This window comes from Halobacillus seohaensis (genome assembly GCF_042663045.1).
Lineage (GTDB): Bacteria > Bacillota > Bacilli > Bacillales > Halobacillaceae > Halobacillus_A > Halobacillus_A seohaensis.
In genome coordinates, this window is the sequence record NZ_JBHSZV010000008.1 from 1 (window position 1) to 44,806 (window position 44,806).

Genomic DNA, 44,806 nt, shown 5'->3' on the forward strand with positions numbered 1-44,806 from the left:
TAAGACAATGGCGAAGTCTTTTGGGCATTTTTTTATCTTTAGGGACTTTTTCAGCAGCCTCCCCCTTCTCCCGCGGGAGTCTCGTCGTTTCAAAGCCACCCCATTCGACATGGAAATGAACGAACCCCCGAGATAGGAGAATGAGGCCACAGAAAAAGTGAATTTAATAAGAGAATTAACTCAACCAACAACTATATACGCGAGTGATTTCTTCTTTAACATCAACATGTTGACTGTGATTCTTTGCCTGTGTTAAATGTAAACACTTTTTCAGTAACCTCCCCGCGTACCCACAGGAGATTCCGCCTTCCCCACCGCCCCTTTCCGTATATTTCCATAGGAATCATGCTGTTCTCCGTTTTTGTTAAAGTATGAGATGTCTGATATAACGCCTATTGAAGCTTGATGCAGACCAGGGAATATGGCCATCATACAGATCTATTGAGCCATTAGATAAGTTGTTAATAATAGGGTGTGATAGCCTGTTTATATGAAGTGTACCTAGTAAGGGACCTTAAAAAAACTCTGTGGCAATAATTTCAGGCCATAAACGGCACTAGGAGTTGACCTGATGTGTATGTCTACCATCACCAACTCACCTTGTGAAAACCGTTTTGAATCAGGGCCTTTTAATGACAGAAGTGGGTCAATTTTATGACACAAATAAATCATTTCAATGGCAATATTCAGACAGCACCCCTGATTTCCATATAAAAAGTTCCGTTCCGCTCTTCATAGTTATGGGGGTGGGAAACCTCGATACTCCTACGGGAAAGGATAGACTGGCGAGACCCCGCAGAGCTTTAGGAGGCCACTGAAAAAGTCTTTACAAAGAAAAATACAATGGGACCACCTACTTTATATCGGTGATCTCATTGACATTTCCCTCTATATATTGATTGATTTAGTTTTTGTTCTCTTATATTATCAGTTTTTCAGCAGCCTCGGCTTTAGCTCGAGGAGGCTTGCCGGATTCCCTGCGGAAAGTGAGTGTTTTCCTGGACCTTTAAACGCCATCCTTTGTAACGGAAACCATCGGAATATCTGAAGTTGAGTCTTTCTTAATCTGTGGAGTTGGTTTAAGTTCACTTTTTCACAATCACCGCATTTATTTTACATGAAAGTGCGAAAATTGAGGGTCATTTTAATAGGCAACAGAACTCGTTAGATTATTCGGCTCGCTTTTTTGGAGGGAAAGTTCACTCTGCTCGCAAATAACAAGAATCTCTCTGAAGGTCGATCGTGATGGATTGAGTCTTATCAATACGGGTATAAATAAGGGTAGGTAACTCAAAGGAGGTGGACATATGCCAAGTTCAGAGAGTGAACTGCCAGGATTTCAGTCCAACCCAAACGATTTTGGAAAGTGTAGTAGCTGTGGAGTTATTTTAACATCGAGAAAAGAAGCCGAATTGACCCTTTGTAACGATTGTCAGGCACGCCACAAAGATCGTGAAGAAATCATGGGGAAAATTTTTTAATCGTCTATGGGAAGTTTGAAATTTGATCATAAATAAAAAATCAGAAAAAAGATTACAGTAAATTCTAAACTGTAATCTTTTTTAATACATGAAATATTTATATCTTTACATAATACTAATGAGGATGGTAAAGTATTTTATTGTGTAAAAAATTAAAGTTAACTAAAGGAGTTCTTTATGAAGGAAAAACAAAATGGTCGAGTAGACTGGCCCGTCTTTATAATTAGCGGTGGTGCTCTAGTCTTATTCGTTATTATGGCCCTTATCAATATCTCGTGGATTGAAACATTTGTTAGTACCACTTTTGGTTGGTCTGCCACTTATTTTGGGGCATTCTGGCAATTGTTAATGCTTGCTACTTTTTTTGTAGGACTATGGCTGGCGTTCTCTAAGTATGGAAAAATCAAAATGGGAGGACAAGACAAACCTGAATTAAGCACTTATAAATGGCTGTCGATTATAATGGCTACTTTATTAGCTGGCGGCGGAGTCTTTTGGGCTGCAGCTGAGCCTATGTACCACTTTTTAACGGTTCCCCCGTTTTTATCTAGTTTAGGAATAGAAGCTGGTACAGAAGCGGCCATTGATTCAGCACTAGCTCAAAGTTTTATGCACTGGGGCTTTCTTGCTTGGGCGATCCTTGGTACTATTAGTGCTGTTGTGATGATGTACGGTCACTATCAAAAAGGTATGCCATTGAAACCAAGAACGCTTCTTTATCCGATCTTTGGGGAAAAGATTCGTGATAATTGGTTCGGAACATTAGTTGATGCTTTCTCAATTATTGCAGTTGCTGCAGGAACCATTGGACCTATTGGATTTCTTGGACTACAAGCAAGTTATGGTATGCAAGAAATATTTGGTATACCAAACAATTTCAGTACACAATTCACCGTAATTTTTGCTGTAGTATTAATTTCAACCATTTCTGCTGTTACAGGTTTATATAAAGGGATTCAGATCTTAAGCAGTTTCAATGTGAGGCTTGCGATAGGATTGATGATTTTCATCCTTATTTTTGGACCGGGTGGATTTATAATTAATAACTTCGTTTCGTCATTTGGTTTTTACGTGGATCAATTTATTCCGATGAGTACTTTCCGTGGAGATAATGATTGGTTATCCCTTTGGACTGTTTTCTTCTGGGGTTGGTTTATTGGATACGGACCGATGATGGCGATTTTAGTCAGTCGGATTTCTCGAGGTCGTACGATACGTGAAATTATTGTTTCTGTATCTATTATTGCTCCCGTGATTTCTACGTTTTGGTTTACAATCCTAGGTGGGTCTGGAATATTCTTTGAACTGCAGAATCCTGGCTCTATTTCAGAGGCGTTAAGCGAAGCGGGTAATCCTGCAGCAATGTTTGCTATTACAGAACAGTTTACCTTAGCTTCTATAATTTCACCGTTGTTCTTACTTCTAACGATATTGTTTGTTGTTACTACAAGTGATTCAATGTCGTATACAATTGCAATGGCTGTTACCGGGGAAGGAAATCCTAAAAAATGGTTGCGTATTTTCTGGGCAGTTATTATGGGTTCTGTTGCAGCAATCTTACTGATTACAGGAAATAGTGGGATCACCCAATTACAAAATTTCATTGTGGTTACAGCAGTGCCTGTATCCCTGATATTGTTACCAATGATTTGGCTTGCACCTCGTGTGGCTAAGCAAATGGCCATAGATCAAAAAATAACAAAGAAAAAATAAAAGAAAAAGAGTAAGGCGCTTCATATTAGCGCCTTACTCTTTATTTTTGTCTTAATACAGCACGAACTGGGCTACCATCAGCATCATCCATTTTTAAGGGGAGAGCTGTTAACTCATAAGTTCCTGGAGCCACATGATCAAGAACAATACCCTCTAGAATTAGAATGTCCTCCGCATATAAAGAATGGTGAGCGGTTAGCTCTTTACTCGTTTCTGGATCAACTGAAGGTGTATCAACACCAATTAAATCTATACCTTCTTCTTTCAAAAAGGAAGCGACATCTTCTCCGATCACTGTATAATTTTCAGGGAATTCACCTCGATTTCTCCAACTCACAGAACGGAAAAGTACTTTATCTACACCTTCAAACCGGAATGGCTCTAAATCTTTTGCGTGAATGGTCGATTTTCCTTCCATATTAATGACAAGAGCCTGGCCTACAAAACGTTCAATGGGAAGATCAGCAATCTTCGCACCACGGTTATCATAATGAAAGGGGGCATCAACATGTGTTCCTGAGTGATTACTGGATTGAAATTGTCCTACGTTAACAGAACCAGTTTCATCCATTCCCCACGTCAATTTATAGCAAAAAGTCTGATCACCAGGCCAAGGGGGAGTCGAATTGTTTAGTGGCATGGAAATATCAATTAGTTTCATATACTAGATTCCTCCTTACGCAATCGTGCCTCGTTCATTGGAAAAACTCTTTTGTTTATCGTTATCTAAAATATCCTTTAATATTAATACCACATTGTATACATCTTCAAACGAAACATACAGAGCAACTGGTGCAAGTCTAATCACGTTAGGGGCGCGGAAGTCTGGGATGACGCCCTGTTGCTTTAAGGCTTTGCAAAGGCTGGCTGCTTCAGGGTGAACAAGACTAATATGCCCGCCTCGTCGATGGTCTTCCGTAGGATTAACAATTTTTAAATTGTACGTTGCTAATTTTTCAGAAATCAAATCCATAAGACAACGAGTTAGTTGCAACGACTTTTTCCTAATCTCATTGATCCCGGCTTCTTGAAAAATTTCTAAAGATCCGAGCAAGGGAGCTGAACTAAGAATATGGGGTGTGCCGATTTGAAAGGCACCTGCTGTCTGAGCATGTGTAAGGTCGTGTTCCATGTCAAACTGCTTGTCTTTGCTGGAACTGAACCAACCTGCTAAACCTGGTTTTCTACCAAGGTGTTTTTCATGAACGAAAAGGCCACCAACGCCACCAGGTCCGCTATTTAAATATTTATATGTACACCAAACGGCAAAATCGACTCCCCATTCGTTAAGTTTATGAGGAAGAGCGCCAATTGAATGGGCTAAATCGAAACCAACGACAATGTTGTGACTATGAGCAGCTTTGGTAATTCGTTCGATATCAAGCAATTGTCCACTACGATAAAGAACTGACGGTAGTAAAAGTAACGCTACTTCCTCATCCATCGCTGCAATAATGTCTTCTTCAGAAAGAGTATATTGGTCAGTGCTCTTTACTTGGATAAGGTGTTCCGTTGGATGAAGACCATGAAGTTCCAGCTGACTTTTGATTGCATAAATATCAGATGGAAAATTGAGTGCATCAGCGATAATCTTATTTCGTTTGCCGCTAGGTTTATAGAAAGTGGCCAAGAGTTGATGGAGGTTAGTAGTTATTGAACCTGTATTAATGACTTCCTCAGGCTTTGCACCAATTAATGGAGAAGTCATTTCGCCAAGTTTTTCCGACATGTAATACCAGGGTTGTTTTCCGTCTGTCCATCCCTCAATTCCAAACTGCTTCCAATCTTCTAATGAGGTAAGTAACGTTTGTTCAGAACGCTTAGAGAGTAAGCCTAGAGAGTTTCCATCCATATAATAAGTGTTTGAATCGCAGTGGAATTCTTCTTTATAGGAATGAAGTTTATCTTGCTGATCCAACCTTTTTACATCTTCAAGTTTCATTGAATTTCGCCTCCTGTTTTTATTATAAAGTCAGTGGTGTCAATAAGTAAAAGATACGAATCAAATCATTTCCTGTCAAAAAGACCGAGCCTCTAAGGCCCGGTCACGTATCTAATCTAAATATCCATGTTTAACTAATACGGCTTTTATTAAGCGGTAAGAGTATTCTTCAGGTAGTGCATCTTTTAAAGGCTTTAGTCGCTTTTCTTCTAATTGACTATGGGCCATTAACACGGCCGATTCCTGTTCATCGGAAAACCATTCTTCCCAATCGACATTAGAACCTTCTTTCATACATCGAAATAAATGGTTTTCAATCGTTTGCACGCTTAACTCACGATTCTCTGCTATTTCCTCAATCGTCATTTGCTGCTTTTGCCACATGTTAAAGGATTCCTCATGACTCGTACCTGATTCAGGAGTGCGAGGATTCCTTTTTTTAAAAGTTGGTTGGGAAGGGGGAGAAGGACGTTCACTTACCTCCTCCGCCCAAGGAGTTAGCAGTTCTAAAAATCTTTCCCCATATTGATCGAATTTTTGCTCTCCGACCCCTTTTATTCCAAGCATTTCTTCCCGGCTATTAGGCAAATAAATTGTGAACTCCTTTAGAGTAGCATCAGAGAAAATTACGTAAGGCGGTAGTTTCGCTTGATCAGCAATAAATTTACGTAACTTACGCAGCTCTTCAAACTTCTCAGTATCATAATTGATAGCTTGATCTGCCGTTGTTGTTTCTACAAGCATTTTCACAGGATGTTCGTTTTTTAAGACACTAACGGATTGTTCGGTTAACTGCAGAATTGGATAGCGTCCTTGACCAGGAGTTAGTAAACCTTCCGCTGTTAAGAAATTAATAAATCGAGTTAAATCCCTTTCAGTATAATGAGACAGAATGCCATAAGTAGAAAGCTTGTGGAACCTAAACTGCTTCACCTTTTGATCCGAGGATCCGCGTAAAACTTTAGCAGTTAAACCCGCTCCAAACCGTTCTCCCATCCGTTTGACACAAGAAAGGACCATTTGTGCTTCACGCGTCATATCCTTTTCTTCACCTTCGTGTAAGCAATTGGAACACTTTCCGCATGCTTGAGTCGTGAAAGGGTCATCAAAGTATTCGAGGATATATTGTTGTAAGCACATGTGTGTATGACAGTAGTTGACCATTGATTGTAGCTTGCGGTATTCATCTTGTTTTTTATTATCATCCATCATCGACTGGTCAATTAAAAAACGCTGCAAGTGGATATCTTGTCCGGAAAATAAAACCACACAGTCTCCGGGTTCACCATCTCGTCCTGCACGTCCCGCCTCTTGGTAATAAGACTCTAGATTCATTGGCATCGAATAGTGAATGACATAACGGACGTTTGATTTATCGATTCCCATACCAAACGCATTTGTTGCAACAATAGTCGTAATTTCATCATTTACGAAATTACTTTGCATATCTTTTCTTTGTTGCTCCGTCATACCTGCGTGATACTTTCCGATGGAGTAACCCTTTTTCTCGAAAAAATTTTGCAGGTGATCGGCATCCTTTCTTGTGGATGTATATATAATACCTGCCTCTTGAGGGCGCTGTTTCAGATATTCGAGTAAAAATTCACGTTTATCTCTTCCTTTAATGATTCGAAAAGAAAGGTTGTCACGAGCAAATCCAGTATTAACAACTGAGTCGTCGGACACGTTTATCAACTGTTTGATGTCGCGAATGACTTCCTGGGTTGCGGTAGCTGTTAATCCCATAACAATAGGGAGGTTAGGAATTTGATCAAGCGTTTGAACAATAGAACGGTAACTTGGTCGGAAGTCGTGTCCCCATTGGGAGATGCAGTGCGCCTCATCAAAAGCGATTAAAGATAAATTAATACTACGAAGTGTTGAAAGGAAAGAACGAGAGTCAAATCTCTCTGGAGCTACATAGACGAACTTATAGTGTCCTTTCTCCATGGCGTGAATTCGTTCTCGCTGTTCTTCAAAAGAAAGAGAGCTATTTATATAAGTGGCGGCAATACCATAAGAAGTAAGAGCGTCTACCTGATCTTTCATTAATGAGATGAGTGGAGATATGATAATTGCTGTGCCATCTAAAGTCAGACCGGGTATTTGATAACATAAAGATTTACCACCACCAGTTGGCATAACGGCTAATGTGTTTTGTTGATCTAAAACTTGTTGAATCGCTACTTCTTGTCCAGGACGAAAAGAAGCAAATCCATAATAATCTTGTAAAAGCTTTTGGGCTTGTTCCATCATAATTAGATCATCCTTTTCAAATGCTTTCCCTATCTTACCATGTTTTAAATGATTTGATAGGGGAAAAATATAGAGAGTATTTTAAGAGGAGAGTGTTTTATGAGAGCTGTAGTCATTGAACAATATGGAGGCAAAGAAAAACTAGTAGAAAGGGAAGTACCTATCCCTAAAATAGAAGATAATCAAGTGTTAATTGAGTTGCATGCGACTTCTATTAATCCAATAGATTGGAAGTTAAGAGAAGGTTATTTACAAGAAAAACTGGATTTTGATTTTCCGATTACATTAGGGTGGGATGCTGCTGGTATTATAAAGGACGTGGGCGCTGATGTGCAAAAGTTTAAAGTAGGAGACCGCGTATTTGCACGTCCAGAGCTATCAAGATTTGGTACCTATGCGGAGTATACAGCTGTAGATGAGAACTTACTATCTCATATTCCTGAGGAAGTTTCTTATGAGGAAGCAGCGGCTGTTCCTTTAGCTGGATTAACAGCAAGACAGTGTCTTGTTGACTTTGCTAACATCCAAGAAGGGGATAAGGTTCTTGTCCATGCGGGTTCAGGTGGAGTAGGACATTATGCCATCCAAATAGCAAAATCATTTGGTGCGTATGTAGCAACAACAGCTAGTGGTAGGAATCAAGAGTGGGTAGAGAAACTAGGAGTTGATCGTTTCATTAATTATAAGGAAGAAGACTTTGCAAATGTATTGAGTGATTTCGATATTGTCATTGATACATTAGGTGGTGAGATTCAGGAGAAAAGTTTCGGCATTTTAAAAAAAGGTGGAAGATTGGCTTCCATCGTTCAACCGCCTGACGAAGGAACTATGCAGGAGCATGAAGTAGAGGGAGCTTTTGTTTGGTTAGAACCAGATGGTGAAAAGTTGGCACAGTTAGCTAATTTAATGGTGAAAGGTGAGATGGTTTCTAAAGTTGGCCACCATTTCGACTTTAGTGAAGCAAGCTTAAGAGAAGCTCACGAATTAAGTGAGACTCATCATGCTGTAGGTAAAATTGTAATTACTATTTAACCATAAGGACCCCTCAAAGTCATCTACTTTAAAGATGACTTTGGGGGTTTTTTTGAATTTACTTCATAATTTTTTGACTATTCTATCAAATTTTAGGGTATAGTTTTCTACATAGTGTAAAATTAGGGGGAGAGCTAGAGATGCTAAAAAACTATGAAGTAGGTACATTTTTTGATGAAATGATGGATCCTAGAGGTACACCTAAACCGCATTATAAATCTTTTTACGATTTAATTGGTGATGTATCTTATGATCAGCTTCGTGAAAAGAATGAAACTGCACAATTAAATTTTTTGAGACAAGGAATTACATTTACAGTATATAATGATGCAGGAGGAACCGAGCGTACGATGCCTTTTGACTTCGTTCCGATTATTATACCGAGCGAACAGTGGAGTAAGATTGAAAAAGGCATGATACAGAGGATGGAAGCACTCAATCGATTTTTGGATGATATTTACCATAATCAGGAGATCGTTCATGACGGGGTCATCCCTGAGGATCTTTTCCGAGATAATCCTTATTTTTACAACAAACAGGTTTCGGGTTTAGAAATTCCTATGAAAAACCATATATTTTTAGCTGGCATTGACTTAATTCGTGATGAAAACGGAGAATACCGAGTTTTAGAGGATAATTTGCGTAATCCTTCCGGGATGTCGTACGTGTTTCAAAACCGTTATGTTATGCGTCAGGTTTATCCAGAACTATTCTACCAACATTCTATACGGACTCTGGAACATCAATTTCAAGACCTTCATGGATCCTTAATTAGTCATGCTCCTAAGAATACAATAGGTCAACCACGTGCAGTACTTCTCACACCAGGAATGTATAACTCTGCTTATTATGACCATATATTCTTAGCTCAACAGATGGGTGTTCAATTAGTTGAAGGCAGGGATCTAATTGTAAAAGATGACATGGTTTACATGAAGACGATTCGTGGATTGCAACGTGTAGATATAATTTACCGAAGAATTGATGATGAATTTTTAGATCCAGAGGCATTTAGACCTGATTCTTCACTAGGAGTACGAGGCTTATTAAGGGCTTATCGAAAGGGAAATGTTGCGATTCTAAATGGGATAGGTAACGGGGTAGCTGATGATAAAGCAATGTATGCATATGTACCTGACATGATCCGTTATTATTTAGATGAAGAACCTTTGATTAAAAATGTGGAAACCTACTTTTTGCGAGACCCTGAGCAGCTAGAATATACATTAGAAAACCTAGAGAAACTCGTTGTCAAAAATGTTGGGGCTTCTGGAGGTTATGATATGTTAATTGGACCTCAGTCAACAGAAGGAGAAAGAAGTGAGTTTCGCAGAAAGATAATCGAGAGACCTAGTCAGTACATTGCTCAACCAACTATTAAATTATCGAGAGCGCCATCCTTTCAAAAGGGAGAATTCTATCCTTGTCATGTCGATTTACGTGTATTTGTTATGAATGGTTCAACTTCGCATGTTTTACCAGGGGGATTATCTCGAGTTGCTTTGAAGAAAGGATCCCTTGTTGTTAACTCTTCTCAAGGTGGCGGCGGGAAAGACACATGGGTACTAGCGGAAGGAGGGATGAATCATGCTTAGTCGAGTCGCTGATTCATTATATTGGATGGCTCGAAATATAGAACGTTCTGAAAACAATGCAAGGATCTTAAGTACGCAGCTTATTCATATGTTGGAAGCTTCTGATGAACAGGTCATCGATCGTGATTGGGAAGAAATTTTAGAAATATGTGCATCTAAAGAGGAATATTATGAGCAATATGCTCGTCTTGATAAGGATACTTTGATTCAATATCTTACTATCAACCCTAGTAATTATAATTCTTTACAAAATAGCATGATTTATGCCCGAGAAAATGCGAAGGCAACACGGGACCATATCCCGGACGAGCTTTGGCAGTTAATAAATCGATTTTACCTGGAGAAAAAAGCTCTCCAAGAACAATTGCCATCTCAATCGACTCATGAACATTTAAAAGATATAATTCAGATGTCTATGACTTCTCAAGGAATCATAGAATCTACAATGATAAGAGGAATTCCCTATTCATTTATCAAAATAGGTAAATGGATAGAACGAGCAGAAAAAACAGCCCGGATTTTAAATGTCATTTGCGAGAAGACGTTAAGAGAAAAAAATAGTACAGATACGGAAAATTATTACTACTGGCTGACGGCACTACAAATCGTTAATGGACATGACTCTTATATTAAAGAACATCCTCCTACAATGAATCCTAAAGATGTTCTTACTTTTTTAATAGAAAATAGAAATTTCCCAAGATCTATTCGATACTGTGTGGATCACATAATGTATGCAATTCATAACCTAGAATCAGGGAAGGTTTCTCACTACTCAGAGGATCTTTTTCAGCTTCTAGCAGGTATTCAAGAAGAAATTGGCCGAACCGACATTTCCGGTATGAGCATGCGGGAACTAATGGCATTTCTAGATACTTTTCAAGAGGATTGCCATAAAGTAAGCCGAAAGTTTTCGGAGACTTATTACCTGATTGAGCCTGTGCACGCTAGTCATTGAAAGGGTAAGAAGGAGAGAAAGAGCATGAAGTATTTAATTGAACATACCAACTATTTCTACTATGACAATGATGTTGACCAAAGTATGAATACTGTTCGTTTAAAACCTCGAACAGATGAATGTCAAAGGCTAATCTCCTATCGGACGGAGATTACTCCAGCTTCCTTGACGAAGGAACACATAGATCTTTGGGGTAATCATGTAGAAACGTTTTTTATTGCACATAAGCACAAAGATTTAGTCTTCAAAACAATCTCAACAGTTAGTATTCAGAAGAGCCCATTCATTCATATGTTGAAATATACCGATGAAATGAGAAGGATCTTTCATTCAGAACTCTTCCATGATCATTATTTGCCGTATTTAAATGACACTGTTTATACATTTTTATATAAACACCAAGTGGAAGAAATCGTTCAAACTATTGGTGAAGCAACAGATCCTGTACAATTTGCTATCGACTTAACAAGATTTCTTCACCGATCAATTGTTTACGATGGTACCGTGACTCTAGTGAATACAAAAGCACACGAGGCATGGCCATTGAGGGCAGGAGTCTGCCAGGATTATGCTCATATTATGCTCGGCGTATTAAGGGCAAAAGGAATACCGGCACGTTACGTTAGTGGTTACCTCTATGTCGGTGAGGATTCCGCGCTTGTAGGTGACTCAGCAACTCATGCATGGGTGGAAGTTATGATCCCTGGGATTGGCTGGGTTGGATTAGATCCAACGAATAACGTAGAAGCTTTAGAAAATCACATTCGAATTGGAACTGGACGTGATTATGCAGATGTTAGCCCATTACAAGGGGTATATAGAGGTGGGGGACAGCGTTCCGATGTGAAGGTAAGTGTTACGTTGCTAGACCAATAAGAAACAGGGGATGTCCCTTTAAGACACCCCCTGTCTATTTAGTTTTATCTATTTGTTTCCGAATTCTTTACATAATCAATGACTAATCCAATTATACCACCTATGATCGCTGGTATAACCCATCCCAAACTGAATGTATACAAAGGAAGTAAGCTAACGAAAGGTTCAGCAAAACTCATCGAGAACCCGAATTCAGCTAGTCCATCACGTAAACTAATTAAACCAGTTAACAGTACAGCACCACGATAAACATAAGGAGAATGTCTAAATAGATTCCCTGTAAAAGTAAGGATTACTAATACGATAGCAATTGGATATAGAAAAACTAAGACAGGTACAGAATAAGCAATAATTTCATTTAAACCGAGATTTGAAACAAAGAAGCTGATAATCGTAATTATGAAAATCACTATCTTGTAGGATAATAAACGAAAGCGGTTAGAAAAGAATTGTCCACATGCTACGGTTAACCCTACGCAAGTAGTAAAACAAGCAAGTAAAACAATTAAGCCTAATAACATTGTTCCTATATTACCGTACATAAGGTTGGCTGCACTTGATAAAATAGCACTTCCATTGGAAAACTGCCCTTCTGTAGCCATCTTGGCACCAATCCAGCCGATGGAAACATACACCGAGGTTAACCCTAATGCTGTTACCAATCCTGCTTGTAAGGTACGGTACGTCAGCTCTTTAGGATCAGATATCCCTCGGTCACGGAAGGAAGTTACTACGATAATACCAAAAGCCAATGATGCAATAGCATCCATAGTCAGGTAGCCTTCAATAAACCCGGTGGAGAATGGTTGCGTACTGTATTTTTCTTGAGATGGTTGTATATCTCCATGCAATAAAAAGAAACTACCGACAACTAATCCTAAAATGGCTAAGAAAAGAGCTGGGGTTAACCATTGGCCAACCCGATCTACTAACTTAGAAGGATTTAAACTTGTAAGGAACACTAAAGTGAAGAAAATCAAGGTGAAAACAAATAATCCAGAAGTAGTCACGCCACCAATCCAAGGTGCTACTCCGGTTTCAAACCCTACATTGGCAGCGCGAGGAATACCAAAGAACGGTCCGATAGCTAAATATATTATGGAAGTAAATATTATTCCAAATAGTGGATGCACACGACTAGCTAATTCCACAGCTCCATTTCGGACTAGTGAAATAGCAACAACTGTGATTATGGGAAGACCAACACCTGTCAAAACGAAACCTAAAATAGCTGGAAAGTAAGAGCTACCAGCTTCCATTCCTAGAGAAACAGGATAAATTAAATTGCCTGCACCAAAAAATAAGGCAAATAGCATAAATCCAATGAATATTGTGTCTCTTCTTTTCATATGTCATCCTCCTCTTGGTTGTGGGTGTATATATTAGTGTAAAAAAGCTCCTCTTTGACAGGAGGAGGAGGCATCGTTTCACAGCTTTCAGTATTTGACACAAGCGTAATCGTACCAATGTCAAAAAATTATGTCAACGTATTTATTGAGTAAAATAATGTATTGAACGTAACACTTTTTGGAAATGGGTTATAATAAAATAAATAATTGATTAGAACAAGTTAATTTACATAAAGATAAAGGGTCTATAGAATATGCCTATATGATAAAAAACCTACAATTTTTAGAAGGTTAAGGAGACATCGTTATGATCGATTCATTGTTGTTTGATTTTATGTTAATTGGCTTATTGGGAGTAGGAGCCCAATGGGTCGCGTGGCGATTTAGATTACCAGCCATTGTAATTATGTCTATTGCTGGTTTGTTAGTCGGACCGATCTTTGGTTGGATTGACCCCGAGCAAGATTTTGGAGCATTATACAATCCGATTATATCTTTAGCTGTTGCGGTAATCTTATTCGAAGGTGCTTTAAATTTAGACTTTAAAGAGGTTCGGGGCCTTGGGCGTCCGGTATTCCGTATTGTTACTGTTGGAGCCTTTATTAGTTGGATTCTAGGGGCGTTAGCAGCCCATTATGTAGCTGGATTATCTTGGGCTGTCGCATTTGTGATAGGTGGATTATTTATTGTTACGGGTCCCACTGTTATCTTACCTTTGTTAAGACAAGCAAAGCTTAAGCCAAGGCCTGCAAAAATCTTAAAATGGGAAGGTATCATTATTGACCCTATTGGTGCTTTATTAGCGGTTTTTGCCTTTGAAATTATCCAGTTTTTGTTAGGTACTAACGGAACTCCCTCGGAACTTGTAACTTTCTTCCTTGCCTCTATATTCGCGGTTATTCTAGGTTATGGACTAGGAAAAGGTGTAGGGTGGATGTTTGAAACGGGGTACGTACCGGAATTCCTTAAATCACCAGTTGTTTTTGCTACTGTTATTGCTTGTTTTTCAATTGCAGATGAAATCACACATGAGACCGGACTTTTATCTGTCACTGCAATGGGAATGACGATGGCAAATATGCACATTTCTTCAATTTCAGATATGAAGCATTTCAAAGAAAATATTTCTCTATTATTAATTTCAACGATATTCGTCATGTTAACAGCGTCCCTTAATCGTGATACGCTAGTGGAAATTTTTAATATAGAAATTGTTGGATTTGTACTTCTTATGTTATTTATTGTTCGCCCTCTGTCGATTATAGTTTCAACATGGGGAACGGACTTAACAAAATCAGAAAAGGTTCTCGTAAGTTGGATTGCGCCTCGTGGAATTGTAGCCTTAACGGTAGCTAGTTATTTCGCAAGTGTGTTGCTGGAAGCTGGATTTGAAGATGCTTCTATTCTTATATCAATTACCTTTGCTCTAGTATTCACAACGGTTGTCGCCCATGGTTTTTCAATCGGTTGGTTATCGAAGAAACTTGGACTTTCTATGGAAGGCCCTCCAGGTGTACTCATTGCCGGAGGAAGTGCTTTCTCAACAGAACTAGGCAAGGTACTGCAAGGGTTGAAAGTTCCAGTTCTTATTAGTGATTCCTCTTGGGAACGGTTATCCTTAGCTCGATCTCAAGGTTTAAAAATATACCATGGAGAAATCCTGTCTGAACAAACGGACTACCACTTAGAAATGACACCGTATGAGTATATGTTGGCTGCTACAGAGTATGATTCTTATAACGCACTAGTCTGTACAACGTTTGTCCCAGAGTTTGGACGCAATAACTTATTCCAACTTAGCTTAAGTAAACGAGAGGGAGACAACCTCGAAGATCTTGTGCACACGATTGGTGGACGGATTTTAATTGCTGAGGACGCAACATGGGAAGAGTTAAATAAACGGATAGAGAGTGGATATGTCTTTAGAAAAACAAATATAACGAGACAATTCACGTATAAGGATTATCTCAATAAACTGGACGATGATGCTATGCTAGTGTTCGTCAAAAAGCCTACTAATAAGGTTGAGTTTTTCAGTCATAAGCTAGAACTTAAGGTTGAAACTGGTGATATAATTGTATCGCTTACGCCTCCAAGTAAAGAACATGTGAAAATTCAAGAGAAATTAGAAAAGCAAAGATATGAAAGTGAATTGAAACAAAAATAAAAAAGCGCGAGTCATCAGAAAAAATGATGACTCGCGCTTTTTTATTCAGATTCGGTTAATTGTTTTTTTAAATCTCGGAGTTGATCTTCCATTCTAGCCAGCTGTTTTTCAGCATTTTGCACATTCGCGCCAGCGGCCTCCAGCTTATCGAGGTCTCCTTGGATTTGGATGTAATCTAATTTAAGGGCGGCAATTTCATCTTGAATTTCTTGTTTTGTCATCTCTCTATCACTCCTTGTTTTTTAATTGTAGCTCAATTGTTTACCCTTAACAAACCGTGTGAAAATTCTTAATTTATAATGTTAAACTTGAAAATAATAGTTTAATTGGTTGAGAAAAGGGGTAAAAGTACTTAAATAGCTAAACACTTTTAGATATTATTTTAGCTACCACATATTTCACACGTTTCTAAGGTTGGGCAAACCGTCAATACTAACAATCTCATCATGAACCTCAAAGTAATTACTAATTTCCTAGGTGTATTATTGTGAAAATGTTAAAGAAAGGGAATTGCCTTTGTACACTGTACACGGATATTTCGAATGATAATTCCAAATGAATAGACAAAAATATTAGTTTTAGAAGAATTCGAAACTCAACAGTTTCCCATTTTCTAAACTCGACAAACGCTTTCATAGGTCAATTATCTCATTTGAATATTAGAAAAATTATAAATATGGAGGATTATGGATGTATTAATAGCTAAATGGCCCTTTAAATATATATATCATAGCTGAGTGGGGCTCACTATGATATATAAAAGTTAAAAACAGATTATACTGTATAAATCAATTTGTGCGTTTGGTTTTTCTTCGATATTATTGATATTAACTGGGCTAATATTCTTATAAGATGCTCATTAGAGGAGGACAATCACATTTGAAATTTTTCAGAGTACTAGACAAAGTCGTCCTTAAAATTGAAGAATTCATTTTGGGGTATTCAGTTATTATAATTGCTCTGATGGTGGTCGGTAACGCATTAAGTCGTGCCATATTCAGTTACTCCCTTTTCTTTGCCAACGAGGTTAGTCAGATTGCTGTAATTGTGGCCACTTTCATGGGAATCAGCTATGCAGCTCGAAAAGGACGTCATATCAGTATGTCGGCCTTCTACGATTTGGCTCCATTTAAAGTGAGGAAAATTGTTTCAACGATCATTCCTTTCCTTGTGGCTGTTGTATTATTTATGTTAGCTTACTATTCCGCTTTATATGTGCAAAATGTTCGTGAATCAGGGACAGTAACTTCAGCACTTGAGATGCCAGCTTATATAGTTTATATAGCTATTCCTTTAGGGTTTTTCATGGGGGGTATCCAATTTTTAAGAAATATGTGGATTAATATCGTTAAACGTGAAGACGTTTATTTAGGAACCGATGCAAAAGATTATAATGACGAAGATAAAACAAAAATTGATGAAGCTACACATTTATAATTACTTAACTAAAACATCTGTAGAAAGGATAACGATATGGTCGCAACCCTACTAACGATCATGGTGGTCCTTTTGTTATTGAATTTTCCGATGATGATTCCGCTCATGGTAGCTCCGATCATCGTAGTATTCTTGTATTTTCCGACAATGGACCCGATGATTCTAATGAAGCAATTTTCAACCGGTATCGAGGCTTATGTATTACTAGCAGTTCCGTTATTCATATTCGCTGCTGATATTATGACGGCGGGTAAGACTTCCAGACGTTTATTAGATTTTATTGGATCTTTTATTGGACACATACGTGGGGGATATGCGGTTACAACTGCCGCTTCGTGTACATTATTTGGAGCAATTTCCGGCTCTACACAGGCAACAGTAGTAGCCATAGGTAAGCCGATGCGTGAGCGATTACTTAAAATAGGCTACAAAGACTCTACAGCAATGGCTTTAATCATTAACTCAAGTGATGTGGCATTACTCGTTCCTCCAAGTATCGGGATGATTATGTACGGACTCGTCTCAGGTACATCTGTAGGAGACTTATTTATTGCTGGTATTATTCCAGGTATCATTGTATTTTTAAGTTTTGCTATTTTCAGCATTATTTATGCAAAGGTTACAAATATTCCTTTAGCCACGAAAGCAACTTGGAGTGAAAGGTTAGATTTTACTAAAAAAGCAATCTTACCTCTAGGATTCCCAATCATTATCATAGGCGGGATTTATATAGGGCTTTTTAGTCCGACTGAGGCTGCAGGTATATCTGTGTTATATGCATTTGTTCTAGAAGTTATTATTTATCGTTCCATTCATATTAAGGAACTTCCTGAAATTGCAAAGTCTACCGGACTTGTGACTTCGGCTGTGTTTGTACTCGTTGCAGGAGGACAAGCCTTCACATGGGTGATCTCCTTTGCGCGTATACCACAAATGATTACAGAAACGGTATTAGGATCTGACCCAACTGCAATATACGTCCTTATCATGGTCACAATATTTTTCTTTGTCGGCTGTATGTTTGTAGATCCAATTGTTGTTATTTTAGTACTTACACCAATCTTCTATCCAGCTGCAATGGATGCGGGCGTAGATCCTATTCATTTAGGAGTGGTGATTACATTCCAGGCTGCCCTAGGTTCAGCAACGCCGCCGTTTGGAGTGGATATATTTACGGCAAGTGCCGTTTTTAATAAACCTTATTTAGAAGTTATTAAAGGTACTCCACCTTACATTGTTATGATGGTGATTATTTCAGTTTTAATTATTTATTTTGAGGAACTTTCCCTAATGCTTTTATAAAAGTATGGGGAAAGATTATATAAAAAATAATGGGAGGTCATTAACATTTTAAACAAAAAGAAAATGTTAGGTTTATTATTGGCATTTACGTTTAGTTTAGTTTTAGCTGCTTGTGGTCAAAACGAGGAAAGTAGTGGCGGTGATGATGGAGAAAGTGGTAGCGGATCTGAAAGCTATGACTGGAAATTCGTCACAGAGGAAGTAGAAGGTCAAGTGCAGTATGAGTATGCAGTTGAATTTGCCGATCGAATGGATGAAAAATCTGATGGTCAAGTTAACATCGAAGTTTATGAGTTTGGCGGTTTAGGAAGTGAAACAGACCAAGTAGAGCAATTAGAGAGTGGTACAGTTGAAATGGCTGTTATGTCACCAGGTTTCACAGGAAACATGGTTAATGAAGGTCAAATTTTTGCCTTGCATTTCCTTTTCCCGGATAGTGTAGCAAAAACTCAAGAAATTCTTAATACTAGTGAAGCATTAAACACAGATCTAAAAGAACAGTATGAAGAGCATAATATTACCCCACTATCTTATTGGACAGAGGGAGCTATGCAGTGGACATCTAGTAGTGAAATTTCAGAGCCAGCGCATTTTGAAAACTTCAAAATGCGTACACAAGATTCTCCGCTTATTCTAGAATCTTATAAAGCCTATGGTGCTGATCCAACACCAATGAGTTGGTCTGAACTTTATACATCACTTGACCGCGGTACAGTAGAGGGACAAGAAAATCCAATCTTCTTTATTGGGGATGCTTCTTTCCACGAAGTGCAGGATTACATGACGATTTCTAACCACAACAACTATGTGGCGATGACTACGGTTAATACAGGCTGGTATAACGATCTTCCAGAGGATATGCAAGCCATGCTTGATGAAACAACAGAAGAAATGCAACAGTGGGCTTTCGATGAACAAAATGCCCAAAACGAAGAATGGTTAGAAACGATCAAAAATGATGAAGAGAATGCAACTACAATTATTGAGTTGGATGAAGAACAGCGTAATGCTTTCCGCGAAAAAGCTGAACCAATCCGTGACTATTATAGGGAAGAGATATCTACAGTAGACGGAGCTATTTTGGACAAGCTAATTGGAGAGATTGAAGCAGTAGAATAACTATTTTAATTTAAAAGGACCGTTCCCAAAGAGGGAACGGTCCTTTTAAATTATTGCAGGGATTTTGCCAAGGTTTGGTTTGTTTGTTGTAACCCTTCCACGTTAAATAAATGACTAGTAAGGACAAGAAACCTGATATTTTAAATAATGTAGTAGTTTTAACAAATGTATAAATTAAGCCTAAAACATCCCATTGGCAATTCCACTGCGCTCCCCATGTTTTCGAAATTACAGGCTTGGAGTGCAGGAATCATAGACCCATAATCCGCTCCAAATAATTAGTGACCAATAAAAGGAAGAATTAAAGTGGCTGCGATTGAGAACATTGTAGTTAGAAGACCAATTGCAGTTCACTTCCTTCGTTGGATTCAATATAAGGAAAAGGAGGTTAGGGAGAAGCATTTGAAAGCTTAGCTCATAAACGTAAATAAAGCGGCTGAAATAGCAAGGCCCTCACTTTCTAATCTAACAAGCCCCGCTATGTTTAAATAGCGGGGCTTATCCGTTCAGTTTAATCGTGTGTTGATTTATGTTCCAACCATTCATGGTAAAAATGACTAGTGATTGTTTTTAGCACCGCGTAGGTAGGAATCGCAAAGAGGAGTCCTAGGAATCCTGCTAAACTCCCTGCCGCTAAAATTATAGTAATAATCGTTAAGGGGTGAATACTGAGGGCTTTTCCCATAACGTTAGGTGATACTAAGTTTCCTTCTAACTGTTGAGCAATGATCATGATAATAGTAACATAGACCGCCATGATTGGGTCCTGAAATAAACCAACGAGTATAGCGGGAATAACGGCTAAGAATGGTCCAACGAAAGGGATAACATTCATTAGCATAGCGAATAGGGCAAGGGTTAAAGAGTAATCAAGGCGAATGACTAAGTAGCCTACTAATAAAATTACTCCAACGAAAAAACTAACAGTAAGCTGACCAATAATAAATGAGTTTAATGTGTGATCAATGGACTTAGCTAGCTTTTCGAAACTATTTCCGATTCTTTTATTCATAAATTGCTTTAAGAAAGGAATTAGTTTTTCTCCATCTTTTAACATAAAAAATAAGAAGAATGGGATAAGTACAAGCGCGAAAACGAAGCCAACAAACTGGCCAATGGCGTCGATGATTACCTCGGGTGCTGCATCAAGAGAGCTTTGCAGACTTTCTACAACACTATTTATAGCACCATTAAATTGATCAGGAATGATGTCTTGGTTTTGCTGCCAATACGTAATTGTTTCTCCAATCATATTGCTCATTCGAGGAATATTATCCACGAGTCTAGTGAATTGCTGCTGTGCAATAGGAGCGATAAATTGAATGACAAAGAAACCAGCTAAAATAAAAAGAATAAAAACGATCAATATCGAAAATATTCTATGGATTCTATAGTGTTCAAGAAAATGCATGATGGGTCTTGAAATATAAAACAAAATAGCCCCGCCTATTAAAGGAAGAGCAATAGCCCCAGCGTATGTAAGAAAGGGATCAAAGAAGTATTGTATTTCGTGAAGTAATAAAATGAGCAAAGAAAATAAGATACCGGCAACTAGTACTTGGAACCAGCGTTTATGTATCATGTCATCCCACCTTTTCAAGTAATGATAGATTTAAGTGTTTTCCCTAATACTTGCACTATTATGCAAAAATATGAAAGTCTATAACAAGTATACTATAAGATCATAATTGATGAAGGAAAATGAGAACTTCTTACAATAAAAAAGGGCTACACGTTATAATGAAAGAAAATAGTACGAAAGGGTGTTATTAAATGAAAGAGGAATTATTAAAAAGGTTCAAAAGCTATGTGAAAGTAGATACTCAATCCAATTATAATAGTGAAATGACCCCATCTACTGAAAAGCAGTGGGTGTTGGCACGCCAACTTGTAGAAGAATTGCAACAAATCGGTATGGAAGAAGTTACGATTGATGAACATGCGTATGTCATGGCGACCCTTTCTTCGAATACGGAAAAGGACGTTCCTGTTATGGGTTTTTTGGCTCATATCGATACGGCTACTGATTTCACAGGTAAAGGTGTCAACCCCAAAATTGTTAAAGATTACGATGGGGGAGATATTTATTTAAACGATGAAGTTGTTCTATCACCGAAACATTTTGAAGAACTTACTACATATAAAGGACACACCCTTGTTACAACAGATGGTACGACATTACTAGGTGCGGATAATAAGGCAGGCGTAACAGAAATTATGACTGCTATGAACTATCTTATTCAACACCCTGAAATTAAGCATGGGAAGATTCGTATAGCTTTTACACCTGATGAAGAAATTGGTCGTGGTCCCCATAAGTTTGATGTTGAGCGATTTGGTGCTTCTTTCGCCTATACGGTTGATGGAGGACCACTTGGTGAATTGCAGTACGAAAGTTTTAATGCTGCTGGTGCTAAAATCACCTTTCATGGAAACAGTGTACACCCAGGCACGGCTAAAGGAAAAATGGTCAATGCATCAAAATTAGCCATGGAATTCATTAACCAATTACCAACACAAGAGTCTCCTGAGTTTACAACAGAATATGAAGGTTTTTACCATTTAATATCTTTTAATGGAGACGTTGAAAAGGCAACTCTAATTTATATAGTGAGAGATCATGATAAAGAAAAGTTTGAAATGAAAAAAGAAAACCTCCAAATTATTGTGGAGGAGTTGAATGAGAAGTATGGAGAGAATATTGTTAAATTAGAAATGGAAGATCAATATTATAATATGCGCGATAAAATCAACCCTGTCAAGGAAATTGTAGATGTTGCCTATCAGGCGATGGAAAGTCTTGATATTAAACCGATCGTTCATCCGATTCGAGGAGGTACGGATGGGTCTCAGCTTTCCTATATGGGATTGCCTACACCAAACTTGTTTACTGGTGGAGAAAATTTTCATGGGAAATATGAGTACATCTCACTAGAAAATATGGTGAAAGCAACAGAAGTAATCGTTGAAATTACGAAGCTTTTTGCAAAAGATAGATAATGAAGTATAGATGTATTTTTGCAATCACATAATGAGAGATGGGAAAGGTTAAAAATTTAATTGACAAATAACGAACCCATGCTATGATTAAGGAAGAATATAGCATTTCCTAAAGGGGAGTAGCTGGACAGTAAAGTCGTCATTACGGGAGTGATCCCCGGCTTTATTGGCAACGGACGTTGTTAGCGAGACCTTTACCCACCCATGGGTAAAGGTCTGTTTTTTTATGATCTTTACCTTTGAGGTAGAGATCATTTTTTGTTAGAAGGAGAGAGATTAGATGGATGCTCAATTATTAATAGAATACGGTTGGGTTTTGATCGTACTCGTAGGATTAGAAGGGATATTAGCCGCAGATAACGCTTTAGTTTTAGCCATTATGGTGAAGCATTTACCGGAAGATCAGCGTAAGAAAGCCTTATTCTATGGTTTGTTAGGGGCCTTCGTCCTTCGATTTGCTTCATTATTTGTTATTTCTTTTCTCGTTGATGTTTGGCAAGTTCAAGCTTTAGGGGCCGCGTACTTATTATTTATTTCAGTAAAACATTTAACTGATAAATGGCGAGCAAGAAAAGGTGATAATGAAACAACTGGTGGGGAAAAGGATCCAGAAGGCAAAGGATCAGGATTCTGGATGACGGTGTTCAAAGTCGAGCTTGCAGACTTAGCTTTTGCAGTTGATTCCATTTTAGCAGCCGTAGCTTTAGCCGTTGCTTTACCTGCTACCCCACTTCCGAATGTAGGAAGTCTTGATGGGGGACAGTTTGCAGTTATTCTCGCCGGCGGAATGATTGGTATTATTATCATGCGTTTTGCAGCCAATGTATTTGTGAATCTATTGCAGTCTCGTCCTGGTTTAGAAATTGCGGCTTTTGTCATTGTAGGATGGGTAGGGATTAAGCTCGTTGTTTCTACTTTAGCCCACCCGAATATCCAAGTAATTGATGAGCACTTTGCTCACTCTACTGTGTGGAAAGTCTCATTTTATACGATATTAGTAGGGATTGCTGTCGCGGGTTGGTTTTTATCCGGCAAAAAGAAAACAGAAAATTAATAAAAGCTGCAGGAGATTTATTTAACGGGTTCAGTTTTCGAGTACAAAACATGAAATAACATACGAATGAAGAGACCAAATCGCATATGATTTGGTCTCTTATTATTCCTTGTTATATCAACGATTATCGGTATTTAACATATAAATTAGCATACAAAATCAGAGATTGTGCTTGAATTCGAGATGTTTGTGTGAATTTAGGGGCTGCGGGAAACGGTTCGCTTTCCATGGGGCGGGCGCTGAGCCTCCTCGGACTTCGTCCTGTGGGGTCTAAGCTGTCCCGCACATCCCATAGGAGTCTCCCCGTTTCCCTCCGCCCCTTTACCATAAAAGTGTCTCGATACCCCTTCAAGAAAAGGCAGCCATTCCTAAGTTTGCATGCAAATCTTGATAGCGGGCGGTCCTATTAAAATCCTTGATATAGAGAGGTTCATTGCAATAGAACACGGATAGTGGAAGATAGTCCTTCTGGGAAAGGGATTCGTTTCTCACACATCGAATGGGGGGCTTGGGAATCTCCCCGTTTCCTCGCCACCCATCCTTTCGGCCCTACCGCCATGAGTCGTCTTCTGTGTTTACTACACCATATGGAACAAGTGTGCAGTTGCAAACTCTCATCTATGAATAGCCTACAATTTGAAGAACCAATTACTTAGGTTTCCGTCTGCCTCACAATGGCAAGGAGGTCCGGGAAATCGCAAGACTCCACGGAGGCGCCTTGGTCAGCGGCGTATGGACTGGACTGAGCTGTCGAGAACATCGTGATTCGATGTTGACTTACCGTACAGAAGCGAGGGAAGTCTCACTAGCCGCTAACGCCCGACGGGATTGATGAACTAGATTTAGCCTTCGTCCTTATAAGGCGTAAGAGCTGGGATGAACATGATCGGTGAGATCTCAAGTAAAGGATGCCTTAGTTGAAGAAGAAAAGGTAAAGGAAAAACGCTTGGATATTAAAATGTCCAAGCGTTTTTCCTTTACCAATTGTAATGTTATTTAGTATGTTAATTGTTCCGATAATTCTGTTGCTATTTTTCCCTCTAAATATGTTTTTGTACTCCAAAACCGAACTATTTAAGGTTTATTCCTGCAGCTTTTTTGTTAGATTTTTATAGTAGAGGTATCTATCTATATTGTCTTAACTAGTGGTTTGTTATAGTAAGTAAATAGGGTATTAATTATAATAAGAGGAGGGGTACGATGGGAAAAGCAGCTAATAATCGAGCCGATCAATTCACCTATATAAAGAATCGGATTCAAATGTTAAATCAAGTAGTTTCCACCATGAATCCAGAAGATATAGATATTGATGACTATAATCGGGTTCTGGAAATGATTGAACAATTGCATTTGAAAATGAATCGTTTTAAAAAGGATTGGGGAGATAATAACTGACAGAGACTCCTTAATGGGGGGAACCTATGAATTTTCAACCAATGTCACAAGAAGAAGCAAAGCAGGTTGTTTCATGGCAATATCAAGGAGAGTATAGTTTTTATGATATGAAGGCAGACTTGGAAGATTATGAAAAGTTTATTCATCCTAACACACGTAATCCTCATACATATAGTGCATATGAAGACGGAGAATTTATTGGAATCTTCACAGCGCAAATAGTCGGTGAAAGAACTATTGATATAGGGTTAGGGATGCGTCCGGATCTCACAGGGAGAGGGATGGGGCAGCGGTTTATAGAAAAGGGGCTGAAATACGTCGGCGAGCAAATTCCTTTTTCAGAAGTGACTTTGGCTGTTGCTTCCTTTAATAAACGAGCGATCAAAGTGTATGAACGGATTGGGTTTGAGACAGTACATACGTTTTATCAAAAGACGAACGGTGGGGAATTTCTTTTTGTGAAAATGGTAAAAAAATGAAAAGTGAGGCAATTAACTTCTGATCATTAGAAGTAATGCTTTACAATAAAATAGCGAAGGAGTGATTACAGTGGTCCTACATTATTTTCATTTAAAAGCCGATTGGCCAGGTGGTCGAAATGAAGTTGGTTATATAGAATCTGATAAATTGAAAACGAAAATATCCATTCCAAAAGAAATGGACGGCCCTGACATAGGTACTAATCCTGATGAAATGCTATTAGGAGCAGCAGCGACTTGTTATATCATTAGTTTAGGGGCTCTGATCGAGCGTGCGAACTTACCGCTTGCCGAGATGGCCATGGAATCGGAAGGCATTGTTGACGTAACTGAGGGTGTGTTCACGTATCAAAAAATCATTCATAAGCCGAGAGTGTTCTTAACAAGGGAAGCAGGGGAGAAGGAGCTCAAAAGACTTAATGCATTAGTTGAAAAAGCGGAGAGTAGTTGTATGATCTCCAGGGCAATCGCAGGAAATGTGGAACTGGAATTACAAGCTGATACAGGTATTCACTAAACAAAATCCACGCATATAATTATGCGTGGATTTTATTAGATTAGGGATGATAATACTGAAAAAATGAGATTTTAGAGTGATGAATTCTTTATACTCTGTTTCCGTTCACAGAAAAAAGGTTGTGTTATCGTAAGGTTGTTCTAACGATGGCAAATAACAACTTTATCCTAGATTAAAAGAGATAGACACGTGCTTCAAATGGATCAAGCTGAAGTTGGGTTGTTTTTTCTTCTTCTTTTAATATTTTGCGACTGGCAAGAAGAAGTTGATCAGATTTCAAGGGATATTCGCTTTCAAATGTAGCTTCTGTTGCGGTTAAGTTTGTAATGATAAGAGCTGTTTGATTACCATACGTTCGAGTATAGGCATAAATCTGAGAATCGTCAGGAAGCAATAATTCATACGTTCCATAAGTAAACAATTCATAGTTTTTCTTCAAGCTAATTAATCGTTTGTAGTGGGCAAGAATCGAATTCTGCTCTTTTAATTGACGGGATACATTGATTTGTTTATAGTTCGGATTTACCTTCATCCATGGTTGGCCAGTTGTAAAACCAGCCTGTGATTCATCGCTCCACTGCATCGGTGTGCGACTATTGTCACGAGAGGTATTCCAAAGGACTGACATAATTTCTTTGTGCGTCCAACCTTCTGCTATTTTTTTTGCATAGAGGTTCTTAGCTGCCACATCGTCATAATCCTCGATGGATGGAAGAGCGACGTTGGTCATGCCAATTTCTTGTCCTTGGTAAATGAACGGTGTCCCCTGCATTAAAAAGTACATCGTTGCGATCGAGGTTGCACTTTCATACCAAAATTCTTCATCATTGCCCCATGTAGAAACGATGCGTGCTTTATCGTGGTTTTCAATAAATAAAGCATTCCAACCATCGCCTTCTAACGCTTTTTGCCAACGTGTTAGGGCCTTTTTCAAACCGACGACATCTAGTTGCTGATCGGAGCCTTGATCCCAAAGATCTAAATGCTCAAACTGAAAGACCATATCCATTTTGCCTTCTTTACCTACCCATTTATGAGCTTCTGAAGCACTTACCCCATTAGCTTCTCCGACAGTAAGGGCTTTATATTCGGGCCGTCCATACGTCTGGTCTTTGAATTCTTGTAAAAATTCATGGATACCCTTTTGGTTCATATGCATGTCAAAGGAAGAAACATAAGGCTTTCCTTTTGGATTGGGCAAATCAGGTAATCCTGCCCGTTTCTTAATATGACTAATTGCATCAATACGGAAGCCATCAATTCCCTTATCAAGCCACCAGTTTACCATATCGTATAAAACGGTACGTACCTCTTCATTTTCCCAATTTAAATCGGGTTGTTTTTTCGAGAAAAGGTGAAGGTAGTATTGCTGTGTTTTTGTATCATATTCCCAGGCAGATCCTTCAAAAATACTTTCCCAGTTATTCGGTTCGTTTCCTTTTTTTCCATCTCGCCAAATGTACCAATCTCGCTTAGGGTTGTCCCTAGAGGAGCGAGATTCAATAAACCAGGGGTGCTCATCACTTGTATGGTTGAGTACAAGATCGATAATCAGTTTCATACCTCGTTTATGGACTTCCTCAAGCAACTGATCAAAGTCTGCCATAGTTCCAAACTCTTCTAAAATATCCTGATAGTCGGAAATATCATAGCCATTATCGTCCTTAGGAGACTTATACATTGGGCAGATCCAAATGAAATCGATACCAAGTTCTTTTATATAATCAAGACGTTCAATCATTCCTTGTAAATCTCCAATGCCATCGCCATCGGAATCCTGAAAACTTCGCGGATAGACTTGATAGCCGACAGCTTCTTTCCACCATGCTTTTTCCAATTAAAAAACCTCACTTTTTACTTTTTTATACTATAGATTTGCAAATTGAGAATGAAACCTCGTTATTCGCTAATACCCATGTCCTGATCCTCTAATACTAATATGTGTGCAAACGTTTTCGTTGATTCATATATTAGCGGAATATTTTGATTTTTACAATAGAACACTCAAAAAAATTATAAATTTGGATAAAATCCCCACTGTTCATAAGAAGAATTAACGGTTATAATAAGAACAAACGTTCGTTGTTTGGAGTGGTGGAAATGGATTATTCAGTTTATCCTCGTCATGACGTTCTGTGCATTGATATGCGATCTTTTTATGCAAGTGTGGAATGTACGAGGCGTGGGCTAGATCCGAAAACAGCTTTGCTCGCTGTTGTTGGAGATCCAAATAGAAGTGGAAGTATTGTGTTGGCAGCATCGCCCGCCTTAAAGAAAAAGCACGGCATTAGCAATGTGAGTCGTTTTTTTGAATTACCTGATGACCCTCAGCTTGTCATCGCACAGGCTCACATGGGGGATTATTTAGAAGTGTCGGTAGAGATTACAAAAATGATGATGAATTATGTTCCGCCTGAAGCGATCCATGTTTATTCAGTGGATGAACTATGGGTGACAGTCAACGGTTTAGAAAAGCTATACGGATCACCTTACGATATCGCTCGTATGATTCAGGATAACATTCGCGACCAATTTGGGATCGAGTGTGTGATTGGTATAGGTGATAATAAATTTTTAGCTAAAGTCGTCATGGATATTCATGCAAAAAAAGCAGAGGACGGAATTGCTGAGTGTCGTTATGAACACGTAAAGAAGCTGTTATGGCCGACTCTAATTGAAGAAATATGGGGGATCGGGTCACGCATGATGCGAAATTTAAATCGAATGGGCATTGTCACACTCGGACAACTGGCTAATCACCCTGTAAAGTATTTAAAAAAGCATTATGGAGTAATTGGTGAACAATTATATTGGCACGCCTGGGGTATTGATTTAAGTCCTGTCATCGGCAATTTTACTAAGACTGAACAGAAAGGCTACGGCCATGGCATTACGTTATTACGAGATTACACGGGAGAGGAATTGTCGACCGTATTACTCGATTTATGTGAAGAAGCCTGTCGACGGGCGAGAAGAGACGAGCAAGCGGGAAGGACCGTCCACCTTTCCGTTGGTTATGCAAGTGAAGTAGGAGGTGGCTTCAGCCGTTCAATGTCGATTGATCAACCAACGAACATTACGATGGATATGTATCATTTATGCATGCGTCTTTTCCGAACCTTTTATGATGGGGAAAGTAACATTCGCCGCACGAGCGTGACACTGACAAAACTCCATGAAGACGTAGCTACTCAGCTCACACTTTTTGATGATCGTCCAAAACAGAAGGATGTAGGAATTGTGATGGATCAAATTCGTGATAAATATGGATCAACGGCGATTTTAAGAGCAAGTAGTTTTACGGATGCAGGGATTACGCCAGAGCGGAGCAAGAAGATTGGGGGGCATTTTGCCTGATTGAGTTCTATTCTAATTTTGTCAATAAAACTTCCGTTTCTAGTAGTGGAGACGGAGGTTTGTTTAGTTTTAAAAAATCAAGGTGCTTATCTATTAAAAATCCCCATTTTCAGTAAAACTTTTAATCTCCCTTATAACCTTTGCTTACTCTATTAAAAGGGTATATTCTTTTATGTAGTTTCTCTCTTTCAAAAAGCCACTTTTCACTCCTATATCTCCTCATTTTCTTCTTCTTTTCCATATCTATAAATAGGTGGTGTAAGATTGTTGATAGCTAAATGGTTTCAAAAGGTATATTACGGTTGGTTCATTGTATTCTTTGCGGGATTAGGCATCTTCTTTTCAGGACCTGGACAAACATATTCAAACGCTCAATTCATTGATCAATACATAAACGATTTTGGTTGGTCCCGTTCTGAAGTATCTGGATTGTACTCGGCCGCCACTTTGGTGGCTGGCTTCGTTATGATTCATATTGGAAAGCTTATTGATCGATTTGGTCAACGAGTAATGATGGTGACGGTTGGCTCTCTTTTCGCATTAGCCTGTTTGTTTAATAGTATCGTATCTAGTATGTGGATGCTTGCCGTGGGTTTCTTTTTAGTACGTTTACTAGGGCAAGGGAGTATGTCGCTCATTCCGAATACTTTAGTGGCGCAGTGGTTTATTAAGAAAAGAGGTGTAGCCTTTAGTTTCATGACATTGGGGAGCTTCGCTAGTGCCATGTTATTTCCAATTATAAATACATGGTTAATAAGCACATGGGACTGGCAATTTGCTTGGAGATTTTGGGGTATTACTCTATTAGTTGTATTTGTTCCGATTGCGTTTTTAGGTGTGCGAAATAAACCAGAACTAATGGGGCTAGAACCTGATGGACAAACCGATAAACCAGCGAAGGGGCTGAAGCTAGGAACAGCCACAGCCTCTATCACAGAAGCAGAAGAGGATTGGACGCTAAAAGAGGCAAAGAGAACAAGGGCGTTTTGGGCCATCTTAGTGTGTGTAGGTATACCAGCTATGGTTAATACAGGCATTACTTTTCATATTATATCGATCTTTAAATCCAATGGTTTATCAGTAGAAGCTTCAGCTATGGTATTAAGTTTAATGGCTGTTGTTGGCATACCTATGTCACTTATATCTGGATATTTAACGGAAAAAATAAAAACGAACTATCTTCTCTTAACTATTTTTATTATTGAAATGGTTTTATTATTATTATTACTCGTAACGACTCACTGGTGGATAGCTATTATATTTGGTGCCCTGTGGGGAGTAGCTAATGGACTAGAAAGAATCGCTCTTAATGTCATATGGCCTGTTTATTTTGGGCGCCGCCATATCGGGAGTATTAATGGGTGGGGAGTAACGATGGGGGTATTGGGATCGGCGTTTGGACCGCTCCCGTTCGGTGTAGGGTTCGATATTTTTCATAGTTATACTCCAGTTCTACTGCTTACGTTGATTTTTCCAATTATTGGAGTTGTTAGTGCTTTACTAGCTAAAAAACCTGTTAAGTCTTCAATAGCTGGGTAAGAATCAAGTTTGGACAGGAAGTGTGAAAATCCGATTTAACAGACTCAAGTTCCATTATCTTTATTAGAATAACGGAACCATGAATCCGCTCACCCAAAGGTCCTTGGTTCTATGAGGTTAGAGCACCTATTTTTTTTAGATAATGGTATACACCGTCTTCATCACAAGTGAACTCCGTTGTTTCATCGACTACTTCTTTAATGTGTTCCGGTGCATTTTTCATGGCTACGGCATAACTAACATACTGTAACATCGGTAAATCATTGTTACTATCACCAATAGCCAGAGTTTCATTTGCAGACAAATTAAACCGCTCTAACATCTGCTTAATTCCTGTTGCTTTGTTCACGTTTGAAACCATCACCTCGACATTGTGTTCCGAAGATATAGAGGTGGTGAAGTCAATTTCCTGTTTAAGTTGTTCAAGCTCACTTTTCCATTCATTTATATGGTTTTTTGTTCTAGCAAAGAAGTAAAACTTTGAGAATTTACTTCCCTCTATGTGATCCCTCCAGGCAATTTCCTCCTTGATCGCTTGTTTACGCGAAAGCCACTCATTAATTCCAACACTGTCTGGTTTGGGATCTCTTATTTCATTTTCTACGTGCGGTTGATCGTGTTTTAATGTAATTCGAGATGTTTCATACGGGAAAAGTTCATAATATACTTTGTATTCTCTTGCTTTCTTAATAATCTTTTCTACCAACTCAAGCGAAAGGGAGTGTTCAAATACCGCTTCTTTTCCTATATATCCAGCCATTCCATTTGAAGTAATTACCCCATCTACTTGGAAGCCTTCAGGTACGGCCCCGTCTATTTCATCAACAGCTCTACCTGTAGCTACAAAAACGAAAATCCCCTGATTTCGTAAGTCATCGATGATTTGTTTTGTATAAATACTTACCTTATTATTATGATTTAATATTGTACCATCCATGTCTAAGAAAATGGCCTTAGGTTGTATTACCACTACGATCCCTCCTTTTTTGTGAAAAAATTCATTTGTCAAGTATACACTTTGTTATGTCCAACCTCAATGACTGTCTTCAGCTGATGAGTACAGGTAGGTCTGCTAACGGCTTGTTACATAAGAGGTCTCGTATTTAAATGTAGTTATCGATTAATGATCGAGGTACTTAATGAGGTTATAAGTCAGTGGCAAGGAGAGGGTAGCATCCTCCTAAAAAATATGACAGAGAAGCCAGGAACGATGGGTACGACTTTGGAGGAACTGGTTCAACTCGGGAGGTTATGTGACCATCCAAATAAGGTTGGTTTCTCCTTCCATACATTTCCATGTATTTGCGAGTGGACTATGGAATAGCGACAATTGAGTAGATAAAGGGGTGTAGTTAGGCTGCTTTGATGATCTAGTCGTTATCCATTTATAATAATTCTAAATATGAAACAGGCTGAGGGAAAGACAACATGCAAATATTTTCTGGCCATGGTTATATTAAGGAAAACCAATTTGCTCAGCTAATGGATTTCAGCTTATTAGAAAATATTAAAGGTACGCCCATATGAGCGTACCTTTATGCACCATTATTATTTTTTATTTACAGAAGCATCGTAAATTGAAACTACAGCACTCTTCAACGCTTCATTAAACTCTTCTTCAGACTGATTGGCATTTAAGTCAGCGGACAATGCCCGGGAGAAGCTCGCAATGAGACCTTCATTTTCTTTCAGTTTCTCATTTGCCTCATCGCGGGTATACCCACCGGAAAGCGCAACAACGCGTACAACGCGTGGATGTTCAATCAACTCTTTGTAAGCATTGGCTTTCGTTGGAATCGTGAGCTTCAGCATCACGTTCTCGTCTTCCGGTAAGTTATTGAGATGTTTATGAATTTCATCGCGCAGCATTTCTTCGCATTGTTCCTTATTTTCACTGTTAATATCGACTTCCGGCTCGATGATAGGGATGAGATCAGCAGCAATAATGCGTTTTCCAATGTCGAATTGCTGGTCGACAACTTCCTTAATGCCGCTTCGGTTTGGTTGATGGATGACCGAGCGCATTTTGGTACCGAAAATGTTTCGTTCGTTGGCACGGCGAAGTGTCTCATCCAAATCATCAATCGGCTTCATGAGCTGTACGCCATTTTCCTGCTCGGCAAGTCCTTTATCTACTTTAAGGAAAGGGGCAATGCCTTTATCGGCGAGATAATCCGCTGTATATTTCCCTTCGATTTTGCGGTCCATTGTTTGTTCAAATAGGATGGCGCCGAGGATATGGTCAGCATCAAAGGCAGGGGACGTGATGATTCTGGTCCGCATTTGGTGTACCAAATCAAACATTTCATCCTCACCAGAATATACGTCTTCAGGTACACCGTACGCTGCCAATGCTTTTGGTGTACTACCTCCGCTTTGATCGAGCGCGGCAATAAATCCTTTTCCGTTCTTGATTTCATCGTATTGATGGTTGTTCATAATTCTCACTCCTTTTTACTAGTCTTTAAAAAACATCCATTTATATTCTTTCCCTTTTTCCATTGTACTTAACAATGTTTTTTTAGTAAAGGAGTGGAGTCTGTAAAGGTTTAACATATTCATTTGATTAAAAGGGTCACTGTGGGAGTGAAATGCCAACACAAACTTTAGGTGTTTTTGCTTGTATTCACGGGGCTGAGATAGCCTAACGTCATGTGTAATTGAATGTGATTGTACCAGTAGTAGAGATAATCAAATAAGGCTAAGTCTAGTTCAGTTTTCGTCTCGAATCGTTGGACAAAAACAAACTTTGTCTTAATGACCTTATATGTAGCTAAAGCTTTATGTAAATGGGCATCGATGGAAGCGAAGGCTTGTCGTACTCTTCGTTGGTTTGAAAATAGCGACGGTGTAATTTAGACACTAGCCCCTGTTCTTTCATGATTCTTCCGACTCTGCGACGAGAGACTTGGTCCCTTTTTTATAGAGTTCATGTTTGATTTTTCGTGTCCCATAATTCTGTCGACTTTCATGAAAAATCTCTACAATTAGGTTCGTAAGTTCATCTTCTTCGGATGGATGTTTCTCTTTCGTTTCATAGTAGTACGTACTTTTCGGGAGTTGGAGGACGTCGCACATTGCTGATACCGAGTATTTATGACGGTTGTTCCGCATGATCAGCGCGGCCTGCTTTAGTATGTCATTTTCCATGTTCAAGCGTTGACTTTCTTTGCGTACTTCATTAATTCCTTTTGTCCGGGTGTTCGATTATCCTTTTTCCTTGAAAGAACTGGAATTTTTATATTGGCTCATCCAATTATCAAAGGAAGAAGAAGTTATTTTATACTCTTTGATGATATCTTTTCTTGGTTTACCACTTTCATAAAGTTGAACCATCTGTGTCTTAAAATCATCAGTAAAACGAACGACGGTTTATTTTGGCTATGGTTAGATCCCGTTGCCTGTAATATTTAGTGAAGTGTACCTAAGACCTTAGACCTGAAACCTTAACGAAACTGTCCAACTCAGTGCAGCTTATCCATATAATTCCCTTGGCTATGATGAGTATTACTCAAAAGAAGATTATGATGTAACAGATGATAAGTCCTTTGGATGGGGTTATCTTGATGAATACTTCTTTAGTGATTCTCTAGATAAGATGGGAGAGTTGGAACAGCCGTTTTATAATAAGATGATTACGCTGACGAACCACCATCCGTTTACCTTACCTGAAGAAGGGAAATTCATTGAAAAAGGGAATACGTCTAGTGGGACGTTGAACCGTTTCTTCCAAACGATCCGTTATCAGGATGAGGCTTTAAAACAATTTGTAGAGGATTTTAAAGAATCTAACCTTTACGATGATACGCTGCTTATTATTTATGGTGACCACTTTGGTATTTCGGAAAATCACCAGAAAGCTATGGGAGAGTATTTAGACAAAGATATTAATGAATATGAACAATTTCAGCTTCAGCGAGTTCCTCTTTTAATGATTGGGGAAGGGATTGAACCACAAAAATATGACACGGTTGGAGGACAGATTGACTTACGCCCTACCATCATAAACCTTTTAGGGGTGGAAGATGAAAATCCAGTTCAGTTCGGTCAAGATTTATTTAGTGAAGAACGTCGTGAGATGATGATTACACGCGATGGCGATTTTGCTAGTGAAGAATTTGTGGGTGTTAAAGAGAGCTGTTTTGAACGAGAAACAGGTGAAGAAGTAGAAGGTGATGTTTGTGCACCTGGGTTTGAAGAAGCAGAAGAAGAACTAGCGTTATCCGATTCTATTGTTTACGGCGACCTCCTTCGTTACCTTGATGAAACAGAAATGATTGAGAGAGAAGATGAATCCTCATCTGAAGAAGTAGAATAATAAATTTGCATTGAGGCCAGCTTGTAGAAAGCCTTATAGTTTTCTACAAGCCTTGCTTTGTAGTTTAATATTCTTTAGTAGCGACATAGTAAAGAGTAGAAACATAGATTGAATCATTCTAAATATGTGGAAACAATTCTGTAACAAGTTTCACAGAGGAGGGGGCTTATGGAAAAAGAAATAAAAAGTTAAGAATTGAAGTAATAAAAGGAGACATTGCTTCTCAAACAGATATCGAAGCTGTTGTTAATGCATCCAACGCTGAACTGCTTATTGGTGGAGAGTGGCCGAAGCTTTACACAAAGCAGCTGGACCGGAGTTAGCTGAAGCGGGAGCTCCATATTCTCCTATTTCGCCTGTGGAAGCTGTGATTACTGAAGCTTTTCAACTCCCTAATAGCAATGGTTTAGAAAAGGAGTGATAGAAATGAATAAAATAGGGGTTCTAACTAGTGGTGGAGACTCTCCCGGAATGAATGCGGCTATACGTGCAGTCGTAAGGACAGGTATTTACCAAAATAAAGAAATGTATGGGATTAAGTATGGGTTTAAAGGGTTATTAGAAGGAACTCAGTTCAAGACTAATGGATTGTCTTGGTGGAGTTTCCAAAAATAATTTTGATAAATAAAGAAGTAATCCGATGTTTAAAAAATATACTATTAGCTACTACCCATGGTTCTGAGTGGAGATGGAATTTTTAGGGATTTGATTTTCTTAAAATTCACCGGACTTTTTCAGTGGCCTCATGAGGACAGGGGGTGGTATGAGCATGCTTGCATATGATCGACAGTTTTTTATGTAGGATATCCAAAAGTTAATGGCTCATATCTACAACCTACTAAAAAAACTGAAGGATTCAAGGTTGCTGAAGAAAAAAACGGATCTATGAAAGACGGAGCCATGACGGTATAACTTAATCAATAAGTCCTCTGCGTGAGGGCTTTTTTTCGTTTTTAAAAATTTCCTGTATACATAGAACTTCTCTTTGATATAATGAGAACAAATGTTCGTATTTAGAGGTGACGGAATTGAACAATTTAATTACTCGGGCCTTTGAAAGTAAAGAAAAACTTGAATTGATTTACATCGACAGTGACGGTCAATTATCACAAAGAATAATTAGGGTTGTTAAAATGGATCACAATGGCTTGTTAGCTTATTGCTATTCCAAGCAACAAGTTCGATCTTTTAAAAAGGAAAATATTTTGTCAGTGTATCCTTATCAATCCAGAAAGAAAATGGAGGCATAGTAATGAAGCCGAATGACAGAGGAACGATCAAATGGACCTCACTCATGATGCCAGAACATATCGAAATGCTTAAGGAAGTGTGGAAAGAGGATGAAAAAGAAGAAAAGGCCATCTTAGATGAGCAACAAATCGTAGAGAACAGCTTTGCTTTACATTGTGCGATGGAGGATGGATTACCTGTTAACATCAAGCACCATAATGGAGTCAATTATAGCTACACAACAGTGAAAGTTATGACTATGACCCCTGATACGAATGAAATTCACTGCAAGGACCATAAGGATAAAGAGGGCATTACTATTCTATTTGATGATATCTATGAGGTAACGGTTTTGTGAACACGTATCATTAGGTTTTTTTATTCTGATTAAAACTTACAGCGAGTAAAATATGGACCGGGGAATTTATAGGGATAAATACCATGCCTGAAACGTGTTTCAATGAATTGTGAACTAAATCTTAAACAACCCAATTTATTCACATTGAAATCAAAAGGATTGCGAGTTTACCGGATTTCGTATATATTAATGGTAAGACAACAGAATATATTTTCCTTCGGGGTCGGGTGAAAATCCCAGCCGGCGGTGATGAACCACAAGTTCTCAGCCCGCGACGGGGAGGCAGCAGCTATGCGTTTCCCCCTGATTTGGTGAACATTCCAAAGCCGACAGTGAAAGTCTGGATGGGAGAAGGAGTGAAGAAACGTCAGAGATACAATGAAATTCTGTATTTGTATCCTTTTATTTGGCGTACCTTTATGCATTTTTACATGTATTAAAAACCCTGGGGAAGTCTATCTTCTTCAGGGTTTTTTCGTTTTAAAAAAGTTTCAAATAGTGAGGTGATCGTATGGATCATGATCAAAACTATATGCGTATGGCAATTGAAATGGCTAAAGCAACCGTCGGCCAAACTTCTCCGAATCCTTCAGTAGCGGCAGTTGTTGTCCGTGATAATCAAGTGGTCGGAATGGGCATTCATGTTAAAGCTGGCGAACCCCACGCGGAAGTGCATGCCTTAAAAATGGCCGGAGAAAAAGCGGATGGTGCAGATATTTATGTAACGCTTGAGCCTTGCAGTCATTATGGGCAAACGCCTCCTTGCGCACAGGCAGTGATTGATGCCGGTATTAAGCGAACGATCATTGCTTCTCACGATCCGAATCCAAAAGTTAGTGGCCGAGGGGTTCGCATGATGAAGACGGCAGGTATTGAAGTGAAAACGGCTGTGTTAAAAGAGGAAGCAGATGAGTTAAATCGGTCCTTTTTCCATTTTATCCAAACACAGCATCCTTATGTACGCTTGAAATCAGCCATAAGTATGGATGGTAAAATTGCTACTTCCACAGGAGAAAGCCAGTGGATTACAGGTGAAGAAGCTCGTCTAGATGGACATCGTTATCGTCATCAATCAGCCGCTATTCTCGTTGGTATCAATACAGTGATGATGGATAACCCAAAGCTGACAACTCGCTTAGAAGGTGGCGGAAAGCATCCGGTGCGAATCGTTTTGGATACAAAATTACGCATACCGATATCCTCCCAGTTAGTGCAAGATACAACGGCTCTTACCTGGATTTTTACAGGATCGGATATAACCGAGGAACAGCTTGCTCCTTTTGAAGAATTTTCTCATGTTGAAATTATTAAGTTAGAGAAACGACAGATTGAAGTAGATGCAGTCCTTCGTTATTTGGGTGAAAGAAAAATCACTTCCCTCCTTATAGAAGGGGGAGCCACGATAGCCGATGCTTTTGTAAGAGCTGGGTGTGTAAATGAAGTAGTAACTTATATGGCCCCGAAACTGATCGGCGGAAAAGAAGCGCTAACTTCTGTAGCAGGAAAAGGAATTAGCAGTCTGAAAAATGTAGAAGATTTTCAATTTGTATCAACGGAAAGAATCGGAGAGGATTTAAAAATAGTCTCGATTAAAAAGGAGGGGTAAGCGATGTTCACGGGAATTATTGAAGAAATAGGGTCTGTTAAGGGTATTACAACTAAAACGGAAGCCTTGGAGATAAGTGTTCATGCAAAAGATATTTTAAATGATGTGAATTTGGGTGACAGTATTTCCATTAACGGTGTTTGTTTAACAGTTACAAGCTATACGGCTCACAGTGTTGAATTTGATGTCATGCCTGAGACGTTTAGAGCAACAAACCTTCATGAACTAAAACAGGGAAGTCCCGTAAATCTAGAACGAGCAATGGCAGCTGGAGGAAGATTTGGCGGTCATTTAGTATCCGGACATATCGATGGAACAGGTAGTATTATTAGCAAAAGTCCGGAATCAAATGCCGTTTATTATGACATTGAATTACCTGACGAACTTATAAAATATTTTGTATATAAAGGGTCGATTGCCATAGATGGAACGAGTTTAACTGTTTTTGGCGTGAAAGATAACCGGGTGACCATCTCGTTAATTCCTCACACGATGGAACATACGGTATTAGGAGGAAAAGGTCCAGGAGATCAGGTGAATATCGAATGCGATATGATCGGTAAGTATGTTGCACATTTTTTAGGAAAAGATGAACCGAGTAAACAATCACAAATGTCGAAAGAATTTTTAAGTGAAAATGGATTTGCTTAATGGAAGGAGCCGCAAACATGTTCGACTCAATTGAAGCTGCAATAGAGCGTTTGAAGCAAGGAAAGATGGTTATTGTTTGTGATGACGAGGATCGTGAAAATGAAGGAGACCTTATTGGGCTTGCGGAATATGCGACTCCAGAAATGATTAATTTTATGATTACTCATGCCCGTGGCCTTGTTTGCACTCCTATTACAGGGGGGATGGCGAAGGATCTTGAGTTGTTACCGATGGTAGGTCATAGTACCGATCCTAACCAAACGGCTTTCACCGTAAGTATTGATCATAAAAATACAACGACAGGGATTTCTGCTGATGAGCGAGCATTGACGATTAGAGAGTTATTGAATCCAAAGTCAGTGACAGAAGACTTTCAAAAGCCAGGCCATATTTTCCCGCTAATAGCTAAAGATGGTGGGGTGCTTCGTCGCGCTGGGCACACGGAAGCGGCTATTGATTTAGCCGTTTTATCGGGGACGAAACCTGCTGGTGTCATTTGTGAAATTATTAAAGATGATGGAACGATGGCACGCGTGCCTGATTTGCGAGAGATGGCTGATGAATTTGATATTCCGATGATCACGATTGCCGATCTTATTCAATATCGCCATCGCCATGAAGATCATGTCATTCGTGAGGTGGAAATTCAACTTCCTACTGAATACGGTGATTTTCGCGCTGTTGCCTATACGAATGATATTGATCACAAAGACCATATCGCATTAATTAAAGGGGAAATTCAACCAGATGAGCCAACGCTTGTTCGCGTCCACTCCGAATGTCTTACAGGCGATGTCTTTGGTTCCTATCGCTGTGATTGCGGCCCACAGCTACACAATGCCTTAAGACAAATCGCAGAAAATGGAAGCGGAGTATTGCTGTATATGAGACAAGAAGGACGCGGCATAGGTCTGCTTAATAAAATGTTTGCCTATAAACTTCAAGAGGAAGGGTTAGATACCGTAGAAGCAAATGAAAAATTAGGCTTCGGACCTGACCTCCGCGATTATGGAGTAGGTGCGCAAATTTTACGTGAATTAGGTATTTCAAAAATAAAACTACTGACCAATAACCCGAAAAAAATCTCAGGATTAAGCGGCTACGGTCTAGAAGTTGTCGAGAGATCAGCTATTCAAATGCCCTCAAGAAAAGAAAACGAGTTGTACCTAAAAACCAAACAATCTAAAATGGGACACCTATTTCATTATTAGAGGAAAAGCGGAAGCGGCCCGGGAGGCACGAAACGCATAAGCAAGATGCCGAAGTGAAGTGGACTTTCTTCGCGAAGGTAGATTGCTTATGTCGCGAGTGACTGGCCGCAGGAGCTGGACAGAGGAAAAGCGGAAGCGGCCCGGGAGGCACGAAACGCATAAGCAAGATGCCGAAGTGAAGTGGACTTTCTTCGCGAAGGTAGATTGCTTATGTCGCGAGTGACTGGCCGCTAGAACTGGACAGAGGAAAAGCGGAAGCGGCCCGGGAGACACGAAACGCATAAGCAAGATGCCGAGCCGAAGTGAACTTAAAATAGAAGGTTTATAAAGGGAGCGATTATATTGGTTAAAACATTAGAAGGAAACTTAGTAGGAAGCGGATTAAAAATAGGTATTGTTGTTGGGAGATTTAACGATTTTATTACAGGTCGACTGTATGAAGGAGCCGTCGATGCACTTAAGCGCCATGACGTTAATCTAGACGATGTCGAAGCTGCTTACGTACCAGGGGCTTACGAAATCCCAATGGTAGCAGGAAAAATGGCTAACTCTGGAAAATATGATGCAGTAATTACATTGGGCGCGGTTATTCGCGGGTCCACACCGCACTTTGACTACGTATGTGGTGAAGCGGCTAAAGGTGTTTCTCAGGCATCTATATCAAGTGGGGTACCAGTGATCTTTGGAGTTATCACGACAGATACGATTGAGCAAGCCATCGAACGTGCGGGTACGAAAGCCGGAAATAAAGGCTGGGAAGCAGCAACAGCTGCGATTGAGATGGCTAACTTGAACCGTTTGTTTGAGGCATAAATGAATATTAAGGGAAGTCCTCTAAGGTAACTTAGGGGATTTTTTCTGTTCAAGAGAAAGATCATCTGTCCGAAAGCTTAATAATTGATCCAAAGTAAAGAGTAATCAAGCCGAAACACGTAAATGATAGATTAATTCCTAGACTATAAGGGTACTATCTATTAGACGGGATAATCATTGAAGTGAGGGACGGATGAATGGAAACGGGAATTGTTTGATTTCTTATAGGAAAAATTAAAACAGGATGCGGTTTGACTAGCGATACCAATTTGAACCCCGTCAAAAAGGATCGACACTTATATTCAAGAAATTGCATGGCTTGTTTTAACAATGAGAATTCAGGTGATTGAGCGTTATAAAAAAGTGAAAGACTAATAAGAGATCTTTATAGGAGGAAATTATATTGACAACACACCAACAAAAATTAGAAAAATATGCTGAACTAGCTTTAAACAAAGGTGTAAATATTCAGCGGGAACAAGGTTTACTTATAAATGCACCAATTGAAGCTGCTGATCTTGTTCGTATTATTACAGCCAAGGCCTATGGTAAAGGGGCTAAGAATGTTCATGTTGAATGGAGTGATGAAGTATTAAGCTATATGAAAATGAAAAACGCGCCTATCAATATTTTAGAAAATTTCCCTCAATGGAAGGTTGATGCACTAGAAGAGATGGTGAAGGATAACTATTCCTTGTTAACGGTATATGGACCTAATCCTGATTTATTAAAAGGGATAGATTCTGAACGTATTTCTAAAGCAACGAAAGCAAGTGGTGAAGCGTTATCCAATTATAGAGACTATATTATGAATGATAAGGTAACATGGTCAATTATTGCTTATCCTCAAGCTTCATGGGCGGAAAAAGTGTTTCCAGAAGATACGACGGCAAATGCTCAAAAGAAACTATGGGAGCAGATTTTCTATATTACGCGGGTGAATGAAGACGATCCGATTCAAGCGTGGGATGAGCATAATGAAACGTTAAGAAAGGCTAGAGAATATTTAAATACAAAACAATATAAAAAGTTGCATTATAAAGGCCCAGGTACAGATCTAACCATTGAGTTAGTGAAAGATCATATTTGGCACGGTGGATCGACTGAGTCAGTAAGGAATATAGAATTTAACCCGAATATACCTACAGAAGAAGTGTTTACTATGCCGCACAAATACGGTATTCAAGGCACAGTCAGTAGTACAAAACCACTTAGTTATGGTGGGAATTTAATTGAAAACTTTTCGTTAATCTTTGAGCATGGAAAAGTAGTTGATTATACTGCTGAGTCTGGAGAAGAAACGTTGAAGCATTTATTAGAATCTGATGATGGATCGAAGCGACTAGGGGAAGTAGCCCTTGTGCCGAATGAATCACCTATTTCTCAATCAGGTCACATCTTCTTCAATACCTTATACGACGAAAATGCTTCTTGTCATCTGGCATTAGGCAAAGCTTACCCAACGAATGTAAAAGACGGATCCTCTATGACGAAAGAGCAGATGGATGAGAAAGGTGTAAACGATAGTTTCGTTCATGAAGACTTTATGATGGGATCTGCAGAACTAGATATTGATGGAGAAACACAAGATGGTAATTATGAACCGATTTTCCGAAATGGTAAATGGACCATCAATTTTGAATAATTAGAGAAAAGGGGACCGTTGTATACCAGGTTCGGTGTCCTATTGCAAAGACCCTAATTTGCATAACGATTTGTATTCCACATTGTATAGTACTTTGTTTCCTGTTTTGTAGTGGTTATTGCAATGAAAATAAGAAAAGGCTCGGTCAAATTCGACTGAGCCTTTTTTAATCTTTAATTTAATTTTGTTCAACTAACGTCTCTGATAGTGGAAGATCGATTCCGTTACTTCATTGAGAGAAAGGTGGTCCGGAAAGCGAACCATTTCCCCAATCACCTTCCTCTCATATTAGTGACGGAACGGCCAGCTATTCACAACGTGTTATTAAATAATACTGCTGTTGTTCTCGCTTTTTTATAGTTAGAACAAAATTAATCTTCTAATCCAATTGAAGCAAAACTATATAAAAATATACATCTTTGTAACATCTCTAACAAGTTCATTACAATTCGGTTAAATCATAATGAAAATGACCTAACCTATATTTCAAATATGTTAAAAACAAGGGGGATAGGTTTTAAATGATAATTAAAAGTGTATGAATCAATTAAGTATTGAAAATAGAGGGTGAAAAAATGAAACGAGATGCGCTTTTTGACAATGCAAAGATACTACTCATCTTTCTCGTTGTATTTGGTCATATGATCCAGCCGACTACAAAAGGATCGAGCGAAATGTATACGGTTTATACGTGGATTTATACTTTCCATATGCCAGCTTTTATTTTTTTAGCCGGTTTTTTTGCTAAAGGTTCTGGAAAGAAAGACTATATTCTAAACTTAGCTAAGAAGTTAATTTTGCCTTATATTGTTTTTCAGTTTGTTTATACGGCTTACTTTCTTTTCATTGGCAAGGATGGATGGCTAAATGCTCCATTTTATCCTCATTGGTCATTATGGTTTCTGTTTAGTTTGTTCTGTTGGCACATTTTATTAGTGTTGTTTCGCAAAATCCCGCCGATCGTTGGGATTGCGTTAGCAGTTGCTATTGGAATTTTCGTAGGGTATGTAGATAGTATCGATCAGACATTCAGCTTATCTAGAACGTTTGTTTTCTTTCCTTTCTTCCTAGCGGGATATTGGTTAACGAAGGATGCTGTAAAGAAATGGAGAACATCAGGTATACGTGTAGCAAGCCTTTTGTTTATGATCACTTTAGCGTTATTGATAGCTGTTGCACCAGAATTTAATTCTAACTGGTTACTTGGTTCAAAATCCTATTTGACAATGGGGGAGCCTGAATTGGGAGGTATCCTTAGGCTAGGTGTTTATGTTCTTGGTGCTTTAATGACAGTGAGTGTGATGGCTTGGGTTCCTAACAAGCACTTTAGTTTTACAGCTTTAGGTGGAAAAACCTTATATGTCTATCTATTACATGGATTCATTGTGCAATTGTTTAGACAGCAGGAATGGGTGCAAATCAACAACCCGTTGGAATTTGCTCTTTATGTTGGTCTGTCAGGCTTTATGGTCTATTTATTATCAACAAGTTCTATTCGAACACTGACGCAGCCGTTAATAGAAGGACATACTCAATTATTAAGAAACCAATGGTCTAGAGTTCATAAAGATCAATACCGAACAAATTAAGTAGCAACAATACCTCCTGATGTTTGAAAATACTGTTCTTGTGAGAGAATAGCTGACAAGAAGGGAGGTATTTTTTATGACAAAAATACTAATGGTTGCAACGAATGTAGATCAAATAGCTGATCAGCAGACGGGACTGTGGTTATCCGAATTTGTAGAGCCTGCTACCGAGTGGAGACATGCTGGTTTTGAGGTGGTCGGAGCGAGTATAAAAGGGGGGAGAATCCCTATTGACCCCAAAAGTTATAGTAATGAACTTCCGCGAGTCTGGGATGGAGTGATGGAGCCAATTCACGATACGACAAAACTCTCTGAAATTAATCCAGAATCTTATGATGGCATTTTTTTCTGTGGGGGACACGGAGCAATGGTTGATTTTCCAAACAACAAGGATATTGGTTTTCTTCTTGCCCACTTCATTCAAAACGATAAACTGATAGGGGCTATTTGTCACGGTCCTGCTGCCTTTATTGGAGCTAAAGATGTAAATGATACTGCTGTTATTAAAGGGAGAAAGGTGACGGGTTATTCAAATAAAGAAGAGAAAGAATCTGGTTTAGAAGAGGATCTCCCATTTTTGCTGGAAGATCAGCTTCAAGAAGAGGGAGCAAGCTATGAAGAGGGGGAACCTTCTTCAGAAAATGTTGTAGTGGATGGAAACTGGATTACTGGACAAAACCCTCAATCGACTCATGCTATTGCTGAAATCTATAAAGAACATCTTCAATAAAAAACAGCCGTTCCTTTTAAAAATAAAATGGACCCTGTAAAACAGACACTGATAAAAAACTACCTATCAGTTTCTCTGTTTTGCAGG

The 44,806-nt window shown here is 38.9% G+C and carries 36 protein-coding genes, 3 pseudogenes and 1 riboswitch; of the genes and pseudogenes, 29 read left to right on the plus strand and 10 right to left on the minus strand.

Features of this window, described 5'->3' with window-relative positions; translation table 11 throughout:
- Nucleotides 1-1,307 precede the first annotated feature (1,307 nt).
- Both ACFQIC_RS03015 and ACFQIC_RS03020 read left to right on the plus strand, forming a co-directional pair.
- A complete protein-coding gene (locus tag ACFQIC_RS03015) occupies nucleotides 1,308-1,481 on the plus strand; it encodes a hypothetical protein (protein WP_204711346.1) in 174 nt (57 codons plus the stop codon).
- A gap of 177 nt (nucleotides 1,482-1,658) precedes the next feature.
- On the plus strand, nucleotides 1,659-3,194 hold the full coding sequence (locus tag ACFQIC_RS03020) for a BCCT family transporter (protein ID WP_204711348.1): 1,536 nt from the start codon (nucleotides 1,659-1,661) through the stop codon (nucleotides 3,192-3,194).
- A 40-nt stretch (nucleotides 3,195-3,234) separates the two neighbouring features.
- Here the strand turns inward: ACFQIC_RS03020 and kynB are convergent, their stop codons facing one another.
- The 3 genes from kynB to recQ form a co-directional block, all read right to left on the minus strand.
- Nucleotides 3,235-3,855, minus strand: a complete 621-nt coding sequence (kynB, locus tag ACFQIC_RS03025) for an arylformamidase (protein WP_204711349.1) — start codon at nucleotides 3,853-3,855, stop codon at nucleotides 3,235-3,237.
- 15 nt (nucleotides 3,856-3,870) lie between these two features.
- Complete coding sequence (kynU, locus tag ACFQIC_RS03030) at nucleotides 3,871-5,136, minus strand: kynureninase (RefSeq protein ID WP_204711350.1); 1,266 nt, start codon at nucleotides 5,134-5,136, stop codon at nucleotides 3,871-3,873.
- 111 nt (nucleotides 5,137-5,247) lie between these two features.
- Nucleotides 5,248-7,392 (minus strand): DNA helicase RecQ, encoded by a 2,145-nt coding sequence (recQ, locus tag ACFQIC_RS03035; RefSeq protein ID WP_204711351.1) that lies wholly within the window; start codon nucleotides 7,390-7,392, stop codon nucleotides 5,248-5,250.
- A 99-nt stretch (nucleotides 7,393-7,491) separates the two neighbouring features.
- Here recQ and ACFQIC_RS03040 point away from each other — a divergent pair, with 99 nt between their 5' ends.
- The 4 genes from ACFQIC_RS03040 to ACFQIC_RS03055 all read left to right on the plus strand — a co-directional run bounded on the left by ACFQIC_RS03040 (nucleotide 7,492) and on the right by ACFQIC_RS03055 (nucleotide 11,853).
- Entirely contained in the window at nucleotides 7,492-8,424 is a 933-nt protein-coding gene (locus ACFQIC_RS03040; protein WP_204711352.1) for an NADP-dependent oxidoreductase, read from the plus strand.
- 140 nt (nucleotides 8,425-8,564) lie between these two features.
- Nucleotides 8,565-10,019, plus strand: a complete 1,455-nt coding sequence (locus ACFQIC_RS03045) for a circularly permuted type 2 ATP-grasp protein (protein WP_204711353.1) — start codon at nucleotides 8,565-8,567, stop codon at nucleotides 10,017-10,019.
- Nucleotides 10,012-10,977 carry an alpha-E domain-containing protein gene (locus ACFQIC_RS03050; protein WP_204711354.1) on the plus strand — a complete coding sequence of 322 codons (966 nt, stop codon included), beginning with the start codon at nucleotides 10,012-10,014 and terminating at the stop codon, nucleotides 10,975-10,977. Before ACFQIC_RS03045 ends, ACFQIC_RS03050 begins: the two co-directional genes overlap by 8 nt.
- Before the next feature lie 24 nt (nucleotides 10,978-11,001).
- Nucleotides 11,002-11,853, plus strand: coding sequence for a transglutaminase family protein (locus tag ACFQIC_RS03055; protein ID WP_204711355.1), 852 nt, complete (start codon nucleotides 11,002-11,004; stop codon nucleotides 11,851-11,853).
- Nucleotides 11,854-11,897: 44 nt separating this feature from the next.
- Here the strand turns inward: ACFQIC_RS03055 and brnQ are convergent, their stop codons facing one another.
- Nucleotides 11,898-13,202 (minus strand): branched-chain amino acid transport system II carrier protein, encoded by a 1,305-nt coding sequence (gene brnQ, locus ACFQIC_RS03060; RefSeq protein WP_204711357.1) that lies wholly within the window; start codon nucleotides 13,200-13,202, stop codon nucleotides 11,898-11,900.
- A gap of 307 nt (nucleotides 13,203-13,509) precedes the next feature.
- Between brnQ and ACFQIC_RS03065 the strand changes: the two genes are divergently transcribed.
- Nucleotides 13,510-15,369 (plus strand): cation:proton antiporter, encoded by a 1,860-nt coding sequence (locus tag ACFQIC_RS03065; protein ID WP_204711358.1) that lies wholly within the window; start codon nucleotides 13,510-13,512, stop codon nucleotides 15,367-15,369.
- A gap of 41 nt (nucleotides 15,370-15,410) precedes the next feature.
- On the opposite strand, the gene ACFQIC_RS03070 is transcribed toward ACFQIC_RS03065, so the two are convergent.
- Entirely contained in the window at nucleotides 15,411-15,590 is a 180-nt protein-coding gene (locus ACFQIC_RS03070) for an SE1832 family protein (protein ID WP_204711359.1), read from the minus strand.
- A 658-nt stretch (nucleotides 15,591-16,248) separates the two neighbouring features.
- On the opposite strand from ACFQIC_RS03070, the gene ACFQIC_RS03075 reads away from it, so the two are divergent.
- The 3 genes from ACFQIC_RS03075 (at nucleotide 16,249) to ACFQIC_RS03085 (ending at nucleotide 19,227) form a co-directional block, all read left to right on the plus strand.
- Entirely contained in the window at nucleotides 16,249-16,806 is a 558-nt protein-coding gene (locus tag ACFQIC_RS03075; RefSeq protein ID WP_204711360.1) for a TRAP transporter small permease, read from the plus strand.
- Between the two features lie 36 nt (nucleotides 16,807-16,842).
- Nucleotides 16,843-18,108 (plus strand): TRAP transporter large permease, encoded by a 1,266-nt coding sequence (locus ACFQIC_RS03080; protein WP_204711361.1) that lies wholly within the window; start codon nucleotides 16,843-16,845, stop codon nucleotides 18,106-18,108.
- Between the two features lie 63 nt (nucleotides 18,109-18,171).
- Nucleotides 18,172-19,227 (plus strand): DctP family TRAP transporter solute-binding subunit, encoded by a 1,056-nt coding sequence (locus ACFQIC_RS03085; protein ID WP_204711362.1) that lies wholly within the window; start codon nucleotides 18,172-18,174, stop codon nucleotides 19,225-19,227.
- A gap of 511 nt (nucleotides 19,228-19,738) precedes the next feature.
- Here ACFQIC_RS03085 and ACFQIC_RS03090 read toward each other — a convergent pair.
- Nucleotides 19,739-20,809: an AI-2E family transporter gene (locus ACFQIC_RS03090; RefSeq protein WP_204711363.1), complete on the minus strand. Its 1,071-nt coding sequence runs from the start codon at nucleotides 20,807-20,809 to the stop codon at nucleotides 19,739-19,741.
- A 191-nt stretch (nucleotides 20,810-21,000) separates the two neighbouring features.
- Here ACFQIC_RS03090 and pepT point away from each other — a divergent pair, with 191 nt between their 5' ends.
- The 5 genes from pepT (at nucleotide 21,001) to ACFQIC_RS03115 (ending at nucleotide 25,672) form a co-directional block, all read left to right on the plus strand.
- Complete coding sequence (gene pepT, locus ACFQIC_RS03095; protein WP_204711365.1) at nucleotides 21,001-22,227, plus strand: peptidase T; 1,227 nt, start codon at nucleotides 21,001-21,003, stop codon at nucleotides 22,225-22,227.
- A 280-nt stretch (nucleotides 22,228-22,507) separates the two neighbouring features.
- On the plus strand, nucleotides 22,508-23,281 hold the full coding sequence (locus ACFQIC_RS03100) for a TerC family protein (protein ID WP_204711366.1): 774 nt from the start codon (nucleotides 22,508-22,510) through the stop codon (nucleotides 23,279-23,281).
- A 1,200-nt stretch (nucleotides 23,282-24,481) separates the two neighbouring features.
- Entirely contained in the window at nucleotides 24,482-24,676 is a 195-nt protein-coding gene (locus ACFQIC_RS03105) for an SE1561 family protein (RefSeq protein ID WP_204711367.1), read from the plus strand.
- Between the two features lie 26 nt (nucleotides 24,677-24,702).
- The gene (locus ACFQIC_RS03110) at nucleotides 24,703-25,155 is read left to right on the plus strand and encodes a GNAT family N-acetyltransferase (protein ID WP_204711368.1); all 453 of its coding nucleotides are present in this window, start codon (nucleotides 24,703-24,705) and stop codon (nucleotides 25,153-25,155) included.
- 70 nt (nucleotides 25,156-25,225) lie between these two features.
- Nucleotides 25,226-25,672 carry an OsmC family protein gene (locus ACFQIC_RS03115; RefSeq protein ID WP_204711369.1) on the plus strand — a complete coding sequence of 149 codons (447 nt, stop codon included), beginning with the start codon at nucleotides 25,226-25,228 and terminating at the stop codon, nucleotides 25,670-25,672.
- 172 nt (nucleotides 25,673-25,844) lie between these two features.
- Here ACFQIC_RS03115 and ACFQIC_RS03120 read toward each other — a convergent pair whose 3' ends face one another.
- Entirely contained in the window at nucleotides 25,845-27,509 is a 1,665-nt protein-coding gene (locus ACFQIC_RS03120; protein ID WP_204711370.1) for a glycoside hydrolase family 13 protein, read from the minus strand.
- A gap of 263 nt (nucleotides 27,510-27,772) precedes the next feature.
- On the opposite strand from ACFQIC_RS03120, the gene ACFQIC_RS03125 reads away from it, so the two are divergent.
- Both ACFQIC_RS03125 and ACFQIC_RS03130 read left to right on the plus strand, forming a co-directional pair.
- Complete coding sequence (locus ACFQIC_RS03125; RefSeq protein ID WP_204711371.1) at nucleotides 27,773-29,029, plus strand: DNA polymerase IV; 1,257 nt, start codon at nucleotides 27,773-27,775, stop codon at nucleotides 29,027-29,029.
- A gap of 264 nt (nucleotides 29,030-29,293) precedes the next feature.
- A complete protein-coding gene (locus ACFQIC_RS03130; RefSeq protein ID WP_204711373.1) occupies nucleotides 29,294-30,568 on the plus strand; it encodes an MFS transporter in 1,275 nt (424 codons plus the stop codon).
- A gap of 109 nt (nucleotides 30,569-30,677) precedes the next feature.
- Here the strand turns inward: ACFQIC_RS03130 and ACFQIC_RS03135 are convergent, their stop codons facing one another.
- The 3 genes and pseudogenes from ACFQIC_RS03135 to ACFQIC_RS03145 all read right to left on the minus strand — a co-directional run bounded on the left by ACFQIC_RS03135 (nucleotide 30,678) and on the right by ACFQIC_RS03145 (nucleotide 33,904).
- A complete protein-coding gene (locus ACFQIC_RS03135; protein ID WP_204711374.1) occupies nucleotides 30,678-31,538 on the minus strand; it encodes an HAD family hydrolase in 861 nt (286 codons plus the stop codon).
- Between the two features lie 578 nt (nucleotides 31,539-32,116).
- The gene (locus ACFQIC_RS03140) at nucleotides 32,117-33,007 is read right to left on the minus strand and encodes a fructose bisphosphate aldolase (RefSeq protein WP_204711375.1); all 891 of its coding nucleotides are present in this window, start codon (nucleotides 33,005-33,007) and stop codon (nucleotides 32,117-32,119) included.
- A gap of 167 nt (nucleotides 33,008-33,174) precedes the next feature.
- A pseudogene (locus tag ACFQIC_RS03145) lies at nucleotides 33,175-33,904 on the minus strand (IS3 family transposase).
- 157 nt (nucleotides 33,905-34,061) lie between these two features.
- Between ACFQIC_RS03145 and ACFQIC_RS03150 the strand changes: the two are divergent.
- The 12 genes and pseudogenes from ACFQIC_RS03150 to ACFQIC_RS03205 all read left to right on the plus strand — a co-directional run.
- A pseudogene (locus ACFQIC_RS03150) lies at nucleotides 34,062-34,886 on the plus strand (LTA synthase family protein); the annotation flags it as partial.
- 283 nt (nucleotides 34,887-35,169) lie between these two features.
- Nucleotides 35,170-35,307, plus strand: coding sequence for a macro domain-containing protein (locus ACFQIC_RS03155; protein ID WP_204711376.1), 138 nt, complete (start codon nucleotides 35,170-35,172; stop codon nucleotides 35,305-35,307).
- A 5-nt stretch (nucleotides 35,308-35,312) separates the two neighbouring features.
- Nucleotides 35,313-35,453, plus strand: a pseudogene (locus tag ACFQIC_RS03160) (6-phosphofructokinase); the annotation flags it as partial.
- Nucleotides 35,454-35,914: 461 nt separating this feature from the next.
- Nucleotides 35,915-36,136, plus strand: coding sequence for a hypothetical protein (locus ACFQIC_RS03165; protein ID WP_204711378.1), 222 nt, complete (start codon nucleotides 35,915-35,917; stop codon nucleotides 36,134-36,136).
- Between the two features lie 2 nt (nucleotides 36,137-36,138).
- Nucleotides 36,139-36,474 (plus strand): YolD-like family protein, encoded by a 336-nt coding sequence (locus ACFQIC_RS03170; RefSeq protein WP_204711379.1) that lies wholly within the window; start codon nucleotides 36,139-36,141, stop codon nucleotides 36,472-36,474.
- Between the two features lie 209 nt (nucleotides 36,475-36,683).
- Nucleotides 36,684-36,834: riboswitch (FMN riboswitch) on the plus strand.
- Nucleotides 36,835-36,985: 151 nt separating this feature from the next.
- Entirely contained in the window at nucleotides 36,986-38,080 is a 1,095-nt protein-coding gene (gene ribD, locus ACFQIC_RS03175) for a bifunctional diaminohydroxyphosphoribosylaminopyrimidine deaminase/5-amino-6-(5-phosphoribosylamino)uracil reductase RibD (protein WP_204711381.1), read from the plus strand.
- Nucleotides 38,081-38,083: 3 nt separating this feature from the next.
- Complete coding sequence (gene ribE / locus ACFQIC_RS03180; RefSeq protein WP_204711383.1) at nucleotides 38,084-38,731, plus strand: riboflavin synthase; 648 nt, start codon at nucleotides 38,084-38,086, stop codon at nucleotides 38,729-38,731.
- Between the two features lie 17 nt (nucleotides 38,732-38,748).
- Nucleotides 38,749-39,942, plus strand: a complete 1,194-nt coding sequence (locus ACFQIC_RS03185; protein WP_204711385.1) for a bifunctional 3,4-dihydroxy-2-butanone-4-phosphate synthase/GTP cyclohydrolase II — start codon at nucleotides 38,749-38,751, stop codon at nucleotides 39,940-39,942.
- A gap of 342 nt (nucleotides 39,943-40,284) precedes the next feature.
- On the plus strand, nucleotides 40,285-40,755 hold the full coding sequence (ribH, locus tag ACFQIC_RS03190) for a 6,7-dimethyl-8-ribityllumazine synthase (protein WP_204711386.1): 471 nt from the start codon (nucleotides 40,285-40,287) through the stop codon (nucleotides 40,753-40,755).
- Between the two features lie 403 nt (nucleotides 40,756-41,158).
- The gene (locus ACFQIC_RS03195) at nucleotides 41,159-42,400 is read left to right on the plus strand and encodes an aminopeptidase (RefSeq protein WP_204711387.1); all 1,242 of its coding nucleotides are present in this window, start codon (nucleotides 41,159-41,161) and stop codon (nucleotides 42,398-42,400) included.
- A gap of 575 nt (nucleotides 42,401-42,975) precedes the next feature.
- On the plus strand, nucleotides 42,976-43,989 hold the full coding sequence (locus tag ACFQIC_RS03200) for an acyltransferase family protein (protein WP_204711388.1): 1,014 nt from the start codon (nucleotides 42,976-42,978) through the stop codon (nucleotides 43,987-43,989).
- A 76-nt stretch (nucleotides 43,990-44,065) separates the two neighbouring features.
- Complete coding sequence (locus ACFQIC_RS03205; protein ID WP_204711389.1) at nucleotides 44,066-44,719, plus strand: type 1 glutamine amidotransferase domain-containing protein; 654 nt, start codon at nucleotides 44,066-44,068, stop codon at nucleotides 44,717-44,719.
- Nucleotides 44,720-44,806 lie beyond the last annotated feature (87 nt).

Bases quoted from the DNA above. Each gene is read 5' to 3' on its own strand.
- kynB (WP_204711349.1), bottom strand. From the start codon at position 3,855: ATGAAACTAATTGATATTTCCATGCCACTAAACAATTCGACTCCCCCT.
- ACFQIC_RS03050 (WP_204711354.1), top strand. From the start codon at position 10,012: ATGCTTAGTCGAGTCGCTGATTCATTATATTGGATGGCTCGAAATATA.
- ACFQIC_RS03020 (WP_204711348.1), top strand. From the start codon at position 1,659: ATGAAGGAAAAACAAAATGGTCGAGTAGACTGGCCCGTCTTTATAATT.
- ACFQIC_RS03040 (WP_204711352.1), top strand. From the start codon at position 7,492: ATGAGAGCTGTAGTCATTGAACAATATGGAGGCAAAGAAAAACTAGTA.
- ACFQIC_RS03080 (WP_204711361.1), top strand. From the start codon at position 16,843: ATGGTCGCAACCCTACTAACGATCATGGTGGTCCTTTTGTTATTGAAT.
- ACFQIC_RS03170 (WP_204711379.1), top strand. From the start codon at position 36,139: ATGAAGCCGAATGACAGAGGAACGATCAAATGGACCTCACTCATGATG.
- ACFQIC_RS03045 (WP_204711353.1), top strand. From the start codon at position 8,565: ATGCTAAAAAACTATGAAGTAGGTACATTTTTTGATGAAATGATGGAT.
- ACFQIC_RS03205 (WP_204711389.1), top strand. From the start codon at position 44,066: ATGACAAAAATACTAATGGTTGCAACGAATGTAGATCAAATAGCTGAT.
- ACFQIC_RS03065 (WP_204711358.1), top strand. From the start codon at position 13,510: ATGATCGATTCATTGTTGTTTGATTTTATGTTAATTGGCTTATTGGGA.
- ACFQIC_RS03070 (WP_204711359.1), bottom strand. From the start codon at position 15,590: ATGACAAAACAAGAAATTCAAGATGAAATTGCCGCCCTTAAATTAGAT.
- brnQ (WP_204711357.1), bottom strand. From the start codon at position 13,202: ATGAAAAGAAGAGACACAATATTCATTGGATTTATGCTATTTGCCTTA.
- recQ (WP_204711351.1), bottom strand. From the start codon at position 7,392: ATGATGGAACAAGCCCAAAAGCTTTTACAAGATTATTATGGATTTGCT.
- ACFQIC_RS03185 (WP_204711385.1), top strand. From the start codon at position 38,749: ATGTTCGACTCAATTGAAGCTGCAATAGAGCGTTTGAAGCAAGGAAAG.
- ACFQIC_RS03055 (WP_204711355.1), top strand. From the start codon at position 11,002: ATGAAGTATTTAATTGAACATACCAACTATTTCTACTATGACAATGAT.
- ACFQIC_RS03110 (WP_204711368.1), top strand. From the start codon at position 24,703: ATGAATTTTCAACCAATGTCACAAGAAGAAGCAAAGCAGGTTGTTTCA.
- ribD (WP_204711381.1), top strand. From the start codon at position 36,986: ATGGATCATGATCAAAACTATATGCGTATGGCAATTGAAATGGCTAAA.
- ACFQIC_RS03140 (WP_204711375.1), bottom strand. From the start codon at position 33,007: ATGAACAACCATCAATACGATGAAATCAAGAACGGAAAAGGATTTATT.
- ACFQIC_RS03125 (WP_204711371.1), top strand. From the start codon at position 27,773: ATGGATTATTCAGTTTATCCTCGTCATGACGTTCTGTGCATTGATATG.
- ACFQIC_RS03200 (WP_204711388.1), top strand. From the start codon at position 42,976: ATGAAACGAGATGCGCTTTTTGACAATGCAAAGATACTACTCATCTTT.
- ACFQIC_RS03015 (WP_204711346.1), top strand. From the start codon at position 1,308: ATGCCAAGTTCAGAGAGTGAACTGCCAGGATTTCAGTCCAACCCAAAC.
- ACFQIC_RS03105 (WP_204711367.1), top strand. From the start codon at position 24,482: ATGGGAAAAGCAGCTAATAATCGAGCCGATCAATTCACCTATATAAAG.
- ACFQIC_RS03100 (WP_204711366.1), top strand. From the start codon at position 22,508: ATGGATGCTCAATTATTAATAGAATACGGTTGGGTTTTGATCGTACTC.
- kynU (WP_204711350.1), bottom strand. From the start codon at position 5,136: ATGAAACTTGAAGATGTAAAAAGGTTGGATCAGCAAGATAAACTTCAT.
- pepT (WP_204711365.1), top strand. From the start codon at position 21,001: ATGAAAGAGGAATTATTAAAAAGGTTCAAAAGCTATGTGAAAGTAGAT.
- ACFQIC_RS03085 (WP_204711362.1), top strand. From the start codon at position 18,172: ATGTTAGGTTTATTATTGGCATTTACGTTTAGTTTAGTTTTAGCTGCT.
- ribE (WP_204711383.1), top strand. From the start codon at position 38,084: ATGTTCACGGGAATTATTGAAGAAATAGGGTCTGTTAAGGGTATTACA.
- ACFQIC_RS03090 (WP_204711363.1), bottom strand. From the start codon at position 20,809: ATGATACATAAACGCTGGTTCCAAGTACTAGTTGCCGGTATCTTATTT.